The organism is Halorubrum sp. BV1 (genome assembly GCF_000746205.1).
Classification (GTDB): Archaea; Halobacteriota; Halobacteria; order Halobacteriales; family Haloferacaceae; genus Halorubrum.
The window spans coordinates 110,714-165,662 of sequence record NZ_JQKV01000002.1; the positions used below are offsets into that span (position 1 = coordinate 110,714).

The following is a 54,949-nucleotide window of genomic DNA, read 5'->3' on the forward strand; positions in this document are numbered from 1 at the left end:
GCAGACGTTCGACTTCTGACGGAGGTGCGGCAGACGACACCCGCCTCTGAAATTTAAGCCCCATCCCCGCGACCGGGTTGATATGCCACTCCACGGCAGCAACGAGTACCGCGCGTTCCGCCGCGACCTCCACCGTCATCCGGAGCCCGCGTGGTGTGAGTTCTACACGACCGCTCGAATCGTCTCTGCGCTCCGCGAGCGCGACCTGACGGCGCTCCACGTCGGGGCCGACGCGCTCGCGACCGGCGATCGCATGCACGTTCCCGGCGACGACGAACTCTCCGAGTGGGAAGTGCGAGCCCGCGAGGCGGGCGCTGACCCGGATGTCGTCGACCAGCTGTCCGGCGGATACACCGGCTGCGTCGCGGTCGCAGAGCGCGGTGACGGTCCCGTGGTCGGACTGCGCGTCGACATCGACGCGCTTCCGATCGCCGAGTCCGATTCACCCGACCACGTCCCGGCGGCCGAGGGGTTCCGCTCGGAGAACGAGGGCTACATGCACGCCTGCGGGCACGACGCCCACGCGACGATGGGGCTCGCGACGCTCGATTCGGTGCTCGACTCCGAGTTTGCGGGCACGCTGAAAGTGTTCTTTCAGCCCGGCGAAGAACAGGTCGCCGGCGGGCGACCGATGGCCGAGTCCGGCCACCTCGACGACGTCGACCACCTCTTTGCGGTCCACATCGGCCTCGACCATCCCTCCGGCGAGGTCGTCTGCGGGATCGACGGGTTTCTCGCGGTCCGCCACTTCCTCGCGGAGTTCACGGGCGAGTCGGCACACGCCGGCGCGCGCCCTGAGGCGGGCCGGAACGCGGTGCAGGCGATGGCGGCCGCGGTACAGAACCTCTATGCAATTCCGCGACACGCGGACGGCCCGACGCGGGTGAACGCCGGAGTCGTCGGCGGCGGCACGGCGACGAACGTCATCCCGGAGGAGTCGTACATCGAGGGGGAGGTCCGCGGGGCGACGACGGAGCTTGCCGACTACGCATCCGAACACGCCGACCGGATCCTCACTTCCGCCGCCGCGATGTACGACTGCGACGTGGAGGTCGCCACGAAGGGTGAGGCCCCGAGCGCGAAAAGCGACGGCGCGCTCGCCGACGTCGTCGGCGCGGTCGCGGCCGACGCGGACGGCGTCACGTCCATCCTCGATCGCGGCGACCTCGGCGGCTCCGAGGACGCCACCTATCTCATGCAGCGGGTGCAAGACCGCGGCGGACTCGCCTGTTACGTGGGGATCGGGACGGACCACCCAAGCGGGCACCACACGGACGAGTTCGACGTGGTCGAAGACGACATCGCAGTCGGCGTCGACGTGCTCGCCGGCGCGATACGGCGGGTCGGAGCGGGGGAACTCTGAACCGAACTCCGCCCATGTTCCGACACCGGTTCTTCTGGATTGGCGGTAGGTTTAGGCGTCACGAGCCCCTTCTATTCGGGTATGGAGGCCGTCCTCTGGTACGTGCTCACCGGGACTCGCGGCGGCCCGAATCGAGTCCGGATTCTCCGAGCGATAGACGAGCGCCCCCGGAACGCGAATCAGCTCGCAGACCGGCTCGACCTGGACTACACGACGGTGCGACACCACTTGGACGTGCTCCGCGACCACGACGTGGTGAAACGCACCGGCGACGGCTACGGAACGGTGTATTACCCGACGGAGGGGACACAGCGCCACTGGGACTTAGTCGAGGAGATCGCAGAAGGCAGACCGGTATGATCGGTCCCCCCGCGACCGAGGCGGGGTTCCCGTATCGGAGGCGACTACCGCGATGCCCTGGATAGACGTCGCGCGGGTCAGTGTCGCGCTCAACGTTGCCATGCTGTTCGCGCTCACATGGATCTGGGCGCGAAACTACCTCGCGATACGCTCGAAACACGCCGCCGGGCTGGCGGTGTTCGGTGCGCTCCTGCTCGCACAGAACGCGATTTCGGTGTATATCTACTCGTTTCACCCGGTGTTGTCCGGCTGGTTCGCCACCGATATGCCGCCGCTCGCGTGGCGGGCGGGAGTCGTTGTGCACGCACTCCAGACGCTCGCGCTCGCGTTCCTGTTGTGGGTGACGTGGGACTGAGCAGAACCGCCCCGCCAGCCGTCGCGGTCGCGGTCAGTACTTCGCGTCCGCGCCGGTCGTCTCGTACACGCGATCCATGATCGCGTCGCGCTCGCTGGTCCAGTTCGCCATCGCGGCCGGACTGGTCGGATAGCCGTCGTAGTGGTCGAGCAACTCGTCCGCGAGCGACTTCGTCTGGTAGAAGTTCCGGATGGTCCCCCAGTAGCCGAAGCTCTGGATCGCGGCCTTCACCTTCAGACCGAACGACATCGACGTCGACCCCTCGTACAGCGCTTCGGCGAGCTTCTCGCCGGGTAAGGCCGCGAGAAGTCCCATCAGGTCGTCGACGTCGACCGCAGTCGAGAGGACGTTGTACACGTCGAGACCGGCGTATCGGCCGCCGAAGTGGTCCATGACGCGAGTGTTGTATCGCCAGAGGTTCTCCTCGCTCACGTCGCCGTCGCTTATCGCCTTCACCGCCTGCTCGCCGGCGTACTTCCCCGCGTACGCCGCGCCGGCGATGCCGCCCCCGGTCGTCGGGTTGACGTGGCCCGCCGCGTCGCCGACCGCCATGTACCCCGGCGCGACCGCGGAGTCGTACGGGCGGCGGGTCGGGAGGGCCGCGCCGAGCTTGTCGCGAACCTCCGCGCCCTCGAACTCGGGGCGGTTCCGGAGATCGCGTTTCAGCGCCTCGACGAGTTGCATCGGCTCCTCGTTCATCTGGAAGCCGAGCCCGGCGTTGATCTCGGTCGCGGTCCGCGGGAAGTACCAGAGGTAGCCCGCCGCGCGGTCGGTTGCTTTGAACACCAGCGCGTCGTCCCACTCGACCGGCTCCGGCACCTCGACGATCTCGCGGTACGCCGAACAGAACTGCGAGTACCGAACGTTCGTGTCGAAGGTGGTCCCCTCGAAGTCGGCCTTGTCCTGAAGCAGCGACAGCGACCCGGCACCGTCGATGACGACGTCCGCCTCGTACGTCCGCTGGTCGCCCTTCCGTTTGGCTCGCAGTCCGGTGACGCGACCGCCCTCGGCTTGCACCACGTCGTTGATGACGGTGTCGTAGTGGAAGTCGACGCCGGCGTTCTCCGCGCCCTCGATGATCCGCCGACCGTACTCCCAGCGGTCGATGACGGCGAGTTCGCCGGGGACGGGGATCTCGAGAACGGTGTCCTCCTGTGGGATCTCGAAGCGCCCGTGGTCGACGCCGGTGTTGGTAAAGGCCGGTTCCAACTGTGATTTCGGGATCGCCTCCGGGAAGGCGTCCGCGCCCTTCAGCGCGTCGCCGCAGGCGATGTGACCCGCCTCCTCGGCGTCCTTCCGCTCGACGATCACGACGTCGAGCCCCTCGTTCGCGATCGTCGCGGCCGCGTAACAGCCGGCGGTGCCGGCACCCGCCACGACGACGTCGTACTCGTCGATGCTCATACCACGTGAGTGGTCGCCCCGGTGGCAAAACTCTTTGTTCCCGATTCGGTTGCTTCGACAGCGACACGACCGCCCCGCGACGATTCCGACGCCCCTAGGCTCACTCCTCGGTCTCGTAGTGCTCGCCGGCCGCCTCCGGGATCCGCGTCCGGCCGACTAAGGCGAGCACGACGATCACCACGACGTACGGGATCGTCTGGACTAGCGTGTCGGGGACGGCGTACCCGAGCTGTTGGAGCCGGACCTGAACCGCGTCGAGGCCGGCGAACAATACGCCCGCGCCGAGCGTGCCGATCGGGTTGTAGTTGCCGAACAGGTACGCCACGATGGCGATGAACCCCTTCCCCTGGACCATCGTCTCGCCCGAGCCGACGAACTGACCGATCGACAGCGCCAGCGCCGACCCGCCGACGCCCGAGAGCACGCCGGACAGAAGCACTCCGGCGTGCCGCACTTTCGAGACCGAGACGCCGACGGTGTCGAGCGCCTTCGGGTTCTCTCCGGCGGCACGGAGGTGCTTGCCGAACGCGGTGCGGTTGAGCGTCCACCACGAGGCGAGCGTCGCGAGCACGACCATCGCAGTCAAGTACTCCCAGCCGACGTTCGCGCCGAGGTTCGGCGTGTTGACGCCGCCGAAAAACACCGTCGACATGAACGGCGCGAGCCCCAGCGCGATGAGCCACACGGCGAGCCCGGCGATGATCTGGTCGGCTTTGAACTCGATACAGACGATCCCGAAGACGCCGGAGAGCGCCGTCGAGGCGGCGACACCGGCGAGGAATCCGACCCAGATCGCCGGGATACCGAAGAGAGCGTTTCCGATCCCGACGAGCGACGCGACGTACACCGACGCGAACGCCGAGATGATGAGCAGTCCCTCCAGACCGATGTTGATGACGCCGGACTTCTCAGCGAAGATACCGCCGAGTCCGGCCAACACGATCGGTGCCGCGAGACGCGCCGTCGACGTGGCCGTACTCGCAGAGAAGACGATCCCGGCGAGGTCGCCGGCGACCGACGCGGGAAACGCCAGTCCGGCGACGCCGAGCAACCCGAGCACGGCGAGGGTTCCGACGACGAGCGACCGCACGTAGTCGGACTGAATCACGTTACGCATCGGTCTCACCTCCCTCGGTGGCGGCCTCGTTCGCCTCCGACGACGTCGACGCGACGCCGTCGGTTCCGCCGGACCCAATTCCGACGAACCGGCCGACCATCCGGAAGAACTCCGGCATCGCGACGAAGAGGATGATGAGTCCGCGCAACACACCGACGAGTTCGGTCGGCACGTCCGTCTGGAAGCCGATCTCCAAGGCACCGCCCTTCAGCAGGCCGAAGAGGAACGCCGCCGGCAGCACGCCGATCGGATTGTTCCCCGCGAGGATCGAGACCGTGATCCCGTCGAAACCGAGGTCCGGGACCGACGCCATCCAGCGTCCCTCGGACATCAGCACCCACACCGATCCGCCGATACCGCCGATGGCTCCGGAGAGCGTCATCGCCCTGACCGTCGTGAGCTTCGCGTTCACCCCGCCGTACTCGGCGGCCGCCGCCTGTACCCCGCTCGTTCGGAGGTCGTACCCGAACGGCGTGTGTTCGAGCAGATAATACAGCCCGGCGATGCAGGCGACGCCGGCGGCGAGCGCCACGAGCGCGAAGTCGCTGCTGGCCGAGAACAGCCACGGGCGTATCTGTGCGTGCTCCGGGACGTACCGCGTCGCGACGACCGACGAACCCTCGGCGCGGAACACCTCTAACACGAGGACGTACGCGACGTTCGCCGCCACGAAGTTGAGCATGATCGTCGTGATCACCTCGTTGGCGTCAGCGTACGCCTTCAGCGCCCCCGGGATAGCGCCCCAGACCCCGCCGCCGACCGCTCCCGCCGCGGTGCCGACGAGGATCAAGACGGCCCCGGCGACCGGCCCCTCGGGCAGCAGCGGGGCAGCCGCGATGACGGTGAGTGCGGTCGCGAGCGCTCCCACGACCAACTGCCCCTGCGTTCCGATGTTGAACAGGCCGGCGCGAAACGCGACGGCGACGGAGAGCCCGGTGAAGATGAGAAGCGTCGTCTCCGAGAGCGTCAGACCGAACGAGAGGTTAAACGGCGACCAGTTCGGATTCAGGAGTCCCGGTTCCCCGACCGCGAAGGGGTACCCGAGCGCGCCGTTGAACAGGATGACGTACACCTCGACCGGGTCATAACAGAATCCCATGCCGGTCACCGGCATCGTCCACGCCGCGGTGCTGCACTCGGCGACGCGCCCGGAGACGAGCACGATGACGAACCCGACGGTGATCGAAAGCAGGATCGCCGCGAGGCTTATGACGAGCCGCTCCGCGACGCTCCGGTCGGCGAACGGCGCGAGCACGCGGCGAGCGATCGACGGCAGCCGGTCCGGATCGGTTCCGGAGCCGGAACCGGAGTCGCTCACGCGTCCACCCCCTCGCCCGCGGTCTCGTCCATCGGATCCGCATCGGGGGCCCCGTCCGTCGGGTCGGCGTCGCCGTGGACGGCCGCGCGCTCGACCGAGTCGTCGTCGAGCCGTTCACCGGCCATCAAGAGGCCGATCTCCTCTTCGGTCACGGTCGCCGGGTCGACGACGCCGGAGAACGAGCCCCCGTGCATCACCGCGAGCCGATCCGAGAGTCCCTGCACCTCGTCGAGCTTCGAGGAGACGAGGAGCACGGCCTTCCCCTCGGCGCGCAGTTCGAGCAGGCGGTCGTGGAGGAACTCCGTGGAGCCGATGTCGACGCCGCGGGTGGGGTGCATCGCGACGACGAGGTCGGGATCGCGCTCGAACTCGCGGCCGACGATGAACTTCTGTTGGTTCCCGCCCGACAGCGACTCGGCGGTCGCCTCCGCGACCGGCGGTCGCACGTCGTACTGCGCGATGACGGACTCGGCGTGGTCGCGCGATGCCCGCCAGTCGAGTCGTCCGTCCCGTGCGAACGGCGGGTCGTGTTGGCTCCCGAGAATGCCGTTCTCTGTGAGGTCGTACGACATCACCAGCCCGCGCTCGTGTCTGTCCTCCGGAACGAACGCCATGCCGCCGTCGATCCGTTCGCGACGCGTCGTCCCCCGGATCGACTCGCCGAGATAGCGGATCTCACCCGCGGTCGCGCGTCGGAGACCCGTGACGGCCTCGACGAGCTGTGACTGGCCGTTGCCGTCGACGCCGGCGACGCCGAGCACCTCGCCGGCCCTGAGTTCGAACGAGAGGTCGGAGACGGCCTCGACGCCGCGGTCGTCGTCGACGCACAGCCCGGTCACTTCGAGCACCGAGTCGCCCGGTGGCTGTGGAGACGCCGCGGGCTCCATCAACACCTCGCGACCCACCATCATCTCCGCGAGGTCCTCGCGGGTCACGTCCGCGGCCGAGACGGTGCCGACGTTGAGTCCGTCTCGGAGGACGGTGATGTCGTCGGCGGCGGAGAGCGCCTCGCCGAGCTTGTGCGAGATGAAGATGATCGTCTTCCCCTGGTCCGTGAGTTCCTCGAAGACCCCGTACAGCTCCTCGACCTCCTGCGGCGTGAGCACCGCGGTCGGCTCGTCCATGATGAGCACGTCGGCCCCGCGGTACAGCGCCTTCAGGATCTCGACGCGCTGTTGTTCGCCGACGGAGATGTCCGCGATCGTCGCGTCGGGATCCACGTCGAACCCGTACCGCTCGCTCAGATCGGTGACGGCGTCGCGGGCCGCGGTCTTGTCGACCCGAAGCCCTCCCCACGTCTTCGGCTCGTTGCCTAAGACGACGTTCTCCCAGACCGTCATCGGGTCGACCAGCATGAAGTGCTGGTGGATCATGCCGATGCCGGCGTCGATGGCGTCACGCGGCGAGTCGAACGACTGCGGCTCCCCGTCGAGAACGACGGTTCCCTCGGTCGGCTCGTAGAGGCCGTACAACACGTTCATCAGCGTCGTCTTGCCGGCTCCGTTCTCGCCGAGCAAGGCGTGGACGCTGCCCCGCTCGACCGTGAGATCAACGTCGTCGTTCGCGACGACCCCGGGGAATCGCTTCGTGATGCCGTCCAGGTGGACCGCCGGGTTCATTCACCCGTAACTCCGTGCCGGAAGCAAAAAGCGCGCGGATCCACCGTGGATTCACCGTGTCTCGCCGGGGTTCACACGACGCCGATCAGTCCGAACAGCACGTCGAGCGCGTCGACGAGCTGTTCGGCCGCCGCCGCGGAAGCGCCGCCCGCGGCCGAGCCGCCGGCCGCATCCGAGCCGGCGAGCGCCTCGCTGGTCGCCGCGAGCCGTTCGATCCGCCCCGCCTCGCGTTCCCACACGAACCGACCCAGCGCGGCCGCCGACGCGGCGAACGCGACCGTCGCGAGCAGCCGCGAGATCGTGAGGAGCTTCAACAGTAGGGGAACGAGAAGCACGAACGCGACGCCCGCGACGACGGACGTGACCGCCGTCTGTAGGTCGGCTCCCCCGGTCCCGACATCGACGACGCCGCCGGCCGAGAGGAGCACGAACCCGCCCACGACGGCCGCGAGCACCGCCCAGACCACGCCGGCGAGGAGCCGAACGTTGCCGTCGTATCCGCCGGCCGCGTTGGACACGTCGTCGTGGACCCACGGATTGCGCATACGTTTAGTCGCTCGCCCGAGTATAAAAAGTTCGTTTCATTCACACGAAACACACCGTCGTCTGCGATGAAGCACGCGCCACGCGCGAGGACAGGATGCATGGGCGGTCACTCCGCGACGTTCGTCTCACGGACGCGGATGCCTTTGCGTGCGAGGTGTCGCATCTGTCGCTGGGCGAACGCCTCCTCGCTCGACCCGCGGGTCGCGAGCACGTAGACGAGCGCCGAGCCGGAGGGGCGCATGGTCCGACCGGCGCGCTGTGACCCCTGTCGGCGGGATCCGCCGAGCCCGCTCGCGACGATCGCCAGTCCGGCGTTCGGAAGGTCGATACCCTCGTCGCCGACGCGGGAGACGACGAGGACGTCGTGGTCGGCGTCGTCCGTCCCGGCGTCGGCGCTCTCCCCGTCCGTCCCGGCGTCGGCGCTCTCCCCGTCCGTCCCGGCGTCGACGCTCGCGCCGCTCAGACCGGTGTCGGCGTCGTCACCGTCCGCGCGGAACCGCCGGAACAGCGCTCGTCGTTCGTGGTGAGGCGTCTCGCCGCTGACGAACGGCGCGTCGAGCGCGTCGGCGATCGCCTCGCCCTGATCGAGGTACTCGACGAAGACGAGGGCGTTCGCGTCGCGGTGGGTCGCGAGCAGCGATCGGATCTCGTCGACCTTCGCCGGGTTCTCGGCTGCGGCTCGGCGGCGCTCGCGACCGTCGGCGGCGGCGTACTCGTTTTGTGCGAACTCGTCACGCCACGGGACGTATCGGATCTCGACTTCGGGCTCCTGCACGAAGCCGGCGTCGAACAGGGCGTCCCAGTCCGCGCCGATCGGCTGGCCAATCAGGGTGTAAATCTCCTCTTCGGAGCCGGATTCACGAACCGGAGTCGCCGACAGCCCGAGGCGATGTTTGCTCTGGAGTTCGGCCGACCGCGAGAACACCGGTGCGGTGATGTGGTGCGCCTCGTCGAAACAGATCAGTCCCCACTTCCGGGAGTCGAACAGGCTCCGGTGGCGGTCCATTCCGGCGATCTGATAGGTCGCGATCGTGATCGGTCGGATCTCCTTCGTCCCGCCGTGGTACACGCCGACGTCTTCGGGGTCGACGGTGGAGTGTGCCAACAGCTCCTCGCGCCACTGACTCGCCAGCTCTCGGGAGGGCACCAGTATCAGCGTCTCGCCGCCGACGGCCGCGATCGTCGCGATGGCGGCGACGGTCTTGCCGGAGCCCGGCGGGCCGACGTACACGCCCGACTTGCGTTCGAGGAACGTCTCGACCCACGTCTCCTGATACTCCCGGAGGTCGGTCGTGAGGTCGACGTCGACGGGGTCGCCGGTCTCTAAGTCCCGGTCGTCCTCGACGGGATAGCCGGCGTCGTAGAGCGCGCGCTTGACCGCGGCGACGGCCGATTCGTTCACCCACGCCTCCGTCTCGGAGATCGGCGCGCGGAGGTGGTCGTCGTCGAGGTGCTGGTCGGCGACGGTGCCCATCAGGTTCTCGTTCGCGGCCTCGAGCACGACGTAGCCGTCAGCGTGGGTGTACAGCCGGAAGCGGTGCGCGCGCCGCCACTGGTCGCGGACCCACTCTTCGAGGTGCTCGTACCGCCGGGGGAGCACGGAGCGGAGGCTCGCGATCAGCGCGTCGGCATCCTCGAACGGCGCGGCCCACACGTCCTCCTGCCGAATTCGGTAGAGATACCCGCGTGTGCCGGGCTCGGTTCCCGTCGTGTCGACGAGGTACGCGAACTGCGAGAGGCGCGCGCGGGTGAACTGCGTCGGCCGGTCGACGACGATCTCGCGCCGGTCCGGGAACGCCACCACGCGCTCGCGGGTCGCCAGCCGCCCCCAGTCGGACGGGTAGAAGACGACCGGGTCCGCCTCGACGTCGATCCGGTCGACGTCCCCGCGGTCGACAAGCGCAGCGAGGGCGTCGCGGGCGGCCGCCTGCGTTGTTCCCAACCGTCTCGCGACCTCGCTCGCGGTCGCGACCGGTCGCTCCTCGGCTTCGAGCGCCTCGTGGAACCGGTCGAGCGAGAGGTCGGTGGCGTCAGTCGTGTCGTCAGAGATGTCCGTGTCGGCGGGGGCGGCCGCGTCGTCTGAGGGATCCGTGTCGATGGCGGGATCCGTGTTCTCAGAGGCGGCGTCGGCGGTGGACTCGTCGCCGGCGGCGTCGCCGGAATCGTCGGTCATCGCCGTCGCTTCGGTCGCGAGGTAGAAATGGGTAGCGTCACCGGCCGGATCGCGACACGGGTCGGGCGTGTGGGGTCAGGGGTCTCGCCGCCTATCACCCTGCGCCTATCACCCTGACACCTACCGCCCCGCTTCCCGGTCCCGGCACCGACGAGATGTGATCGCCTCCTTCGAGCGGAACCGGCAGCCGCAAGCGGTACAGCGGACGAACGGGTCGCCGGAGGTGGTTTCGAGTCGGTGGTCGCCCACCTCGAAGGGACGCGTCACGACGCGCGGCCGGATCCGGTCGGGGATGGGCGTCGATGCGGACTCGCTCAGCGCGGCCCGCACGGCGATGGTGTCGACGTCGACCGCGTCCCAGCGCGGGGCGTCGAGGGCGGCCTCGCGGTCCGCCACCTCGGTCCAGCCGGTGACGACGACCGGCGAGTTCGTCTCGGTGTCGCCCACGACGACGACGAACCGGATCCCGCCGTCGACCATCGCGAACCGCCACCCGTCGGTGCGGTTCCAGCGGAGCTGTCCGCGGCGGATCGCGTCGCTCACGGTTCGCGTCGACACGTACCGGCCGGGCTGTTCGAGTCGCTCGCGGAAGTGATCGGTCAGCGCGTACAGCCCCGGGTCCCGCAGCGGCGGGTCCTCGGGCGTTCTGGCGACCGCGTCTCTCTGTGTCTCGGTCGCTCCCGAGGTGCGAGAGCGATCAGGATGCGGCTGAGAGCGAGACCGACGCCGAGGGGGTACGCCCGGCCGGGAGCGCGCTCCCGAGTCGCCCTGTCGTGTGTCGGGAGCCGCGGGAGCGGCCGTGGAAGCGGTCCGACGATCCGTCGATCCGGGCCCGAGGGGCTCCGCGTCCCCCGACCCGCCCTGTCGGGATGCCACTGAGTGACCGTACAGAGCCCGGTCTTAAGTGTGTTACGACGACACACGAATTGGACGTCGTGAGGGGCCATCGCTGTCGGCCGATCTCTTTCGTTTCGCGTCCGCACGCCTCGCGGCCCGGTGTCGCACCCTCCGCCGTCCCGCAAAGCGTATGTCGCCGCCGCGAGACGGCAGGGACGTGAACACCGACAACACCCTCCTCAACGCGGTCATCGGCGCGGTCGCGACGATCGGTCTCTCGTTTCTCGGCGTCTCGCCCGTGATCGGCGGCGCGATAGCGGCGTACCTCGAAGGCGGCGAGAGCGGCAACGGGATTCGGATCGGCGCGCTCTCCGGACTGATCGCCTCGCTTCCGGTCGCCGTGATACTCGCCGCTGCGCTCGTCTTCCTCCCGCTTACCGGCGACATCGGCGTCGCGATCGGCGGCTTCGTCCTCGTGTTCGTCGTCGTCGCCATCGGCGTCGGCTTCACCGTCGCGTTGAGCGCGCTCGGCGGCCTCATCGGGGCGTATCTGAAAGAGAACGCGTAGGCACGCGCACCGGCGACCCCGCCGTCCGATGGCAAGGACTAACGCCGACGGTCACCGAGCCGAACGCATGCCAGCGGATCTCACAGCAGCCGCGGAGACCGCCGTCGAACAGTGTCTGAACGTCGAAGCGGACGAGTCCGTCGTCGTGGTCACGGACGACCGGCGCGAGGCGATCGGCGAGGCGCTGTACGCGGCCGCGGCGGCCGTCACCGACGACGCGACGATCCTCCGATACCCGCCCGCCGAGCAGCACGGGACCGAACCGCCCGCGCCGGTCGCGGCCGCGATGGCAGAGAGCGACGCCTTCCTCGCGCCAACCACGAAGAGCCTGAGCCACACGCGCGCTCGGGGTGCGGCCTGTGACGCCGGGGCGCGCGGCGCGACGCTCCCCGGGATCACGGCGGACGTGTTCACGACCGGACTCGACGCCGACTACGCCGCGATCGACGCCGCCTGCGACGATATGCTGGCGCAGGTCGGCGACGCCGCGGAGGTCCGCGTCACCTCGCCGGCTGGCACCGACATCACCGTCGGGATCGGCGACCGCGAGTGGCTCGCGGACACCGGATCGGTCCGCGAGCCCGGCGACTTCTCGAACCTCCCGGCCGGCGAGGTGTTCGTCGCCCCCGAGACGGCGACCGGAACGTTCGTCATCGACGGGACGATGATGCCGCACGGGCTGCTCGACGAGGACCAGACGCTGCGGTTCGAGGTCGACGACGGCCGCGTCACGGCCATCGACGACGACGCGGTCAGAGCCGAGGTCGAGACCGCAGCGGAGTCTGTCGGCGACGCCGCCTACACGCTCGCCGAACTCGGGATCGGGACCAACGTCGGGGTCGAAGAGTTGGTCGGATCGGTCCTCTTAGACGAGAAGGCGGCCGGAACCGTCCACATCGCGATCGGTGACAACGCCGGGATCGGCGGGGACACAGACGCGCCGATCCACCTCGACGGGATACTCCGCGACCCGACCGTCTACGCCGACGGCGACGAGATCGACCTGCCGACGGCCTGACCGGTCGACTTTCTCATCTTCCGACGGGCACGCGGTCGCATCGGCACCCGCTCCGCGACCGCGACGCTCCTCACTCCCGCTCCGCGAGCGCGACGGCCGTCACGTCGCGGACGCCGATCACCTGATGTCGCCAGCCATCGCCCGCGTCGACACAGAGCGTGCCGGCCGCCGTGACCGCGACCGCGACGCCCGGACCGTATCCGAGCGCGACCGCCTCTTCGTCGACCGGAAGCTCCGTCTCGCGCCACGCGTCCCGGTCCCAGTCGTCGCCGGTGTCGGAGTCGTCTCGACCGTCGCGGACGAGCAGGTCGCCGTCGACGACCGCCGTCGCGTGGCCGTCGCCGTCGGCGGCGACGACCGTCGCGTCGCCCCCCTGCGTCGTCATCCAACCGTTGCCGAGCCAGTAGAGGCCAGTTCCGGTCGCCGCGAGCGGCATCCCCGCGCCCGCCACGTCGCGCGCGTCGTCGAGCCCGACCGACGCGAGCGACCACCCAGAATCGGCGGCGGAGTCGGCCGTGATGCGATGGACCCCGTCCGCGGCCGCGACGAGCGGACCGTCGACCGCACGCGGCTCGGCGACCTCGCCGATTCGCGTCGACGTTACAGTGAACGCGGGGGGCGACCCGTCGTCTTCCGAGTCTGCGTCTGCCGTCGTCTCGACTGTGACGCGGTCGATACCCCCCTCTTCCGTGGCGACGCAGAACGCGTCGCCACCGGCTCGCGCGCCGTCGTCGGTCGTCTCGCCACCGACGCCGATCGCGACCACCGGCTCGTCGGTGACGGTGACGGGGTCGATCGCGTCGTCGACAAGGGAGACACGAAGCCCGTCCGAAGACGCGATACCGAGGAGGGCCGGAGCGCTCTCGCGAGGGAGGACGGCGACGTCGCGAGCGGGCTCGCGCGTCACCATGTCGAACGCGCCGATCTTGTCGGCCGAGAACGCGACTCTCACGAGTCCGGTCTCCGTTGCGACGTACGCGTCAGTTCGCCCGGCGTTCCCGGCGTACACGCGTTTTTCTTCGATCGAGATGTCGTCTTCCGCGGGTGCCATTGGGGGCCGATTCGGCGGGGGGACTGATAAGCCCCGCGCGGGCCGCGTCTCCGAAGCGAGTCCGACGTGTGGATCCAGCGTGCGGGTGCGGCGTGCGGCTCCAGCGTGCGGGTGCGGCGTGCGGCTCCGAATTCGCGACCGCGCCGGCGGGCCGGTGCGTCCGAACGTTCCGATGGCCATTTGACCGCCGGCCACGTTATTTCACCCGTGCAATCGGTCGTCGCCGAACTCCTCTCACTCCTCGCCGAGGTCGCCCCGCGGCTGGCGCGGATATCGGCGTTCATCGCGGCCGGCGTCTTCGCCGCGAACGTCGCCGTCGCGTTCGGACTCGTCCGCTACGTCGCCGGACTCTCCGGCCGGCTCACCCGCCCCGCCAACCTGCCGAACGAAGTCGGCACGGCGATCCTGACGACCGCGGCGTCGACGACGGCGGGCTACGCGACGCTCGCCGAGTACCGCGAGTCGGGGCTGCTCGACGACCGGGCGACGCTCGTCGCCGTGGTCATCAACACGTTCTTCGGGTTCGTCCAGCACGTGTTCACCTACTACGTCCCCGTGATGATCCCGATCCTCGGCACCGAGGTCGGCGTGGTGTACGTCTCAGCGCGCGCCGGGATCGCCCTCGCCATCACGGTCACGGGCGTGTTGTTGGGCGGCCTGTTCCTCTCCGAACGCAACGTCGACCGCGCGGCCCTCGCGGACGTCGAGGCCGGCGGACCCGAAGACGACGACCGCGGGTCTCGCGAGCGCGTCCGCGACGCCGCGACGAAATCGTGGGCGACGCTCCGGCGGATCGTGCCGCGGCTCGCGGTCGTGTACGTCGTCGTGATCGGATTGGTCACGAACTACGACGTCGACTCACTGACGAGGATCGCCGAGCCGATCACCGGGGTGCTCGGACTTCCCGGGGAGGCCGTCCCCGTCATCGCTGTCTACACGCTCGATACGACCGCCGGTGCCGTGACTATCGCCGGAGCAGAGCCGGGTACGTTCACGACCCGAACCGCGGTGGCAACGCTTCTCATCGGCGGAATCTTGTCTTTTGCCGTCTCCACGTTCCGGCGGTCGATCCCCTTCCAGTACGGGATCTGGGGTGCCGAGTTCGGCACGAAAGTGATCGCCGTCAACACCGCGTTGAAGCTCTGCTTTATCTCGCTCACCGTCGCGCTGCTCCTCGCGCCGGTGTGGTGAGGCGCGGTCGGGAACCCCAGGCACGGCGGCGCGGAAACAGGGCGGCACGACGGTGCAGTGCCCGCGAAAGCCTATCCCGAGTTCCGAAGCGGCTGTGTCTCGCCGTAGGTGAGCGTCCGCCAGACCCACTCGACGGGGCCGAACCGGTAGCGGCGCAGCCAGAGCACCGAGAGCGCGATCTGGACCGCCCACACACCGAGGACCAGCGCGTACTGTTCGACGCGAGTCACGGAGCCGAACAGCCCGAGCCCGTGTCCGTAGAAGACCGTGGTGGCGATCACGGTCTGTAAGAGATAGTTCGTGAACGCCGTCCGGCCGACCGCGGCGAGCGCGTTCGTCGCCAGACCGTCGGGCCGTCGCCGGACGTAGAGCGTGACGGCCCCGAGGTAGCCGCCGGCGAGGAGGAGGCTCCCGACGTAGTTGAACTGTCGCCAGTACAGCGCCGCGCCGGCGCTCCAGTCGTTGGCCTCGATGTAGGCGACGCCCGCGATGACGAGCGCGACGCCGACGCCGCCGCCAGCGACGAGCAGCCGGTAGAGTCGATTGGAGCGCTCGCCGGTCAACACGCCGTTCCGGTACAGGGCCATGCCGAGCAGCATGACGCCGCCGATCCGCCAGAAGCTCGACCCGATGAATCCCGTGGTCTGCCGCTGGAACGACGAGGAGACGCGGTGACCCATCTGTTCGAGCCAGCCGCTCCGGTACGTGACCACTTCCTGTCGGAGCGCCGCCTCGGGCGGCATCCACTGCCCGGCTATCGCCTCGCCGCCGACGGTGACGGCGGCGAACAGTTCCAAGGCGGGGACGAACGCGAGGAAAATACCGGCGAGGCCGGCGAGCTGTTTCGCGTCCCAGTCGCGCAGCGTGACGACGAACAGCCCGGTGAGCCCGTACGCGACGAGGATGTCGCCGTACCAGAGGAGGTACGCGTGCGCGAGTCCGATCGCGATGAGGATCGCGGTCCGGCGGTAGTGAAGCCGCACCGCGTCTTGACCTTTTTCGGATTTGCTCTCGACGAAAAGCAGGATCCCCGCGCCGAAAAGCGCCGAGAAGAGCGTGATGAACTTCGACTGGGCGAACACATGGCCGACGAACCACGCCCAGTAGTTCGCACCGGAGAAATCGCCGTAAACGGCCGAATCGGCGTAGATGTTCGGGTTGAGAAGCGTCTGTTCCGGCATCGCGAACACCCAGACGTTGATGAGGAAGATCCCGAGCAGGGCGAACCCTCTGAGCGCGTCGAGACTGACGATCCGTTCGGAGGGCGGCGTCGGGCCGGCGTCGCGCGTCACGAGTTAGCTCTGCGGAGGACCCACAGGACCGAATAGGTTCTGGTAGCGAGCGAGCGGAGCCATGATTGTATAGCGAACATCAACCAGACGTACCAGCCAAAGAGAGCCTAGGCCGAGATTTGAACTCGGGGTCTCGTCCTTACCAAGGACGCGCTTTACCGCTAAGCTACCCAGGCACTCAGGGTGCGTACACTCCGCTTTTCCGCCTTCTGCACTCGATTCTATAACACAGCCGTATAAGAATGTGATGAAAGCCACCGGGTGTGCCGTACCGTGACGTGCAAAACCCATCGTTCCTCAGTGAGTTGACTGGCCCTGTACCTTCGAGAGTGCCTCTTTGTCCTTGTATCTTGAATAAGGAATCAAATCAGGGTCGAGATAAACACAGTCGAAATTCCAGAGAGCTTCAGCTGAGAAGGTAGCCGTCTTTCCAGAATCACCTTCAGTGTCGCTTTTGTTAAATTGGTCTGCCTCGATTTTACCCATACGGACCTCCCAAATCCATGCTGTGTCCTTCCGTTCTCCGCACTGATAGTTTTTATCGCGATCAGCTAATACGTACCTGATAGCTATGTACATTCCCGGTTTGGGGAGGTGACCTTTCGGCATATACGTCTCCATCGCTACCTTGATTTCAATACCGGGAACATCGTCTGTTGCTCCGGTACTAATCAGGTCTGGAAAGTCACCAGCATTTACCTCATAAACACCATCCGACCCCGAAGCGACACCTGTAGCGAAGAACTCTCCGAGAACAGTTGATAGAGCAGAGTATTCGTCAAACTGTTCAGCAAGTGGATCGGCACCTCGACGGCGAAATGCGAAATCAATCGTGTCCAGGTTCTCGTAGGCTTCTTCTATTCCTCGTAAAACCGCTTTCCCATCGAACGGAACATTTTCGTAAATATCCGCGTCGTCAATCACATGCTCCTTTTGTGGCGTTCTGAACGAGTCTGGATTGACCAGTTCGGTAACGGTAACATTTAGCGCGTCTGCTATTCTAAGTGCGATAGAAAGACTCGGCTCTCGGTCTCCTCTTTCGATCTTTCCGAGAGTCGTTCGATGAATATCGGCTTCCTGAGCTACTTCTTCAAGCGGTCTTTTCTGTAGTTCACGGAGTTCCCTGATACGGTGTCCGAGTTCCTGCGTAAATTCATCGTCCATAACCTGTTCCGGGGACGGCGCAACGTTAAATATAATTAAGACAATTGTCTCACCAACGTATTGTCATTATTGCCACGGGATTTATGCTGTCTCCGATTGCAATAGAAAGACGTATCGGCAAAAGCCACCAAGGTTTAAATGCAAATGAGACAATTGTCTCATATAGTGTGATGGTAGGAATTATTGACCTCTTTTGTGGTACTGGTGGATTCTCGTACGGGTTTGAAACTCACCCTTCAGACGAGTATGAGGTTCTACTCGGATTGGATAAAAAAGGGGTAGCAATAGAAACCTTCCACCGGAATCACTCCGAAGCAGAGACAATCAAGGGGGATATTCGGGAATGGCCTCCAGAGAAAGCCTCAACAGCGGCCGGTATTGACCCCGAAAACGTTCAGATAATAGTCGGGGGGCCACCGTGCCAAGGGTTTTCGTCGATCCGGCCAGATCGTGGGGGAAAAGGAGAAGACCAGCGAAATGGTCTTTATACCGACTTCATTGAGTATGTCGAGTATTTCAAGCCGGACTTCTTCGTGATGGAAAACGTCGTTGGGCTGGCAACTCACAGAGATGGGGAAACCATCTCTCGAATCGTACAGAGTGCCGATGAGATTGGATATCGTGCTGATTGGCGGATTCTAAATGGGGCCAATTTCGGGCTTCCACAACGCCGTGAACGTCTGATTATGGTTGGGTCACGAAACGGGGAACAGATCGATTTCCCTGTTCCGACTCACCAGGCAAATGGCCGCACTATTGGCTACCACGACAAATCGAAGGTCATTACGGCTCAACCGACTTTGAGCGATTTCAAAAATAAGGAAACTCTCCCAGAAGCTCGGACAGTCATGGATGCCATTAGCGATCTGCCTAACATCCAAGCTGGCGAAGAAGCCACGACCTACACAAATCCGCCAGAAAACCAATATCAAGCCTCAATGAGAGACGGCTCTCAGAATCTGACTCTCCACAAGGCGACCAACCATGGAGATAAGATGATGACTATCATTCGGAACAGCGGCTCGAACAAACAGGAGACCATCACGAATCTAAAAGAGAACGAAGGAGTTGACAGTAGTGATGAGTATATTTCCAGCGGCTACAGCTCCAGCTATTCCCGGATTGACCCCGACCTTCCATCAGTAACTATGACGGTCAACTTCATCCATCCCGCTTCTAACAAATGTATCCATCCCCGACAAGACCGGGCGTTGACGCCCCGCGAAGGCGCACGGATACAGAGCTTCCCCGACGATTTTGAGTTTGCCGGGAGTCGGAGTGATATAGTCGAGCAGATTGGAAACGCGGTTCCGCCCCTACTTGGACGAGTTCTCGGAGAACACATAATTGGTATGTACGATTCTGCCTTTGAAGTGGACTATCGCTCCTGCGTGATTGGAAAAAGTCAGGACCGGAAAGTTCAGATATAGCGAATTAACTGACCAGAGTTGCTCACCTACTGACGACCGTGTATCCGAGTCTGAGTGTAGATACTTCATCCTCGTCACGCGCTTGTGGTGAAGTTGGTCCTTCGCGTGCTGCGGCCCGACGTTGGTCGCCCAATGAGTCGCCACTCTTGATACGGTCGCATTCCTCGGGCATCACCGAGTGGTAACCCTTGACCGACCCGTATGCGAGAGCGGCGCTGCATCGCTGTTTGAATGCCTCTCGATACAGGTAATCACGTACCTCGCCGTTCGCTTGGCTGAGGTCGAGATCGGGCTCCCACTCCCTGCCCGTCTGATACGTATTGTGATACGCCGGACGTAGACAGACGGAGAGACGTCACGGGCTCACCGATCCGTTGCGCTCACCGTACGGTCGGAGATGTCGGCGATCCGGTCCGCGGTCGCCTCGGGGAGCGCGCGTCGAGGCGGGGGGAACTCGCCGTCGTAGTCGGCGGCCAGCTCCCGAGCGTACGCCAGCAGCTCTTCGGGCGTCTCGCCGCCGACAGCGGTCGTTCCGGCGACGACGGCGAGTTCGAGGGCGTCGACCTCCAGATTGCGATCGAGCGCGGTCGCGGCCGCCAGGTCGGCCTCCTCGCGGTCCCTGAGCGTCTGGTCGCGGCCGAACGCGCGCACGACTTCCACGGCCGCACCCGCCGCGTCGGTACAGGCCAGAAGCGAGAACCCGCGCGAGACGAGCACGTCGGCAGTGAGGACGTCCATGTCTGCGTCGATGTCCGACGACCGTGTCGGTTCGGTCACCCACGGCTCCTCGTGCGCTACCGCGCGAGTGAGACGGAGTCCCTCGTAGATGAGTTGGACGCCGGCGGCGCGGTCGAGGACGTCGTCGAGGACGACGTCGGGATCAATCGCACGGGCGGTGATAAGCGCCAGCACCCCCGGCGTCACGGCGGCGTCGAGAATCCGATCTTCGAGGGCCTCACGCAGCTGATCAGGCTCGACGTCCGCGAGCGCTTCGCGGGCTGCGTCACGCGCTCGCGAGGCATCGTCCATCACCATATGGTAGTCGAGCGAGGGGCAAAGACCTTTGGAAACGGACGAGACGAGAGGTCATGATCCGCGTCCGAGACGACGACGATATCCGCACCGTAACGCTCGACCGTCCCGACAGCCGGAACGCGTTGCGGCCGGACGATCTCGACGATCTCCGCGCCGCCGTCGAAACAGCCGACACGCCGGTGACGTACCTCCGGGGAGCGGGACGCGCCTTCTGTGCCGGAGCCGACCTCGACGCCGTCGCCGGGTTGGACGATCCGAGCGAGTTCGCTCGTCGAGGCCAGCGGACGGCATCGACGCTCGCGGACGCCGACACCGTCGTCGTCTGCGGTATCGACGGAGCCGCTCGGGGCGGCGGCGTCGAGATGGCACTGGCGGCTGACGTCCGCGTTGCGACCCCGGACGCGACCTTCGGCGAACCGGGGGTCTCGTTCGGGCTGTTCGGTGCGTGGGGCGGGACCGTCCGGCTCCCGCGCGTGATGCGTGAGGGTGACGCGCTGGAGTTCGCTCTGTCCGGACGCGTCCTCGACGCCGAGGAGGCGCGTCAGGCCGGGCTTGTCTCCCGCGTCGTCGACGACCCTCGCGCGGTCGCCACCGAGATCGCCTCCGGCAAACCGGACGCGCTGCGAACGATCAAGCGTCGCATTCGGGATCGCCGGGGAGACGAGACACAAGAGCGCGCAGAGGCGGCGGCCTTCGCCGACCTCGTCGCCACGCACCGCGAGGAGATCGCCGCGAGCCGCGGAGACTGACCGGCGAATCGGGTGCGGGGACGTCGCTCAGTCAGCGGTGACCGCGCGCCGTCGGTCGAATGTGACAGGTTTAAGTAACACACCAGCCAATCGGTAAATGCGAAGCACGCACCGGTAGTGTAGTGGTATCACGCAACCTTGCCATGGTTGCAACCCGAGTTCAAATCTCGGCCGGTGCATTTCTCGAACGCAGTGAGAGAAATCACTGAGAGTTCGAACGTTATCAGTCGGGCACAGCGAACGCAGTGAGCGAGCACGTCTGATTCAGAGTTCAAATCTCAGCCGGTGTACTTCTAGGGTCGTACACCGACCGTACTCCCGTTCGAATTACTCACGGGAGTCTCGGCCGGTGCATTTCTCGAACGCAGTGGGGGAACTCACCGAGAGCGTGAACTCAGAAAGGCGCAGCGGCGAGCGAAGCGAGCCGGACGTCAGTTCTCGCCGTGTTCCGTCAGCGTTCGAGTTCGACCGTCAGATCGGTCGCGATCCACGCGTCGATGTTTCCCTGCTCTGTGAAGACGGTCCTCTCGGGAGACGAGCGGCTCGCCGCGACGACCGGTCGCTCGTCGGCCGGTCCGTCGCCACTGCGCCCGATCCGATCTCCAGTGCTCATTGACGGTCTGTCAGCGACCCCCGGGCATATAGGTTTCGGTCAGCCTAAAGTGGGAGAGCGGCGTTTCAAGACAGGGCGGTGTGTGTCGACACGCATTTTTTCCTTCGAAAGCAGCCATCCACCGGTGTGATCGGAGCATATTAGCCGCCGCTGACCCTTCAGTCGGACATGACTCAGTCGCTTTTTACGCCGTTTTCGCTGCGCGGGACCGAATTCCGGAATCGTGTGATGATGTCTCCGATGTGCCAATACTCCGCAGACGACGGGTTCGCGAACGACTGGCACCGGATTCACCTAGGGAGCCGCGCCGTCGGCGGGGCGGGCGTCGTGATGACCGAGGCCACCGCCGTCGAGGAGCGGGGCCGGATCACTCCGGGCTGCCTCGGGATCTGGTCCGACGAGCACGCCGAGGCGCTCGCGCCGACGGTCGAGTTCGTCCGATCGCAGGGAGCGACGCCGGGGATCCAGTTGGCACACGCCGGGCGAAAGGCGTCACACAGACCCCCTTCGGAGGGAGGAACGCCGATCCCGGCTGACGACGCGGACGGCTGGGAGACCGTCTCCTCGACCGACGATCCGTACCCGGACGGAGACGAGAGCGAATCGAACGAGCCGGCCGCGACGCGCCGCCTCTCGACCGACGAGATCCCCGACGTGGTCGACGCGTTCGCCGACGCGGCCGCGCGGTCGATCGACGCCGGCTTCGAGATCGCCGAGGTCCACGCCGCACACGGGTACCTCGTCCACCAGTTCCTCTCGCCGGTCACCAACGACCGCGACGACGAGTACGGCGGGAGCTTCGAGAACCGAACCCGACTGGTCCGGGAGGTCGTCTCGGCCGTCCGCGACGTCTGGCCCGACGACAAGCCAGTGTTCGTTCGGATCTCCGCGACGGACTGGCTCGACGAGCGCGACTCGTGGGACGTCGACGACTCGGTCCGGCTGGCACCCCTGCTCGCCGACGCGGGAGCGGACCTCATCGACGTCTCCGGCGGCGGGATCCACCCGGACCAAGAGCTGCCGAACACCGGTCCGGGTTACCAACTCCCCTACGCCGAGGCCATCCGCGAGGGGACAGACGTGCCGGTGGCCGCGGTCGGAGGGATAACCGAGCCGACCCACGCCGACGCCGTGGTGCGAAACGACCGAGCCGACCTCGTCGCGCTCGGTCGGGAGCTGCTCCGACACCCGTACTGGACGCTCGAAGCGGCCCACGAACTCGGCGCGGAAGTCGAGTGGCCGGTGCAGTACCGGCGGGGTCGCTTCGACTGATCCCGGCGGCCCTCAGCGTCAGGCGGGTCGCTCAGAAGGTGATGACCTCGTAGTCCTCGTCGACCAAGTCCCGAATGCTCGGGTGGCCGTCGTGGTCGTCGAGCATCGACACGCCGGCGTCGTCGACGGCGTCTTCGACGCCGAACGCGCCGGAACAGTAGTCACAGACGGACACCTCGTCTCGGAGCGACCGATAGAGGGCGTGGTAGTCGTGAGACTCGTCTTCCAGTTCCGGGATCCACGTCGTTCCCGCGCCGTCGAATAGCAGTTCGAGTTCGTCCTCGTCGTTCTCGGCGAACTCCGTCGCGGCCTGAAGCGCGTTCACGACGCGGCCGAGACTCTCGTGACCTTCCGTACCAGCCAAGACGACTATCGCTGCGTTTGCCATTACGACAGCCGGTAGCGGCCTCGCTCGTATAGTGGTCGTGCGGTCGTGCGCACAGAGCGCGGCCACGACGCAAGGTTATATACGCGTCCGACCGCGCTCCGCGCCCAGCCGGGGTTTTTGGTCATTCGCCGCCTACGAGCGGGTATGAGTGCCCGCGACCGCCGAGACGACGACATTGAAGACCGGCTTGACGAGCTTGCGGACGTGCTGTCCGACCTCCGTCGGGACCTCCGCGAGACCGAGCGCGACCGGCGCGGACCATCGGGAACGCCGCGTCCCCCCCGACTGTCAGAACTCGTGCGGTTCACCGAACAGTACACCATCCCGACGGTCATCGCCCTGCTGGAGACGACTATCACCTCTCTGGAACTGCTTCAGGGAACCCTGCGGCTGGCCGATCCGGAGCGAAGCGTCGCCGAGGGGGCCGCGTCGACCGGCGACCGCCTCGCGTCCGTACGCGACGGGGCGACCGCCGGACTCTCGCGGTCGCTCGCGGAGCTACGAACGGCGCTGTCGGAGGCGGATCTCCCCGAGGACGCAGCTTCGAAGTCGATCATCGCCGACGCCCGCGACCTCACCGCCGAGATCGAATCGCGGATCGACGAGAACCGACGCGCGGCCGACGCGAAGCGCGGTTCGTCGACCGGCAGGGACCGGCGCGAGGGCGACGCGAAGCGCGGTTCGTCGACCGGCAGGGACCGGCGCGAGGGCGACACCGAGAGCGACACCGGGAAGCCGGTCCAGATCGACGTGACCGACCCGGACGCCGAGAGCGAGGACGTGGACGACCGCGGCACGGCCGAAGAGGCGTCGACCGGCCCCGAAGTCGACGTGGAGTCCGAACTGGAGTCGATCAAACGACAGGTGGACGGCGAGGGTGCAGACGAATCGGGAGACGAGGGCGACGTTGAAGGCGGCCGCGCTTCCGAGACAGACGGGAATACCGGCGAGGACGAGAGCGGGACCGACTGATTCGGGCGCACCGCGAGACCGTCTTCGGAGCTTAAAACTCCGCGCCGAGCCGGCTCGCGACGCGCTCTGCGGAGTCGAGGAGGAGCGTCTCGTCGTCGGTGAACACCTCCAGCGCGACGGTGCCGTCGAACTCCGGGAGATGCGTCTCGACATGGCCGTAGTCGACCTCGCCCGCGCCGACCGGAAGGTGGGTGTCGCCGCGGCGGCGCACGTCGTGGCAGTGGAGGTGTGAGACGCGGTCGCCGTGGCGACGGAGGAATCGCTGGATCGCCTTGTTTCCGCCCTCCATGTAGGCGTGGCCGACATCGAAACAGATAGGAACGTCGGCGTCCTCGGCGATCTCCGCGAGCACGGACAGCTGGAGCCCCTCGTGTTGGTGCCCGACGTTCTCGACGACGACCTCGACGCCGGCGTCGCGGCCGGCGTCGGCGACACGGCGGAGCTGATCGGCGGCGACCTCGCGGAATTCCACGTCGTCGCGGTCGGCGGACGTGGCGTGGAGGACGGCCTTCGACGCGCCGAGGTCACCGGCCCCGTCCAAGAGCCGCCGCTGGTACGCGACTATCGCGTCGTTGATCTCAGGTGCGTAGCTCGCGAGCCGCTGACTGTACGGCAGGTGAACGCACAGGTCGCGGCCGCAGAGCGCGTCGGCGACCCGGTCCGGATCCGCATCCTCTGGTACGAGGGTCGGCTCGCCGAGTCCGAGCTCACAGAAGTCGAACCGATCGGACGACGCAGCGAGCCGGTCGAGGTCGTCGCCGACGGTGATTCCGATGTCCATAGCGGCGATGCGGTCTAGGGGTTTGTATAAATGGTGTCACGACCCTCGCGGTCGCCGAGAGCGCTCTCGGCGGGGCGCGGTCGACGACCGCGAGTGAGTCGCCGCCTCAGTCGTCTGCGAGCGGATTGTCGAGATCGATCTCGCCGGCGTCGATCTCGGCTTCGACCTCGCGGACCGCCGTGACCATGTTCTCGGTCTTGCCGTAGGCGATCTCGCGGGGGAGCAGCTTCAGTCCGCAGTCGGGCGAGATGGTGAGCTTCTCCGGCGGGACGACGCGGAGGCCCTGCCGGATGTTCGCTTTGATCTCCTCGACGGGCTCGATTTCGGCGGTGTGGGCGTCGACGACGCCGAGCGCGAGGTCGGGCTCGAACTCGGGGTCGGTGAACGTCGGGATCTGCTCGAAGCCGCCGTTACACAGCTCCACGTCGAACTCGTCTATCGGGTAGTCGTTGATTTCGGGGTAGATACGCGAGTAATCGCCGTAACAGACGTGGAGGCCGATCCGGACCTCCTCGTCTATCCCCGAGACGATGCGTTCGAGCGCCTCGCCGACGATGGCATGGTCCTCCGGCGTCGTCGCCAGCGCGGGCTCGTCGATCTGGATGTAGCGCGCGCCGGCCTCGACGAGCTTCTCGACCTCCTCGTTGACCAGGTCCGCCAGGTCGTACACGAGCTCCTCGGTGGAGGGGTACGCCTCGTTGAACGCCCAGAATCCGAGGGTGTACGGCCCTGTGATCGGGACTTTCACCGGCTTCTCGGCGACGTTCGAGGTAAACTCGAACTCGTCGACGAGCCACGGCTCGTCGTACTCGACTTCCTCGACGACGCTCGGTTTGTCGAAGTAGTTGTGGCCCCACACCTTCACCGGGCCGTTGAACTCGTAGCCGTCGATGCGGTCGGCGAAGAACTCGACCATCTCGTTGCGGCGCATCTCTCCGTCGACGACCGTGTCGAGCCCGGCGCGCTCGTGCTCGTGGGTGATGAGCCGACAGGCGTCGTCGTGTGCCTCCGCTAAGTCGCCCTCGTCGAACTTCGAGTCGGGGTCGGAGACGAGCTCGTCCGCGCGGTTCAGCCACTTGGGCTTCGGATAGGAGCCGACGACGGTGGAGAGGAGGAACGCGTCGTTGGGGTGGTCGTTCGGTCGGAACTGTTCGCGGTTTGCAGACGGGTTTCGGACCATTATTCGAGCACCTCCGCGGCGGCGGCGAGGGCAGAAAGCTTCTCGCGGTACTTGTTGGCTGGCAGGTAGAACAGCTCTGTGTTCGGCGTCAGGTACGTCCGGTCGAACCCCTCGGCCGGGATCTGCGATTCGAACCACTCGACGCGTTCCGCGATTGTCTCCGGCTCCTCGACGAGCGTGTTCTGCCCGTCGACGAGCCCGAGCGACAGCGAGTCGGTCGAGCCGAACTCCTGGACGTTGTAGACGGTGTCGTCGCGGTCTCCGGCGACAAGATCGAGTCCGAGCGCGTCCGCGCCCGCCTCGTCGACGAGGTGCGCGTACAGCTTCTCGCCGAGCGCGCCGTAGAACGTCTGGACGACGACGTCGGCGTCGGTCGCGTCGGCGACCGTCGAAATCGCGTCCGTCGCGGTCGACTCGTCGCCCTCGGCGGGCGGCTCCGTCACCAGCGACGGTTCGAGGAGGAACAGCGTGTCGTGAGCGGGGAACGCCTCCACCTCGTCGGCGAGGAACTCGGCGATCGCGGCCTGAAAGTCGGCCTCGTCGCCGTAGTGTTCGTCGGTCGCGAGCGCAGCGAGCGAGTACGGGCCGGGGAGCGTCGCCGCGAGCGACGCGTCGGCCGCGCCGTCGGCGACTAGCTCCTGTGTCGATTCTAGTTCGCGGGCGACATCGCCGGAGAAGCCGAGGTCGGCGACCACGCGCGGGTCGCGGTAGAAGTTGTTGTTGTCGTAGTATCGGACGATCCCGCCCGTTTCAACGCTGTCGTGAACCGTCAGCGGGTGCGCGATCATGTCGTCCCAGCGGCTCTGCCCCTCCGATATCAGGCTGAGGCCAGCGTCCAGTTGATCATCGACGTACTCCGCGCGCACCTCGTCGTACTGCTCGACTATCGCCTCGCTCTCGTCACCGCTCAACAGGTCTCCCTTCTGGTGGCCCTTGAGGTCCGAGAGCGTCTCTTTCGCCCAGTCCGGGAGCGGATACAATCCCGGCGTGGCCGCGACTCGTTCGGTCATCACCGTTGGTTCGATATGCCGCCGTATAATATTTGCTAATACATTTCATGTCCAACAGTTATTCTACGGGCGGCGGAGCGCGAGCACGGTGAGCGTCTCGAACGGGAACGACTCCTCGACTGCGACGGCGTGCTCGAACCCCGCGTCCTCGACAAGCGAGAGCACCTCGTCGTAGCCGGTCAGCGAGGAGACCAAGAGGAGGACGACGCCGTCCGGCGCGAGCACGCGACCCACGTCGGCGAGGAACGGTTCGATGAGTTCGCGGCCGGACTCGCCGCCCGAGAGCGCGTGTTCCATCCAGTCGTCCCACTCGTTGTCCGGGTCGGTCGGGAGGTACGGCGGGTTGAAACACACCGTGTCGAACGCGTCCGTCCGAAACGGCGAAACGAGGTCGGCGACGACCGCCTCGACGCCCCGGTCGCGGGCCTGCCGAGCGGCGTGTGGGTTGAGGTCGCTGCCGACCACCGCTCCGTCGTGCTCGTCTGCGATCTGCGCCGCGACCCAGCCCGATCCCGTCCCCACATCAAGCACGCGACCGTGCGCCTCGGCGAGCGCCGCCTCGGCGAGCAGCCCCGAGTCCTCGGCCGGTTGGTAGACGACGGCGTCGTCGACCCCGCGCCGCTCGGCGAGGTCGGTCACCGCCCTGTCCCTCCGTCGTTGCCCGCACCGACGTTCGCGTCGCCCGAGCTGTTGGTCCCGTCGTCGCCCGCGTCACTCGCGCCGTCGCCCTCGGCCGTGCCGCCCGAGTCGCTCGCACCGTCGCCGTCCCGCACCGACGCCCGCCCTTCGACCGAGGCGTCGAGCTGCGGCCCGGTCGCGCCCTCGGCGCGCGCGGAGAGCGTCTGCTGCGGGAAGGGGATCACGACCCCCTCCGCCTCTAAGGCGGCCTTCATCGCGCTCATCGCGGCGGTCTGCGTGCGCCAGCGCTTCCGCATGCTCGGATTGCGGATCCAGTAGCGGAGGCCGAGGACGACCGCGGAGTCCGCGAATCGTTTCGTCACGGCGTTCGGCTCCGGCATCTCGGCGACGCCTTCCACCTCCGCGACCGCGCCCTCGAGTAGCTCCGCCGCCCGGTCGATGTCGGTGTCGTAGTCGACGCCGACCTCGATTTCGATCCGGAGTCGGTTCCGACGCGACCGGTCGACGATCGAGCCGGCGCGCACGTCGTCGTTCGGCAGCGTGACCATCTCGCCGTCGAACGAGCGGAGTCGCGTGCTCATGATCGATATCTCCGTGACGGTGCCCTCGTGGTCGCCGACCTCGACCCAGTCGCCGACCTCGAACGGCCGGGAGAACATCAGCACGAACCCGGCCAGCACCGCCCCGAGGGTCTGTCGCGCCGCCATCCCGACCACGATTCCTAAGAATCCCGCGCCGACGAGGAGTCCGCCGACGTTGTCGGTGAACAGCCCGACGACCACGAGCAGCGCGGCCGTGTACACCGAAAGCTGCGTGAGCCGGAGGATGACCTCCTGCTGATGGTCGGAGATCGACGCGCTCTCGGCTGCGACCTCGCGGATGACGCCGCCGAGAAAGTCCGTGACGGCGTACGCGATGGCGAGGAGCACGACCGCGAGCACGACGTTCGATAGCTGGTCTGCGATCGCCGCCGACCGGACGGCTTCGAGGAGCGCCCCGCTCCGGTCCCACACCCCGATCAGCGCGATCGCGCCGGCGGCCGTGACGGCGGCGACGCTCGTCGACAACAGCAGCCGCCGAGTCGACGACAGCTCGTCGTCACGCCGCTTCAGCCGCCGGGTGAGATACCGCGCGGCGAGCACGACCGCAACGATAAACGTCGACACCGCGAGCCGCTCGGCGTTGCCCGCGAGGACGCTCTGCGGGTCGGTCGCGAGTCCGGAGACGCCGACCGTCATCCGGTTACGCCTCCATCGGCGACCCGTGTTCGCGGGCCAGCTCTGCCAGCGCCGCGAACGCCGCCGGCTCCACGTTTCCGGGTCGCCGTCGGAGCAGATCCTCCTCGGCGGCGTCGACGACGGCCTCGGGGTCGTCAAGTCCGGAGATGTGGCCGGTGTTTCGGATCGCGTTCCGGACCGTCTTGCGCCGCTGGGTGAAAAGCGCCTTCACGAACCGGAGGAAGAACGCCTCGTCGCCGACGGCGTAGTCGGGATCTCGCGGCGTACACCGAACGAGGGCGCTCTCGACGGCCGGTTGGGGGTCGAACGCCTCCTTCGGGACGCGCTCTGTTATCTCTACGTCGGCGTAGTGCTGTGCGGACACGGAGAGCCGACCGTACGCCGACTCGCCCGCCGACGCGACCATCCGGTCAGCGAACTCCGCCTGAAACATCAGGACGAGCGGCTTCTTCTCGGGGAGCAGTCGGAAGGCGATCTCGGAGGAGACGCCGTACGGCAAGTTGGCGACGCAGGCGGTGAAGGGAGGAAGGTCGACGTCAAGCGCGTCGCCCTCGACGACGTCGAGGAGCCCGCCGTCGACGGCTCCCGCGAACTCCTCGCGGAGGAAGTCGGCGAAGGTCGCGTCGCGTTCGATCACCGAGAGGAACCCGGGATCTGCGCCGTCGCTTCCGCGGCGAGCGACCACGGCCAGCAGGCGGTCGGTGAGCGCGCCCGCGCCGCCGCCGATCTCCAGAAGGTGATCCGTGTCGGCGTCGTCCGGGAGGTACCCGGGGATCCGGTCGAGGACGCGGTCGTCGACGAGAAAATGCTGGTCGCGGTCGGGGTTCGCGCGCTCCCCGGCGCGACGCGCGAGGGCGTCGGGGTCGCGGTCCCCGTACGTCCCCTCCGGTCCCGCCGATGTGTCGGTCATGGCCGCGTTACTCCGCCGCTCCGGGTAAAAGTCCCGTTTCGGGGCGTCGTCTCGTGTCGCAGTCGGGGCGTCGTCGCGAGTCGCAGTCGGATCGGCACCGCGGCTCGATCCTGATCAGGTTCACTCCTCGGTGCCGACGAACGTGCGGTATTTCAAGTCGTCCTCCCGGATCTCCTCGACGATCCGCTCGACTATCACCTCTCGTGGGCGGTGCAGTCCGGAGACGCGCTCTGAAACCTCCTCGAACGTCTCGAACGGCCCGCGTTTCCGCTCGTCGAGTATGTTGTTCCGCAGCTTCTTGCCGATCCCGGGAAGGAGGTTGAGCCGGTGGAGCCGGAGCGTGATCGGTCCGGCCTCGTTGTAGAAGTCGACGAACCGGCGCTCGTCGGCGTCGACGATGTCGTCTACCGCGTACTCGATCTCGGCGGCCGCGTTCCGGGTGAGATCGTCGAACTCGACCTCACGGTAGCGACCGACCGACGGCCCGTCGAGATCGAGCCGATCGCTCACGGAGGCGTCCGACGATTCCGACAGAGCGAGCTCGTACAACCGGAAATCCTCCGCTTCGAGCCCGTACGCGACCGGTGACTTCCGGTGTGCCGGACGGTCGTCGTCCGGCCGCCCGTTGGGCAACACGTCGAGGAGGACGACGGTGGGTCCGCGGTCGCCGTCTCCCGTCTCGGACGCGTCGGTTTCGGGATCGCTCATACCCTCCGGTCGCCCCGAACGGGGAAAAAACCGCTGGCGAACGGGGGCGCACCGCGACACGGCCCCAAGCGCGTGCCCTCCTCCACCGTGCTCGGCGCGAGCGACGGACGCCCGATCCGTTCGCGACCAGCAGTCACTCGATCCGTTCGCGTGCGGCCGCGACGAGCATCGGCAGCATGATCGTCGCGTCGCCGTACACGGAGGCGTTGCGGGCGTCTTTCTCCAATTTCCCCCACGAGCGGGCCTCCTCCAGCGTCGCGCCCGAGAGCCCGCCCGTCGCCTCCGGGTCCATCGTTATCTGGACCGCGTAGTCGTACGCCCGCGGCGTGACGAGCATCGTCTGGAGCGTGAAGTTCTTCGGGACTCCGCCGCCGACGAGCAGACATCCGGCGTCGTCGGCCTCGAACGCGAGGTCGGTCAGCTCCGTCATGTCGGCGAGGGCGTCGAGCGTGAAGTCTGCGGTCTGCGCGTACATCCACGCCTGCAACCCGAGCACGGAGTCCTGAACGGCGGGACAGTAGATCGGCACGTCGCACTCGTAGGCGGCGGCGGCGACGCCCGGTCCCTCGTCGACGTCGTCGCGCTCGTTGACCGCGGCGTTCGCGCGTCCCAACTCGCGCGTGAGGTCGGCGATTGAGACCGCGTCGCTTCCGCCCCCGTCGTCTCCCTCCAGCTCCGGGAACACCTCCTCGCGCAGGTGGCCTTCGAACGCCGCGAAATGCTCCTGCGGGAGGTAGACGTTGTAGATGCGGTCGACGCCCTCGTCGCGGAGCCCCTCGTCGTGTTCGCGAGCGGTCTTCTCGGGGTCGTGGGTGCGCCCGTGGTGGTGTTTCCCGCCGATCGCCTCGATGGCGTCGTGCGTGAGGTTCGCGCCCGTCGTCACCAGCGCGTCGACGTAGCCGTCGCGGATCAGGTCGGCGACGATCCGACGCATCCCTGCGGGGACCATCGCGCCCGCGAGCGAGAGAAACACGGTGCAGTCGTCGTCATCGAGCATCTCCGCGAGCACGTCGCCGGCCTCGCTGACCGACGCCGCGCCGATCCCCGCGTCGCCGTATCCGTCGACGAGTTCGCCGACGGTCATCCCCGCCGCCGCGCGGGTGTGTCCGACCGGGTCCTCGTGGAACTCCTCGCGGTGCGGATCCTCGTGGTGCGGATCCTCGTGGTCGCCACCGGCCGGCGCGTCGTCGTCCGCCGCGCTGCCGTCTGTCCCGTCGCCCTCGGCGTCGCTGTCGCTCATGGGTCAGACTGTGTCGGGCGACCGTTTGAAACGACCGGTTCGTCAGTCGGCGTTGCCGCCGCTGACGGGGGGAAAGAGCGCGAGTTCGTCGCCGTCTTCGAGGGTCGTGGAGAGCCCGTCGTCGTGATAGACGCTCCGCCCGTTCCGGAGGACGTTGATGTGGTCTGCGACCGCGCCGTCCTCGATCACGCGTTCTCGAAGCGCGGGATGTGAGTCGAGTAAGTCGTCGAGCGCGTCGCCGACGGTGTCGCCCGCGGTCGCGTCCACCGGGATCACGCGATCACCGGCGATCTCCGCGAGGTCAGCGAACAGCTTCCACTCCATACGGACACCGCGTGCGGACGCCTCAAGAGCGTTGCGTCCCGTCGTCGGTTCGGCCGTCTCCGGATGCGCCGGTGTCGGTCTCGTCACCTGTCCTAGCGTCGTCGCCACCACCGATTCCGACATCGTCGTCGCCACCACCGATTCCGACATCGCCGCCTACGTCGTTGGGGCCGTCGCCGCCAGCGCCAGCGCCGACATCGCCGTCGGTACCGCCGGCGTCTTCAGAGGCGGCCGCGTCGGCTTCGATCCGGCGAAGCGCGTCCGGACGACCGACGAGGTACACTTGGTCTCCGGCGGTGAAGGCGTACGACCGGGGCGGGATCGGCTGGACGGTCTCACCGGACGGCCGGACCGCGGCGACGACCGTCTCGACGTCACCAACGGTGCGGCCGGCGAGGGGGCTCCCGGCCGCGACGGTGACCGCGGCCATCGTCTCGTCTGCGCTCCGCAGCAGCGACGCGAACTCGCGGTCCGCCTGCGGCTCCGCGGGGAGCGTCACGAGCCGGTACCCGCTCTCTGCGGTCAGCGCCTCCGCGTCGGATTCGTCGAGCGCGACCGTCACGACGTCGCCGGCGACGCCGCGTAACTCTCCCGTCGCGAGGCGTTTCGGCTCCGGTTCCGTCCGCCACACCTGGACCGTGTCGCCGGCCGTGGCGTTGTTCGGCGGGTCGGCCGCGATCGCGATCGCGGCAGACCCGGGAGCGAGCGTCGGACCGAGCCCGGCGGCCCGAGAGCCGACCGCGAAGTACTCGACGGTCCCGTCCGCGTCGACGTCGACGTCGACGTATCCGACGCCGTACTCGCTTTTGATCCGGGAAACGAGCCGCTCGCGGAGCGCCTCGACGGGGAGTTTCCTCGGGAAAAGCAGCGTCTTCTCGGCCAACTCGTCCTTCTTTTCCGGTGAGACGGGGTCGTACGTGTCGATGTCATCGATGTCGGCCGCCGCCGGCAGCGTGACGGCGGTGAACCGCCCGACCGCCCGAACCACGCCGCTCAGTTCGCCGTCCAACTGCCTCGCGCCCGAGAGCGCGAACACGTCGACTGCCAGCCGGTCGCCCGCGTACCGACCGACCGGGGCGGTGACCGCCGCACTGCCGAGCGCGACGACGTTGAAGAACGCGCTCTCCGGCTCGAAGAGCGCCGGGCTCTCTCCGGCTGCTATCGCCCCGAGCGAGGTCGTGTTGAGGTACAGCGCCACGACGGCGACGCCGAGAAGCGCGGCGACGCCCTCGGGGATCGCGTCGCGGAAGTACCACCGATACGTCAACGCGGCCGCGCCGGCGACGAGAGCCGCGAGGAGCGCGAACGTGACGAGCGCGACGGCGGCCTGTCGCGGTCTGGCGAACCCGACCTCGATGGCTGGCCCGTCGACGACGAGGACTGCGAGCCGCACGATGACGGAGTGGCTCATCGCGCGACCTCCGCGAACCCGTCGATGGCGTCGCGGCTCCCGACGACGAACAGGTCGTCACCGGCCGACAGCAACAGCGACCCGCTCGGCGCGACCGTCCACGAGCCGTGCCGCGCCGCGAGGACGGCCACGCCGTACGTCTCGCGTATCTCGAGTTCGCCGATCGTGTGTCCGTCGAGCGGGCCGTCGGCGACGACGGACAGCTTGCGGAACCGCTTGCCCGCGCGGCGGAGGAGACTCGTCAGTTCGTACTCCCGCCGCGTGCCGCGAGAGAGCACGAGCACGCGTCCCCGGTCGGAGCCCACGAGCTTCGTCGCCACCGAGCGGTCGACGGCGACGGTCACGCGTCCCTCCCCGCCGGTCGTCGTCGGCGCGGTCGCCGGAACCGGAGCCGGGGTCGCCGCGGCCGCTTCTCCCCCGTCGGTCCGCGCGTCGTCGCTGCCGTCTCCGGTCTCGGCGTCCGATTCGGCGGCCGTCACACTCGCCGACGCTCCCGCGTCCACCGCCCCGCTGGAGCGCGCCGCCAACACCGTTCCCTCGGCCGTGAGGTCGGGAGCGACCACACGAACGAGGTCGCCACGAGCGATCCCGGTCGGGACGAGCGCCGAAACCGACACGGCGCGTTTGCCAGCGGGTACCCGCTTCGAGAGCGCGCCGGTCGGCGGCGCGGCGGCGACCGTCGCACGCGCCTGCTCGTCGATCCGAACGGCCACGTCCGCGAGGTGAAGCTCCGTCCGGAGCCGCTCTGCGAGCCGGTCTTCCAACTCGACGAGCGGGAGGTCGGCGGGGAACGTCCACTCGCCCTCGACTATCTCGCGACGAGTCTCGGCCGGGAGCGACGGGTATCCTTCCATGTCGTTCACCTCCCCTGCGATCTCGACCGTGACCCGGCCGCGCCCGCCGACCAGCTCGATCACGTCCGAGGAGAGCGTCCTGTCTCGGAGCTGCTTGAGAGAGATCCGCTTCGGGACGCTGGCCCCGAGCTTGTCGCCCTGTGCGTGGGCGTACAGGGAGATCATCAACACGACGACGATCGCCGTGAGCAGCGCCGGCGCGTGCTCCGACGAGCGGATCGTCTCGTCGTTGAGCGCGAGCAGTCCCCCGTTGATTCCGGCGATGGCCAGCGAGAGGACGACGACCCCGAGCCCGGGAATCGTCACGTCGGTGACGTACTTGAAGATGAACCCGAGCGCGCCGGCCACCAGCGCGGGGACGATCCCCGTGATGACCCCGAGGTAGATGCCGAAGAGGATCTCGACGGGAAGTGCCATACCGACCCAACCGACGCGGCCGTTAAACGTGTGTCGCCGCGAGCGGGTCGAGCGTGGACCCGGCTCGGACGTTCCCGACGACGTCCCGACGAGCACGGCTCGCGAAGCTTAAGTCCGGCCTCGGCGATGGGCGGACATGGAGCTGACCCGGGACTGGGTGACCGTGCGCGCGTCGATCGCGCTGACGTTCGCGGTCGCGCTGCTTTCCATCCTCGCCGGGCTCGCTCAGATCGGCGGCCTCGGCGTCGACGGGCCGCTCGCCATGTCCGTGCCTGCTGTGATCCGCCAGACCGTCGGATTCACCGGAACCATCACCGGCTTCGCGATGCTCGGCAGCGGGTTCGCGCTCCGAAGCGGCTACCGCGTCGGCTGGTACTCGACCGCGGTGCTGCTCCCCTTGACGGCGGTTCAGGGACTGATGCAGGCGTCGGTGCTCTCGTTCCCGCTCGTCGCCCTGTCGGTGCTCTCGGTGCCGGCGCTCGTGTTAAACCGCGGGCGGTTCGATCGATCGTACTCCCCGTCGCCGACGCAACTCGCCGCGGGCGCGGCGCTCGCGAGCGCCGTCGCGTACGGAACGGTCGGATCGTACGCGCTGCGCGACCAGTTCGAGGGGATAGAGACGATCGTCGACGCGTTCTACTTCACCGTCGTCACTGCTTCGACGGTCGGCTACGGCGACGTGCACCCCGCCGGCGCGGGCCCCGAATCCGACATCGCACAGCTGTTCGTGCTCTCCTCGCTCGTGATGAACGTCGCCGCGTTCGCGGTGGCGCTCGGTGTCCTGCTCACGCCCGCGATCGAGGCGCAACTCTCCAAAGCACTCGGAAAGATGACTGACAAACAGATCGACCTCCTCGACGACCACGTCCTCGTGTTAGGATACGGGGACCTGACGGAACCGATACTCGAAGAACTCACCGAGCGCGGCGGCGTCGAGTACGCAGTGGTGACGACGGACGAGACCGCGGCCCGGCGGCTCTCGGACCGGGACATCCCCGTGTTGACCGCGGATCCGAGCGACGTCGAACCCCTCGAACGGATCAACATCTCGGGCGCTCGCGCGGTCGTCGTCGCCACCGAGGACGACGCCCGCGACGCGCTCGCCATCCTCACCGCCCGACAGCTCAATCCGGAGGTCAGAATCGTCGCAGCCGCGACGCAGCGAGAGAACGTCAACAAGCTCAGACGGGCGGGAGCAGACCAAGTCATCTCTCCGGCGCTGCTCGGCGGGCACATCCTCATCGACTGCGCGTTCGGAGCCGACAGCGACGACGCGACCACCAGCCTCCTCGGCGATCTCACCCCCGAAGACACCGGAGACTGAGTCGTCGCAGACGGGCTCGGTTCGTCGTCACCGGCGACGTTGCCCGATCGGTTTTCACCGGCTCTGTCGCCCCTTCGTCTGCCGATAGTCGCGGCTGAGGACGTTCCGACGCAGATGCGATTCGAACGCGTCGGCCTCGTCGTCGCTCATCTCTGTCGGCTCTTTCATCGGCACCAACTCGAAGCCGCGACCGCGGATCGTCGTCGCGTGCTCGACTTCGATGTCGAACGAGTCCGGTCGGCGAGTCGTGTACTCGACGGCCAACTCCCGCAGCGTCCGCTCGCCAACCGGAACGATAATCTGCGGATTGATCATGCGAATCTCGGCGTTCAAGAACGGCTCACAGGTATCCACCTCGCGATCGCTCGGTTCGCGGTCCGGATGGTGACAGCGCGTAAGCGCCGTGAAAAAGACGTTCTGCACGTCGGGTTCGGTCGCGTCCGGCGGCGAACGGACGAATCCGAGATCGCCGAAGATAGACTGGACGACCTCGCCGCCGCCAGCGCCGGTGAAGGGGACGCCGTTGGCCTCGGCGGCCGCCGTCGGTCGCGTGCCGACCACGAGGAACTCCGCGCCCGCGTCGCCGTACCCGTGCACGACGCGGTCGCGCGCGTCGCACAGCTCGGGACAGTTCTCGCACGCCTCGTCCATCCCGAACGGGTTTCGGAACTCCTGTTGGTTCGCGTCCACGCCCGTCCTGCGTCCTCGGCCCTCCTAAACGCTCCGCTGGAAGCGGTGAGAGCCGGTCGGAAAGCGAGAAACGCCGCTCGGACCGGGTTAGTTCAGCGCGTAGGTGTCGCCGTCGCAATCAACCATCCCCTCCTGTCGGAGGGTCTTGAGGATGCTGTATAACGAGAGCTTCTTCATCCCGAGCGAGTCGCCCATCTCAGAGACCGTCGCGTCGCCGTTCGTCGTCAGATACAGATACACGAGCTTCGCGCGCGGGGACTGCAGATCCGTCGGGAGTGCCGAAGCCGCGCGAGCTGGTTCTGTCTTCATCATCTTGCTCGACACAACTGGTTCGACGATAATAAATCCCCCATTCAACGATCGTCGAAATAGCGCGGACGGGGGACATCCGGCGCCTCCGGCTCAGAGAACGCCGATCGCGGATCGAGACCGAACAGAAAACACACTGGTCGGTCCGCAACGAGCGAGAAAGTTCGACTGACGACGCAGAACAAACCGTGATGGATCGCCGTCGACCGTGACGGTCAGTACGAGCGGTTCTTCGGCTCGTACACTTTGTTCTCGCCTTCGAGGATGACCGGTTTGTACCAGAGTTCGGGCTCACCGTCGTTCCACGAGACGAGCGTGTGTTTCAGCCAGTTCTCGTCGTCACGAATCTGGTTCTCTTTGCGCCAGTGCGCGCCGCGGAACTCCCGACGCGCGAGCGCGCCCATCGTGAGCGCCTCGGCGATATCGAGGATGTTCCGCGTTTCCATCGTGTGGATGAGGTCCGTGTTGAACGTCCGAGAGGGGTCCGAGACGGCGACGTCTTTGTACTCCTCGCGAGCCTCACGGAGGTCGAAGAGCGTCTCTTTGAGCCCCGGCTCCTCGCGGAACACGTTGACGTTGTCCGTCATCGTCTTCTGGACCTTCGAGCGGATCTCGGCGTGGTTGCGGCCGCTCCGCGCGAGCAGCGTCTCGACCCGCTCGCTCGCGCGGTCGACCGCGGCCGCGAGGACGCCGTCCGCGTCCGTCGCCACGGCACCACCGTCGGCGGCGGCCGGACCGCGTCCGCCCGTCTCGCCGACTTCGACCTCGAACTCGTAATCCGCAGGTTCCCACTCGCCGGAGCGACCGGTCTCGATCTCGGCTTCACCCATATCTTCTCCGGCCGCGTGGCGACCGGCGCGCTTGCCGAAGACGATGAGTTCGGGTAAGGCGTTGCCGCCGAGGCGGTTCGCGCCGTGGACGGACGCGCAGGCGCACTCGCCGGCCGCGTACAGCCCGTCGATGACGGTCTCGCCGTGCTCGTTCGTCTCGATGCCGCCCATCGCGTAGTGCTGGCCGGGTTTGACCGGCATCGGCTCCGTCAGTCCGTCCGCACCCTCGAAGTCTTCTGCGAGGTGTAAGATGTTCTCCAGCCGGTCGAGGATGCGCTCCTCGCCCAAGTGCCGCATGTCGAGGTGGACGTACTCGTCTTCGATCCCGCGGCCCTCGTTGACCTCCGTTAGCTCGGCGCGCGAGACCACGTCGCGGGAGGCGAGCTCGCCGTCGTTGTTGGCGTAGCCGTGTTCGAACATGAACCGCTCGCCCTCGCTGTTGTATAAGATTCCGCCCTCGCCGCGAACGCCCTCGGAAATCAGGACGCCGGTGGACGGCAGCGTCGTCGGGTGGAACTGAATGAACTCCATGTCCTCCATCGGGACGCCCGCACGATACGCCATCGCGACGCCGTCGCCGGTGTTCGCGACCGCGTTGGTGGTGTGGTCGAACACCTGCCCCATCCCACCGGTCGCGAGGATGACGCCGTTGTTCGCGCGGAACCCGCTCACCTCGCCGGTCTGGATGTCGTAGCCGACGACGCCGTGACAGGTCCGGTCGGCCGGGTCGTCCTCGTCGGTGACGGCCAGATCCATCACGTGCCACTCGTCGTACACCGTGATCCCGCGTTTGACCACCTGCTCGTACATCGTGTGGAGCATCTGGTGGCCGGTCTCCGCCCCGGCGTACGTCGTCCGCGGGAACGAGAGGCCGCCGAACGGTCGCTGTGAGACGCGCCCGTCGTCCTCGCGCGAGAAGGGCATCCCCCAGTGTTCGAGCCGGATGACTTCCTCGGGGCTCTCCTTACAGAGCGCCTCGACGGCCGGCGCGTCGCCGAGGTAGTCCGACCCCTTCATCGTGTCGTACGCGTGGTCCTCCCACGAGTCGGCGTCGCGCAGCGCCGCGTTAATGCCTCCCTCGGCCGCTCCCGTGTGAGAGCGGACCGGATGGAGTTTCGAGACCATGGCCACGTCGGCCCCCGCTTCCTGTGCCGCGATCGCCGCCCGGAGTCCAGCCCCCCCAGCGCCGACCACGATGACGTCGTGTTCGTACATTGGTAATATGATCGGTGATTAGTTCCGGAGTCCCTTGAGCGTGTCTCTCGGTGTTACCAGAACTTCAGATTGTTCTTGACCGCTTCGCGTTTCAGCTCCTGAATGTGCTCGGTCAGCGGGATGTCCTTCGGACAGACCTCCGTACAGGAGAACTGCGTCTGACACCGCCACACGCCGTGTTCCTGTTCGATTATCTCCAGGCGCTTCTGTTTGATCTCCTCGCCCTCGCGCTCGTCCATGGCGAATCGGTACGCCTTGTTGATCGCGGCGGGACCGAGGTACTCGTTGTCGCCGGCGGCGATGTTACATGAGGACATACACGCGCTACACCAGATACAGCGCGTCGACATCTTCACCTTCTCGCGGTTCTCCCGCGTCTGTCGCTGTTCTTCGAGTTCGCCGTCGGGGTATTCGTTCGTCTGGAAGTACGGTTCGACCGCCTCCATCTGTTCGTAGAAGTGCTCCATGTCGACGACCAGATCCTTGCGGACGTCCGCGTGCGGAAGCGGCTCGACCCGGACCGGCTGTTCGAGGTCGGATATCTGGGTCTTACACGCGAGTTTCTGTCCGCCGTTGACGAACATCGCGTCGGAGCCGCAGACGGCCTGCCGACAGGAGTGTCGGAAGGTGAGAGAGGAGTCGTACGTGTCACGCGAGTACATCAGCGCATCGAGGACGGTCATCCCCTTCGTGAACGGGACGTGGAAGGTGTCGAACCGCGGCTCCTGTTTCCCCTCGATCTCGGGATCGTACCGGAACACCTTCAACTCGACCGTCTCTTCGTCTGCGGCGGCCTTCTCGGCCTCTTCGGCCTGTCTGCGCTCGCGCTCTTGGGCCGCCCGGCGGCGCTTTTCGGCTCGCCGCTCTTCGCCCTTGGAGGCGGCCTCCGGTTCGGTCTCCGTCTCGCCCGATTCGTCCGTCTGTTGTGGTATCTGCGTACTCATTGTCTTACCTTACAAGAGCGGGAAGCCGCCCGCCCACGCGTTCGCGGTCCGAATCCCCTGGAACACCAACACGGCGCTCGCGGCCACGAGCGTCCACTTGATCACGGTCCGTTTGGTGCCGGTGAGTCCCTGGTTGACGAGCGCGTTGTAGACGCCGTTAACGCCGTGGAACGTCGCCGTCACGAGGAACAGGATCATAAGCGAGTAGTAGCTCAGCGTCTCCATCCGCGCCGAACTCGCGAGGAACGAAACCTCGTCAGCGTGGTGGACGAAGTGGAGCAAAAAGAAGTGGAACGCCAACACGACGAGCAGGAACGCCGCCGTGACGCGCTGCAGCAGCCACATCCGCCCGCCGGACTGGAACGAGGAGTAGCGCTCTGCCATCTCAGAACGCACCCCCGATGAACGTCGGCACCGACGCGACGGTGATGGCTCCCGTCAAGATAAGCGAGGCGTAGAAGCTTTTGTCCTGTGCGTCGAGCCCGACGCCCAAGTCGACGAGGAGGAGTCTGGCTCCGTTGAGCATGTGGAAGACGGCGACCGCGAGGAGGCCGACTTCGAGGATCCGCACCAAGAGCAGCCCCTCCAGGCTGACGATCGTCTGCGTGTACACGTCTTCGCCCGCCATTAGCACAGCCTCGCTCGCGCCTGCTGCCGGGATTCCGGTACTCAACACGGCGATGTGGGTGAACAGGTAGCCGATGAGCACCCACCCCGTGAACTTGTGAAAGATCCACGCCCACATTCCGGCCTCGAACTCCCGCCAACGGCTGAAGTCCTCGATGAGGCCTCGATTGTACGACTGACTCATATCTAACGGTTCCGTACTGGGGTGGTATAGTAGTTACTAACACGGCGGACTCCCGCGTTTTCGTGTGTGTCAGTACCGTGAGTACGCCCCCCACACTAGCAGTGCTCACGGAAGGCTTTTATGTGGTCCGCTCACCAGTACAGACGCAATGGCGAAAGGCGAAGTTGATTTCTTCAACGACACTGGCGGCTACGGATTTATCGAGACTGACGACGCAGACGAGGACGTGTTCTTCCACATGGAGGACGTCGGCGGCCCGGACCTCGAAGAAGGTCAGGAAGTCGAGTTCGACATCGAGGAAGCGGACAAGGGTCCGCGCGCAACGAACGTCACTCGTCTGTAACCGCTGACAGCGGCGTTCGATAAGGTGTATCGGCTTTTTGACTGTTCTATCCTCGCGAGCGACAGCTAGCGCCCTCCGCGCCAGCGATCAGATCCGCCGATCAGTACGAACGGGGAGAGTTCGCTGGCGGACGCCAGCGCGGCCGACGGGCGTGTGCGAACCGCTATCGCCCGCTGCCCGAAAGAACAACCGTTAAAAGTCGCCCCCGGGTTCATACGGACATGGCTGGAACTATCGAAGCGCTCGTCCCTGGCGGGCAGGCCAACCCCGGCCCGCCGCTCGGTCCCGAGCTCGGACCGACGCCGGTGGACGTACAGGACGTCGTGTCCCAGATCAACGACGAGACCGCCGCGTTCGACGGGATGGAAGTCCCCGTCACGATCGAGTACGACGACGACGGCTCGTTCACGATCGAGGTCGGCGTCCCGCCGACCGCGGAACTCGTCAAAGACGAAGCCGGCTTCGAGACCGGCTCCGGCGAGCCGCAGACGGACTTCGTCGCGGACATGTCGGTCGAACAGGTAAAGAAGGTCGCAGAGCAGAAGTCGAGCGACCTGCTCGCGTACGACACGAAAAACGCCGCCAAAGAGGTCGGGGGCACCTGCGCCTCCCTCGGCGTGACCATCGAGGGCGAGGACGCCCGGACGTTCGACGACCGCGTCGACGCCGGAGACTACGACGACGTCCTCGACGCGTAGCGCGGTTCCTTCTACCGTTCGTTCCGTTCGCTGTTTGAATCCGCTAGACTGCGGGCCGCTCTGCCGGCTCGGTGTCTGTTGAATCGGCCACGACGGGGCGCACGTCGGCCCACGTCCAGCCGATGACGGCGGCCGCGGCGATGAGCGCGTAGAACTGGACGAACAGCCCCGCGATCGTTCCGAGGACCGGCACCACGGAGAGCACGCCGACGGCCAGCACGCCACCGAGGACGACCGCGGCGGCGGTGAGCCAGCCGACCGCGTACGCTCGCTTCGTGACCACGGTCCAGAGCATTCCGACCGCGAACCCGTCGCCGACCCGTCCGGAGTCGGCGACGGTGGCCAGCGCCGCGGGCGTCACGTACAATCCGACGAGCGAGACGGCGAGCGCGGCGAGCGCGAGAAGCACCGCGATCGCCCCGCCGATCAGGCCGCCGAACAGGCTCCCGCTTCCGCCGCCCGATCCGACGACGGCCGCGCCCACCCCGAAGACGGTCGCGACCGCGAACACGGCGAGCGGTACCAACGAGTAGACGAGCGTGACGGCGAACCCTTTGGCTCCCTCGACGAGGAGGTCACCCCACGCGTCGAACACCGGGGGCGCGTCGTCGCCGCTGGCCGTCTGCCGCAGGACGCGGGAGACGTAGCCGAGCACGAGGATCGACGGAACGACGAGCGGGCTCGCGAGCAGGAGCGCCCCGCCGATCAGGACAGTTACGACGGCGTTGTCGCCGTCGCACAGGTAATCGAGTGATTCGGCTATCATGTATGATCCAGTACACGGACGCGTCGAGAGGGCTTAAGCACGTACGGTGACACTTCGACGGTCGCGCTACCGAGGCTCAGACGACGGTATCCGTGGAGAGGACCGCCAGACGGCGCGCCGCGCACGACCGCGGTTTTATTTCCGAACCGCGCCGATGCGTGACCATGCCCGATCTCAATCCCGTCGCGAAGCGGATCCACAACGTCCAGCCGCGCCCGGTGCGACTGGAACTCGCCGACGGCGACGCCGGCGTCTTCGAGTTCACCTCGACGGAGTTCTTCCAGCGGGAGTTCCGCGGTGAGGGCGTGCGGACGGACGCGGACGTGGAGGCCGATTTTCGACTGGTCTCTTCGGAGGATTACGAGCGGATTCTGCTCGGCCGGTCCGGCCCCGACGACGACGGCTGGACGATGGTCGGCGAGGTCGTCGCCGCCGAGCGATCCGACGACTAGGCGAGGTGTCGGCGATCGAAGACGCCGTCGCTACTTATCGCACGACCGTAACCGGCACCTCGGCGCGACGAACGACGCCCTCGGCGACGCTCCCGAGGAGCACCCGCGAGAGGCCGGTCCGTCCCTGACTCGCGAGCACGACGTGGTCGAACGGCTCCGGCTCCTCGTCGTCGCCGACCGACTGTTCGCCCTCGGCGACGGCGAGGATGGTGGCGGTCGGTCGACCGACTTCCAGTCTGGTGTCGACGGCGCGGTCGACGGCGTCGGTCGCCTCCCGCAAGATCCGCTCGCCGCGCTGGGTGGCGCTGTCGTACCACTGGTCGACCGCGCCGGGGAACCCGCCCTCCGCCCCGGTCGTCGAGTCCGCGGGATTGATCACGTGGAGCGCCGTCAGGTCGGCGTCGGGCCACTCTGTCGCCGCGAACGACAGGGCCTCGACCGCCTCATCTGATCCGTCGACCGCAACGAGGATTCGCTTGGTCATGGGGAGCGATTCGTCCGGCCGCCTGAAAAAGGATGCCGCCGGCTCCGAACCGGTGGTAACGGTCGGCGTTCCGAGATCGCCGGGGAGACGGCGATTTCGGGCTTCTTAGCGTCCATGACGGGTCACGCACGTCGAGAGGCCGATTAGCTCGACCGGCTCGGAGTTGTCCGGGGAGTAGACGACCATCTGTCCCTTCTCCATGTACGGCACCTTTCCGGCGAGGTTCGATGGGATGTTGACGCTCTGTATGGCGTCCTCGTCGCCGAGGTTGAGGACGATCTTCGTGTTCACCTGTTTGAACACGGACTCGGCGATGTCCTGCGGGTCTTGGGTGATCAAAAAGAGGCCGAGTCGCTCTTTGCGGCCCTGCTTTGCCGCTTCGGTGAACGTCTGGACGACCTTTCGCGCCTGCACGTTGTCGGCGTCGGAGAGGAAGTTGTGGGCCTCGTCCATCCCGATGAGGAGCGGCGTCTCCTCGATCCGATCGCTTTTCGGGTCGTTCGAGAGCTTGTCGTCGACGAGCAAGCCCGCGACCGCGAGAACGACGATCTCCTTCTGTCGCGAGGTCGGCAGGTGGTACGTCGGAATCACGGAGAGTCCGCCGGGGCGGACGAGCGTGTGGTCCAGCTCCGTGATCGGCTTCGCGTCCTGGTCGAACACGCCGCCGGGAATCCCGCGGACACGCCGTTTCACCGCGTCGAACGTCGCCTCGTGGACGCGGCCGCTCTCGTCGAGTTCCTCTTTGAGCGCCGGGTCGTCGAGGTACGAGAGGAACTGGCGGTACGTGCCCGAGTCGCCGTAATCACGGAAGAATCGGTTGAGAAGCGTCAAAAGCGCCGGGTACTGGTTCTCGTTGAGGCCGGAGCCGGCGACGAGCCACGGCATGTCCTGCGCGAGCGAGAAGGGGATCGTGAACTCGACGCGCTCGGCGCGGTGACCCTCGCCGGGGTACGTCGCGTTCGCGACCCGGGGGACGAGGGCGACGGTGTCGTCGTGACCGCCGTGGGCTATCCCCTCGCGCTCCAGCCGACGGGCGGTGTCGGCGTCGAGCGCGGGGTTGTCGTCGTGCATCTGCGCGTACTCGTCTTGGGGGTCGAACTGAACGACCGCCATCTGCGACTCCCGGCCGTCGCCGGTCGGGTAAGTGCGGTCCGAATCGAGGTACTGCCGGAGGACGTTCTTCGACGCGTGGGTCTTCCCGGAGCCGGTGCCGCCGGCGACGAGCGTGTGCCGGAACGCGAGCGGGTCGCCGTCGGCGTAGTCGTCTTGCACTCGGTAGTCGACGGTGGGCGGTTCCGCCGCCGTCCGTACCTTCTCGCCGCCGACCGAGAGGTGTCCGAGAAAGATGCCGTCGTCGGGGATCTTGAGTCCGGTCTTGATCTCGGCGTCGTCGGCCGCCTCCTCAACTATCGCGCCGGGCTTCGGAACCCGGTCCGTCATCCGGCGTTTCATGTCGTCGCCGTCGCCGTAGATCACGGACATCGGCTCCAGTTCGGCCATGAACTTGTAGTCGCGCTCGGCGAAGTCGTCGCGACGCATCTGTCGGCGCGCGTGGATCTCCGTCGCGTCGTCGGACCGGAACTCCTGTGCGTATTCCAGTCCCGTGATCCGGCAGAACAGGCGCTCGCCGTCCGGATACGGGACCAGCAGGTACGTCCCGAGCCTGACCGCCTCGCGGTTGCCCGTCGTGACGAACGCCTTCAGCGTCGTCTCGTCGTCCTCTTCTGCGACCCGAAGTCCCTGAGAGACGGAGACGACGCCGAGCCCGCGGTCGTCGCCGGCCGGCTCGACGTCGTAGGCCGTGAACGACCCGCTGTCCGCGTCGGGAACCGGCTCGCCGGCGGGTCTGTCCGAGCCCGCGTTCGGAGCGGGTCTGTCCGAGTCCGCGTTCGGATCGACATCGCCGTCGCCGACGGCGGTCGACGACTCGTCGTCACGTCCCGAGGCTGCGGACTCGTCGGCCTCGTCGGCGAACTCGGTGAAATCCTCCAGCGTCATGTGACACCCACCGCCGGCCACGCCGAAAGCGTTTCCGCTGCCACCGCCGGCCGCGCGGGAGAGCGCGGATCCTTTTCAGTGTCGGGACCCTACCGGTGACATGATACTCGTTCGCGGCAGCGGCGGCGGGACCGACCTCACCGGGACGGTGTTCGAGCGCGGCGAGGACCCGCCCACGTACAAGGGCGCGCCCGACGAGGACGCGCCGTACGTCTGGGTGTGTGACTCCTTTTATCAGGTCGAAAGCGGCGGGTCCGCGCTACGCGTCGACGGCGAGGAGATCCGCGTCGCCTTCGAGGAACCGATGCCGCGCGGGTTCGACACCAAGTCCGCGGCGATCGACGCGGCGAAAGAACACGTCCGGACGCAGTTCGCGCGGATCGGCGTCGATCCGGACAGCGTCACGATCGAGGTCACGAAGGCGGACCCGGCGTGAGGCGATCGAGACAGCGACCACCGGTTTCGTCGGCCGCTCAGCGCCGTCTGCCCGCAGAGGCCGGGCATGTGTCGACGCCGAGAAGGGCGTAGAGCCCGCAGATACCGGTGGCGGCGGTGCCGAGCATCATGATCGCGGCGACGCCGAAGACGAGCGCGGCGATATCGGGCAGCGGGACGACGTTGGCGAGGGTGGCCAGCGAGACCGTCCCGAGAACCGCACCGAGTGCTGTTCTGACGCGTTTGTCCGTGGATCCGACGTTCTGTTCCATGCAGTACAATACAGCACACAACAGTAAATACGTTTGCACAGCGGGCTCACGCGGAGTCGCGAATCGCTGGCGATGGCGAGCGGCGTCACAAAAAACAGTCGTCAACGAAGCGAGTCTCGCGTCGCGCAGGTGTCGTTACTCGCCCGTCTCGATCGGCGCGCCGACGAGGTTGCCCCACTCGGTCCACGAGCCGTCGTAGTTGCGAACGTCGTCGTAATCGAGCAGCTCGTGGAGGAGGAACCACTCGATCGACGAGCGCTCGCCGACGCGGCAGTAGGTGATCGTCGACTCGTCGCCGTCGACGCCGGCGTCGGCGTACAGCTCGCGCAGTTCCTCGGCGCTCTTGAACGTTCCGTCCTCGTTCAGGGTGGTGCCGATCGGGACGCTGCTCGCACCGGGGATGTGGCCGCCGCGCTGGGCGGTCTCGTTGAGCCCCTCGGGCGCGATGACCTCGCCGGAGAACTCCTCGGGCGAGCGGACGTCGACCATCGGAAGGCCCTCCTCGATCGCGGTGTCGATGTCGTCTTTGTACGCGCGAACGCTCTCGAAGGGACCGCGGGCCTCATACTCGCGCGGCGTGAACTCGGGTTCATCGGTCGAGAGCGGGTAGTCGTTTGCGACCCAGTAGCCCTTCCCGCCGTCGATCACGCGCACGTCCTCGTGGCCGTAGTACGTGTAGATCCAATAGCCGAACAGCGCGAACCAGTTGGGGACGCGGCCGCCGCCGTACACCACGACGGTCGTGTCGGCGTCGATGCCGGCCTCGCCGTTTCGCTCCGCGAACGTCTCTTTCGAGACGATGTCGCGCTCGGTCGGGTCGGTGAACACCTCGTCCCACGGGAAGTTCAGCGCGCCGGGGATGTGCCCCTCCTCGTAGGGCGTGTAGTCCGAGTCGTCGGTGACGGTCGGATTGTTGATCTCGACCAGTCGGAAGTCCGCGTCGTCGTCCTGGAACGCGTCGAGGTTGTCTTCGACCCAGTCCGCCGTAACGAGTACGTCGTCTGTCATCGAAAGTCCGTACACGCCCCACTGCCTTTGAACGGACGGTACTGGTGGTCGTTGCCGCCGGCTGTGACACGCCGCGTCGACATCGGATTAGCGAAATACGGACGTTTTGAGGCGTCTCCAGTTGATTTCTCCGACCTCGGCTATCGAATCACCGTCACGGGAACGTCAGCTTTGTCGACGACGCTTTTCGCGACGCTGCCGACGACCTGCTCGCGCTCCTCGGTGAGCCCCCGGTGACCGACGTAGATGGCGTCTATCGGGTTTTCGTCGGCGTACTCGGTGAGGGCCGTGGCCGGGCGACCGGTGAGCAGTTGCGTCTCGATGTCGATCGGCTCGTCGCCGACGGCCGCCTCCGCGACCGCGCGAGCGTTGTCGAGGACGTCCTCGCCGGACGCGACGGCCGCCTCCTCGCCGGGGAGGACGATCGTCCCGTCGACGAGCTCCGACTCCGGCGTCAGCACGTGGACGATCTCCAGCGTCTCGTAGAACGCCACCGCCTGTCGGGCGGCGTATCTGACCGCCTCGTCGCTCTCCGTCGATCCGTCGGTCGCAACCAAGTAGCTCATGCCTGAAGGTGGTCCCGGGAGACACAAAACTCCTGTCGGGCGTTCTCGCGCCACGGGGACTCGACGCGGGGGTCCACAGAGTGCGCTCCGGTCCGGGCGGGCGACGGACTGCGCTCAGGCGTCGTCCGCGCTCTCGGGTTCGTCCGCGCTCCCGGAATCGGCCGCGCTCTCAGAATCGGCCGCGCTCTCGGAATCGGCCGCGCTGTCGCAGTCGCTCGGTCCCTCCAGCACGAACTCCGCGAGCGTCGGGACGAACGTCCCGATGTCGGTGACCATCCCGACCGCCTGCGCCGACCCCCGGTCGAGGAGTTGCGTGACCGTCGCGGGGTTGATGTCGACGCAGACGGTCTTCGTCGTCGACGGGAGGCAGTTTCCGACCGCGACGGAGTGCAGCAGCGTCGCGAGCATGATCACGATGTCCGCTTCGTGGGCCTGCTCGCGGATCGCGTTCTGTGCTTCGATCGCGTCGGTGATCGTGTCGGGGAGCGGACCGTCGTCGCGGATCGATCCCGCGAGCACGGTGTCGACGTCGTTTTCGACGCACTGGTACATCACGCCCTCCGTGAGTATCCCCTCGTCGACGGCGGCTTCGATCCCACCCGCACGGATGATCTCCGAGATCGTCCAGATGTGGTGTTTGTGTCCCTTCCGTGGGTGTTCGAGCGTCTCGACGTCCATCCCGAGCGAGGTCCCGTACAGCGACCGCTCGATATCGTGGGTGGCGAAGCCGTTGCCGGCCGAGAGCGCGTCGACGTAGCCCGCCTCGACGAGGGCTGCGAGCGCGTCGCCCGCGCCCGAGTGGATCACCGCGGGGCCGGCGACGACCATCACGTTCCCGCCGCGCTCGCTCACCCCCCGCAGTTCCTCCGCGACCTCTCGGATCGTGGACTCCGAGGGGCGCTCGGCAGAGACCCCGCCCTGCATGAACCCGAACGCGCCGCCGCCGCTCCGGGGGCGCTCCGGGGGCCGAACGCGGATTCCGGACTGGTCGGTCGCGACGAGGTCGCCCTCCTCGACCGCGTTGAGGACCTTCGTGTACGCCCGCGGGCCGTCTGCGGCTCCGTCTTCTCTGTCTTCCTCGTCCACATCTCCCTCGCCCGCGTCCACATCCGGCCCGGGTTCGACCACGAGCGCGCAGTCCATCTCGATGCGCTCGACCTCGATCCACTCGCCGTCGTACAGCACCTCGGTCGGGTGGTTCGTCGTGGAGTAGAAGTTCGGCGGGACGACCCTGTCGGCCGGCGCGGCGACGAGCTCGACGTCACTCGGATCGTCGAGGACCGCGCCGTTCTGGTGCAGTTCGTGGAGGATGGCCCGCAGCGTCTCCGCGTCGTCGGCCGTGACGGTCAGCCGGCAGTACGACTCCTCGGTCTCGTGTTTCCCCACGTCGAACTGCTCGACGTCGAAGGAGCCGCCTAGATCCATCACCGCGCCGAAGCAGCGCTGGAGCGTGCCGCTGTCGATGATGTGGCCCTCCAGTTCGACGGTTCGCGAGTGGGTCATACGCCCCCGTCTCGCCCCGGAGAGAAACCGGTTTCCACCTCGGCGTCACGGACTCGTTCGGCCCACACCGAGGCCGATCAGGCCAGTCCGAGCGCCGAGAGGATCTGGGTACCGAAGATCATCGCGACCAGCCCGGCGAGCATGACCAGCCCGGAGGAGACCGTGATCGTCCGAACTGCGGCGTGGCGGTTCGAGACGGGCGTCCGGCTGACGACCGCCTCGGCGACCATCCGGAGGATCCGTCCGCCGTCGAGCGGGAACGCCGGCAGGCAGTTGAACAGCGCGAGCTGAACGTTTATCCAGCCGGTCCAGAACAGGAGGTTCGCCAAGAGGAACGTTCCGCCGCCGAGGGCCGCGAACGCGCCGTCGACAACGTAGAAGTTGGTCAAATGGCCCGTGAACCCCGCGAAGTTGTACGGGAGTCCGAACAGACTGCCGAGCGGGAGAAGCAGCGCGACGAACGCGAGCCCGAGCGGCGACCCGTTCAGCCCGCCGATCGGAACCCCACTGGCTCCGGCCTCGCCGCCGTCGCCGCCGAGCAGTTCGAGGTACGCGCCCGCCGGGTACTCGGAGACGCCGAAGTCGTCGAGGGCGAGTCCGCTCGCGCCCGGGAACACCGAGACGCCGATGAATCCGCCGTCGCGGTTCGGGTGCGGGTCGAGTTCGACGTCGTAGCTCACGCGCTCGCCGTCGCCGTCGTACGCGACGACCTCGACGGTCTCGCCGGGCTCGCGCTCCGAGAGCACCGCCGAGAGTCCGTCGTCGTCGTGGACGCGCTCGCCGTCGATGGCGACGATGGTCATCGGTTCCCCGACCGTCGCGCCCGCCTCGGCGATGGGGCCGTCAGACTGCGCCGCGAGGGCGTACGCTCCAATCGGTATCTCTGCGGTCACTGGGTCGCTCTCGTTACCCCCGGTGACCGTCACGGTGGCGCGCTCGGCGTCGCCAACCGCCTCGACGAACGCACCCTCGGTCGCCACCGACCCTCCGTTCACCGACTCGACGGCGTACGGCTCACCCTCGACGGTGATCCCGAGGGGATTCCCGCCGGCGGTGCCGACGATCTGGAGGTTCCGATCGACTTCGACGGTCCGCTCGCCGTCGCCGTCGTCTGCGGTCACGGTCACCGTCTCGCCGGCGTCGGTGAGGGCGGCCTCGAACTCGTCTGCGGTGTCGACCGGCGTGCCGGCGACCTCGACAAGCCGATCGCCCTGCGCGATGTCGGCCGCGGCCGCCGGCGACCCGGGATTCACCTCGCCGACGGCGTAGCCGGGAGCCGGGGAGACAGCACCGACCACCGGACCGAAAAGCAGCGCGAACGCGAGGATGGTCACGACCGTGTTGGCGGTGACGCCGGCGGCGAACATCCGCGAGCGAGCCCCGCGAGAGGCCTCCTGAGTCGCCTCCTCGTCCGGCTCGACGAACGCCCCCACGGGCAACAGCGCGAAGAACACGAGTCCCATCGACTCGATGTCGATCCCCTCGACACGACAGAGGAGTCCGTGTGCGCCCTCGTGGACGACCATCGCGATCGCGAGGCCGGCGAGGATCTCCGGGGCGACGGACAGCGGGAGGAACTCGTTGACGCCGGGGATGATGAGGAAGTTCTGTGGCTGTTGGATCGCGGCGGGCTGGGCGGTGTCGAGCGTCGTGCGCGCGGAGTTGATGATGAGCACGAACGAGCCGACCATCGCGACGAGCGCGCCGCCGAGCCCGAGGTTCGCGATCGCCCGCCAGAGCCGTTTCGGACGGGCGAGTCGGTCGAGGAATATCCGCCCGCGGAGGGTGCGAAGCGTCAGTATCGGGCCGGAGACGCGGATCGAGTCGGGGAGCACGCCGCGATCGTCGAGCCACAGCATGGCCGCGGAGTACGCGAGGACCCCCGTGAGGACCCAAAACAGCGTGTTCATGCCGAGGTGATCCGTGTCGGCCGGGTGTAAGGCGTTCGGTTGTCGAAGTCGATCTGAGCGCTTGTCCGGCTTTCCGGAACGACGCGACGGAGGCCCTCGTCGATATTCGACCGCGAACTCAACACCCAAGTACCCGGCGGATCAACGGCCGGATATGCTAGCGCTCGTTGACTTCGTTTCCCGACTCGTCGGCGACGTCGGACGGTTCGTGGACATCTTCCTGAACGACCTCATTCTGGGTGCCGGAGACCCCATCTCGGCGCTCCTCGTCGTCGTCGGACAGGTGCTTCTCGTCTCGTCTGTAGCCGTGCTCGGGTACGCCGCGGTCGGCGCGCTCCTCGGCGAGATCGGCGTCACGCTCCCGTCGCTCGGCGGCCGCGGCCCGGCAGAATAACGACCCTGAATCAGTCGTCGACGTGACGGCCAAAGTCAGTCGTCGGCGTCGACGGGAGGCGTTTCGGCGGTCGCGCTCGCGCTCGCGGATGGACCGCCCGCCTCCGACGTGTCCGACGCGTCCGGCACGGTGAACCCGTCGAGCGTCGCGCGGAGCTCGTCCGACTGATCGGAGAGCCCGTGGACGCGGCGAGTCACCTCGGAGACGGTGGCGGTCTGTTCTTCCGCGGCCGCGGCCACGTTCTCGGATTCGGTGGCCGTCTGTCGGCTGACGGTCGCGATCTCGTCGACCATGTCGACGACCTCCTGTGTCGTCCGCGCCTGGTCGTCGGTCGCGTCGCTTATCTCTTGGACCGTCTCGTCGACGGTCGTCACGTCCTCGACGACCTCCTCGAACTCGCGGAGCGTCTCCTCTATCGTCTCGACCGACGCCGACACCTGCGACTCCATCGCGTCCACGTCGCGAGCCGTCCCCGCGGACGCTTCCTGCACCTCGTCGATCCGCCCGGAGATCTCGGCCGCCTCGGCGCGCGTCTCCTCGGCGAGCGCCTTCACCTCGTCTGCGACGACCGCGAACCCGTCGCCGGAGCCGTCGGCTCGGGCCGCCTCGATGGAGGCGTTCAGCGCGAGCAGGTTGGTCTCCTCCGCGATGTCGTCGATCACGGCCGCGATCTCGTCGATCTCGCCGACTCGGTCGACGAGATCGTCCACCGCCGTCGCGGTCTCGCCGATTCGGGCTTCGAGCGTCTCCAGTTCCTCGATGGCCTCGGCCGCCTCCTCGCGGCCCGCCTGGCCGCGCTCGGCGGCGTTGCGAGCGGTCCGCGCCGCGTCATCGGCCGACGCCGCGATCTCCTCGACCGTCGCCGAGAGCGTGCTCATCTCGCCGGAGACGGACTCCAACTGCGCCGTCTGGTCGGCCGCGCCGTCGGAGATCTCCTGGACCGAGCGCGCCACCTCCTCGCTCGCGCCGTCGACCTCGTCCATGCTCGCGCGCACCTCGTCGCTCGTGGCGGCCACGTCGCCCGTGAACGACTGAACGTCGCCGACGGTACCGCCGAGCGTGGCGACGAGTCGGTTGTAGTTCTCGACGAGCTCCGCATATCGGTCTTCGTCCGTCGCCAGCGCGTCGGCGTCGATCGTCGCCGTGAGGTCGCCGTCGCGGGCGCGTTCCGTGGCGTCGTCGAACGCGTCGACGAGCGACTCAAGCTCCGTCGTGTACGACTCCAGGTTCGTCGCCATGAGCGAGAGCGACTCGCCGAACGCCCCCGGGACGTCCTCGTCGAGTGCGGGATCGTCGAACGACTGCGTGGCGAGCGCCTCCGCCTGCGCCGACACGGTCGTGAGGTACGCCTGCACTTCGGCAAACGAGTTCACGAGGTTGCCGATCTCGTCTGGCTGGTCGCCGCCGACGAGCGCGAGACCGTCTCTCGCGGCGTCTTCGTCCGATTCGAGTGCATGCACGTCGCCGGCCGCGATCGCGTCGGCTCCGGCTTCGAGCCGGCGTATCGGTGCGACGAAGTCGCGACGAACGATGAGGAGAGTGTTGTAGATCGCGACGACCGCGCCCACGAAGAGCCCGCCCGAGACGACGTACAGCGCGGTCCCGGAGAGCGCGAACGGCGCGAGGAAGATCCCGACGGTGACGAGGAACTGGATCCCCACTGCCGCGACGACCTTCCGCTCTATCGATTCGTCGACGCCGAGGTGGTCCATTGTTCGCCACAGCGCGGACTCATATCTCCCGCGGAGTCCCGAGCGGCGCTGCCGTGTGGTCGACATACCGGACGCTCCGCGAACACGGGTAATGAATGTCGTGGCGAAGTTCTCAAGATCGATTCTCGATTCCTACACGGTGAGAACTCCCTATGCACGCAATCGATTGACAACGTTGGTGCAGGTAATGGATTAACAACGTTGGTGCACGCAATCGATTGACAACGATTGAGCCGGCTCAGAACGCCCCGTCGACCGCTTCGGCGGCGAGGTCGACGGCGGCCTCCAGATCGGGGCCGAGCGGCGATCCGACCACGAGGCCGTCGGCGTGCTCGGCGAGCGACTCGGCGCGCTCGCGGACCGTCTCGGGGGTGCCGGCCAGACAGAACGCGTCGATCATCGCGGGCGTCACGCGCTCGAAGGCGGCGGAGAACTCGCCCGCGGAGACGTGCTCGCCGATCGCCGCGGCGGCGTCGGGGTCGATCCCGTGGCGGTCCAGCACGGGCGGGGCCGCGCCGCCGGCGATGAACGCGACCGGCGGACGGGCGGCCTCGCGAGCGGCCGCCTCCTCTTCCGCGACCGACACCGAAGCGTACGCGATCAAATCGAACTCCCCCCGGTGGTCCGGGCGGTCCGCGAGTCCGTCGTCGACCTGATCGCGAGCCCACGCCAGATCCGCCGGGTGCGAGCCGTTGTACAGCAGGCCGTCGGCGTGTTTCGCCGCCATCCGACACATGTGCGGGCCCTCGCCGCCGACGTGGACCGGAATCGACGCGCCCTGCGGCGGCTCGTAGTTGAGTCCGGCCTCGCTGGCGTCGAAGGTTCCGTCGCGGTCGACGCGCTCGCCGGCCCACAGCCGCTGGGCCGTCTTGAACGCCTCCAACACGGGGCGGAGCCCGCGCTGGTCTTCGAGCCCGAGGTTCCGGAGGGTCGAGGGATCGCCGGGACCGATACCGAAGACGGCGCGCCCCTCCGAGAGTTCGTCGAGCGTGGCAACCCGCGAGGCGAGTGTGACGGGATGCGTCTCGTAGGGGTTGGCGACGCCGGGACCGAGCCGGACGGTCTCCGTGGCCGTCGCGAGTTGTGAGAGGAACGCCCACGGGTCGCGGTTGTTGTAGTGACACGTCGAGTAGACGGCGTCGTAGCCGGCCGCCTCGGCGCGGACGCCGAGATCGACGAGGCGATGCAAGTCGTGTTCGGGGGTGAGTTCGATTCCGAGCATGGTCGGTGATTACGCCTGAAACTGCCACTCGCGCAGCGCCTGTCGGACGAAGTCGCCCTCGACCTCGCGGAAGTGGTTCTCAGAGCCGTCGTGGTCGCCGAACGTCCAGCCGCGGACGACGACGACCGGGGTGCCGCCCGCGCCCTCGCCGGCGACGAGGTTGGCGGCCGCGGCCAGCTCGTCGATCACGTTCTGGACGGTGACGCCCATCTCGCGGCCGTCACGGTCGCGCTCGCCGCGCCAGTCGCGGCTCGCCGGCAACCCCGCCCAGCCGATCGCGACGCCGCGCTGGCCGTGGCGGAACGGTCGACCGCAGGTGTCGCTGACGATCACGCGGTCCGCCGCCAGCCCCTCGCGGATCCGGGCCGCGCTCTCCGAGGGGCGCTCGGGGAGGAGAAGCAGGTCGCCGTCGGGGACGTTCGACCGGTCGATTCCGGCGTTGACGCCGACGTGACCGAACCGGGTCGCCGTGAGGAGGAACGGGGCCTCCATGATCAGCTCGGTCGACTCCTCGAT

The 54,949-nt window shown here is 67.2% G+C and carries 57 protein-coding genes and 2 tRNA genes (1 of these 59 only partly in view); 17 read left to right on the top strand and 42 right to left on the bottom strand.

Features of this window, described 5'->3' with window-relative positions:
- Positions 1-82 precede the first annotated feature (82 nt).
- The 3 genes from EP28_RS05055 (at position 83) to EP28_RS05065 (ending at position 2,078) form a co-directional block, all read left to right on the top strand.
- Positions 83-1,363, top strand: a complete 1,281-nt coding sequence (locus EP28_RS05055) for an amidohydrolase (RefSeq protein WP_049982931.1) — start codon at positions 83-85, stop codon at positions 1,361-1,363.
- A gap of 81 nt (positions 1,364-1,444) precedes the next feature.
- A complete protein-coding gene (locus tag EP28_RS05060; protein ID WP_049982932.1) occupies positions 1,445-1,723 on the top strand; it encodes a winged helix-turn-helix domain-containing protein in 279 nt (92 codons plus the stop codon).
- A 52-nt stretch (positions 1,724-1,775) separates the two neighbouring features.
- Positions 1,776-2,078, top strand: coding sequence for a DUF8036 family membrane protein (locus tag EP28_RS05065; protein ID WP_049982933.1), 303 nt, complete (start codon positions 1,776-1,778; stop codon positions 2,076-2,078).
- A gap of 33 nt (positions 2,079-2,111) precedes the next feature.
- Here EP28_RS05065 and EP28_RS05070 read toward each other — a convergent pair whose 3' ends face one another.
- From EP28_RS05070 to EP28_RS05100, 7 genes are all read right to left on the bottom strand, one after another.
- Positions 2,112-3,482 carry a geranylgeranyl reductase family protein gene (locus EP28_RS05070; RefSeq protein WP_049982934.1) on the bottom strand — a complete coding sequence of 457 codons (1,371 nt, stop codon included), beginning with the start codon at positions 3,480-3,482 and terminating at the stop codon, positions 2,112-2,114.
- Between the two features lie 100 nt (positions 3,483-3,582).
- A complete protein-coding gene (locus tag EP28_RS05075; protein ID WP_049982935.1) occupies positions 3,583-4,599 on the bottom strand; it encodes an ABC transporter permease in 1,017 nt (338 codons plus the stop codon).
- On the bottom strand, positions 4,592-5,917 hold the full coding sequence (locus EP28_RS05080) for an ABC transporter permease (RefSeq protein WP_049982936.1): 1,326 nt from the start codon (positions 5,915-5,917) through the stop codon (positions 4,592-4,594). The genes EP28_RS05075 and EP28_RS05080 overlap by 8 nt, the downstream gene beginning before the upstream one ends.
- The gene (locus EP28_RS05085; protein ID WP_049982937.1) at positions 5,914-7,536 is read right to left on the bottom strand and encodes an ABC transporter ATP-binding protein; all 1,623 of its coding nucleotides are present in this window, start codon (positions 7,534-7,536) and stop codon (positions 5,914-5,916) included. The genes EP28_RS05080 and EP28_RS05085 overlap by 4 nt, the downstream gene beginning before the upstream one ends.
- 71 nt (positions 7,537-7,607) lie before the next feature.
- Positions 7,608-8,081, bottom strand: coding sequence for a hypothetical protein (locus tag EP28_RS05090; RefSeq protein WP_049982938.1), 474 nt, complete (start codon positions 8,079-8,081; stop codon positions 7,608-7,610).
- A gap of 107 nt (positions 8,082-8,188) precedes the next feature.
- Entirely contained in the window at positions 8,189-10,255 is a 2,067-nt protein-coding gene (locus tag EP28_RS05095; RefSeq protein WP_049982939.1) for a DEAD/DEAH box helicase, read from the bottom strand.
- 120 nt (positions 10,256-10,375) lie between these two features.
- Positions 10,376-11,131: a hypothetical protein gene (locus tag EP28_RS05100; RefSeq protein ID WP_196219611.1), complete on the bottom strand. Its 756-nt coding sequence runs from the start codon at positions 11,129-11,131 to the stop codon at positions 10,376-10,378.
- A 178-nt stretch (positions 11,132-11,309) separates the two neighbouring features.
- Between EP28_RS05100 and EP28_RS05105 the strand changes: the two genes are divergently transcribed.
- Together EP28_RS05105 and EP28_RS05110 are read left to right on the top strand one after the other, a co-directional pair.
- Positions 11,310-11,660, top strand: coding sequence for a DUF5518 domain-containing protein (locus tag EP28_RS05105; protein WP_049982940.1), 351 nt, complete (start codon positions 11,310-11,312; stop codon positions 11,658-11,660).
- A gap of 67 nt (positions 11,661-11,727) precedes the next feature.
- The gene (locus EP28_RS05110; RefSeq protein ID WP_049982941.1) at positions 11,728-12,678 is read left to right on the top strand and encodes an aminopeptidase; all 951 of its coding nucleotides are present in this window, start codon (positions 11,728-11,730) and stop codon (positions 12,676-12,678) included.
- 70 nt (positions 12,679-12,748) lie between these two features.
- On the opposite strand, the gene EP28_RS05115 is transcribed toward EP28_RS05110, so the two are convergent.
- Positions 12,749-13,729, bottom strand: coding sequence for an HVO_0234 family beta-propeller protein (locus tag EP28_RS05115; protein WP_049982942.1), 981 nt, complete (start codon positions 13,727-13,729; stop codon positions 12,749-12,751).
- A 207-nt stretch (positions 13,730-13,936) separates the two neighbouring features.
- On the opposite strand from EP28_RS05115, the gene EP28_RS05120 reads away from it, so the two are divergent.
- On the top strand, positions 13,937-14,920 hold the full coding sequence (locus EP28_RS05120; protein ID WP_049982943.1) for a nucleoside recognition protein: 984 nt from the start codon (positions 13,937-13,939) through the stop codon (positions 14,918-14,920).
- Positions 14,921-14,991: 71 nt separating this feature from the next.
- Here EP28_RS05120 and EP28_RS05125 read toward each other — a convergent pair whose 3' ends face one another.
- The 3 genes from EP28_RS05125 to EP28_RS13675 form a co-directional block, all read right to left on the bottom strand.
- On the bottom strand, positions 14,992-16,212 hold the full coding sequence (locus EP28_RS05125; RefSeq protein WP_049982944.1) for a DUF418 domain-containing protein: 1,221 nt from the start codon (positions 16,210-16,212) through the stop codon (positions 14,992-14,994).
- 104 nt (positions 16,213-16,316) lie between these two features.
- Positions 16,317-16,388, bottom strand: a tRNA-Thr gene (locus tag EP28_RS05130).
- 121 nt (positions 16,389-16,509) lie between these two features.
- Positions 16,510-17,376: a helix-turn-helix domain-containing protein gene (locus EP28_RS13675; RefSeq protein WP_080506065.1), complete on the bottom strand. Its 867-nt coding sequence runs from the start codon at positions 17,374-17,376 to the stop codon at positions 16,510-16,512.
- Between the two features lie 170 nt (positions 17,377-17,546).
- Between EP28_RS13675 and EP28_RS13680 the strand changes: the two genes are divergently transcribed.
- The gene (locus EP28_RS13680) at positions 17,547-18,806 is read left to right on the top strand and encodes a DNA cytosine methyltransferase (protein WP_080506066.1); all 1,260 of its coding nucleotides are present in this window, start codon (positions 17,547-17,549) and stop codon (positions 18,804-18,806) included.
- A gap of 363 nt (positions 18,807-19,169) precedes the next feature.
- On the opposite strand, the gene EP28_RS05135 is transcribed toward EP28_RS13680, so the two are convergent.
- Positions 19,170-19,835: a DUF7114 family protein gene (locus tag EP28_RS05135; RefSeq protein ID WP_049982945.1), complete on the bottom strand. Its 666-nt coding sequence runs from the start codon at positions 19,833-19,835 to the stop codon at positions 19,170-19,172.
- Positions 19,836-19,894: 59 nt separating this feature from the next.
- Here EP28_RS05135 and EP28_RS05140 point away from each other — a divergent pair, with 59 nt between their 5' ends.
- Together EP28_RS05140 and EP28_RS05145 are read left to right on the top strand one after the other, a co-directional pair.
- A complete protein-coding gene (locus tag EP28_RS05140; RefSeq protein WP_049982946.1) occupies positions 19,895-20,590 on the top strand; it encodes an enoyl-CoA hydratase/isomerase family protein in 696 nt (231 codons plus the stop codon).
- A gap of 108 nt (positions 20,591-20,698) precedes the next feature.
- A tRNA-Gly gene (locus tag EP28_RS05145) sits at positions 20,699-20,769 on the top strand.
- A 272-nt stretch (positions 20,770-21,041) separates the two neighbouring features.
- Here the strand turns inward: EP28_RS05145 and EP28_RS14370 are convergent.
- Positions 21,042-21,203 carry a hypothetical protein gene (locus EP28_RS14370; protein ID WP_196219612.1) on the bottom strand — a complete coding sequence of 54 codons (162 nt, stop codon included), beginning with the start codon at positions 21,201-21,203 and terminating at the stop codon, positions 21,042-21,044.
- A gap of 168 nt (positions 21,204-21,371) precedes the next feature.
- Here EP28_RS14370 and EP28_RS05150 point away from each other — a divergent pair, with 168 nt between their 5' ends.
- Positions 21,372-22,475: an NADH:flavin oxidoreductase/NADH oxidase gene (locus tag EP28_RS05150; protein ID WP_049982947.1), complete on the top strand. Its 1,104-nt coding sequence runs from the start codon at positions 21,372-21,374 to the stop codon at positions 22,473-22,475.
- Positions 22,476-22,506: 31 nt separating this feature from the next.
- Here EP28_RS05150 and EP28_RS05155 read toward each other — a convergent pair whose 3' ends face one another.
- Positions 22,507-22,863 (bottom strand): DsrE family protein, encoded by a 357-nt coding sequence (locus EP28_RS05155; RefSeq protein WP_049982948.1) that lies wholly within the window; start codon positions 22,861-22,863, stop codon positions 22,507-22,509.
- Between the two features lie 144 nt (positions 22,864-23,007).
- Between EP28_RS05155 and EP28_RS05160 the strand changes: the two genes are divergently transcribed.
- The gene (locus EP28_RS05160) at positions 23,008-23,835 is read left to right on the top strand and encodes a DUF7547 family protein (protein WP_049982949.1); all 828 of its coding nucleotides are present in this window, start codon (positions 23,008-23,010) and stop codon (positions 23,833-23,835) included.
- A 31-nt stretch (positions 23,836-23,866) separates the two neighbouring features.
- Here EP28_RS05160 and EP28_RS05165 read toward each other — a convergent pair whose 3' ends face one another.
- From EP28_RS05165 to EP28_RS05215, 11 genes are all read right to left on the bottom strand, one after another.
- Entirely contained in the window at positions 23,867-24,616 is a 750-nt protein-coding gene (locus EP28_RS05165; RefSeq protein ID WP_049982950.1) for a sugar phosphate isomerase/epimerase family protein, read from the bottom strand.
- A 106-nt stretch (positions 24,617-24,722) separates the two neighbouring features.
- Positions 24,723-25,796: a methionine synthase gene (locus tag EP28_RS05170; RefSeq protein ID WP_049982951.1), complete on the bottom strand. Its 1,074-nt coding sequence runs from the start codon at positions 25,794-25,796 to the stop codon at positions 24,723-24,725.
- Positions 25,796-26,806, bottom strand: a complete 1,011-nt coding sequence (locus EP28_RS05175) for a 5-methyltetrahydropteroyltriglutamate--homocysteine methyltransferase (protein ID WP_049982952.1) — start codon at positions 26,804-26,806, stop codon at positions 25,796-25,798. Before EP28_RS05175 ends, EP28_RS05170 begins: the two co-directional genes overlap by 1 nt.
- Before the next feature lie 63 nt (positions 26,807-26,869).
- A complete protein-coding gene (locus EP28_RS05180) occupies positions 26,870-27,445 on the bottom strand; it encodes a HemK2/MTQ2 family protein methyltransferase (RefSeq protein WP_049982953.1) in 576 nt (191 codons plus the stop codon).
- A complete protein-coding gene (locus tag EP28_RS05185; RefSeq protein WP_049982954.1) occupies positions 27,442-28,683 on the bottom strand; it encodes a mechanosensitive ion channel family protein in 1,242 nt (413 codons plus the stop codon). Before EP28_RS05185 ends, EP28_RS05180 begins: the two co-directional genes overlap by 4 nt.
- 4 nt (positions 28,684-28,687) lie before the next feature.
- The gene (locus EP28_RS05190) at positions 28,688-29,593 is read right to left on the bottom strand and encodes a 16S ribosomal RNA methyltransferase A (protein WP_049982955.1); all 906 of its coding nucleotides are present in this window, start codon (positions 29,591-29,593) and stop codon (positions 28,688-28,690) included.
- Positions 29,594-29,713: 120 nt separating this feature from the next.
- The gene (locus EP28_RS05195) at positions 29,714-30,301 is read right to left on the bottom strand and encodes a DUF655 domain-containing protein (protein ID WP_049982956.1); all 588 of its coding nucleotides are present in this window, start codon (positions 30,299-30,301) and stop codon (positions 29,714-29,716) included.
- A 133-nt stretch (positions 30,302-30,434) separates the two neighbouring features.
- A complete protein-coding gene (locus tag EP28_RS05200; RefSeq protein WP_049982957.1) occupies positions 30,435-31,541 on the bottom strand; it encodes a deoxyhypusine synthase in 1,107 nt (368 codons plus the stop codon).
- Between the two features lie 42 nt (positions 31,542-31,583).
- Complete coding sequence (locus tag EP28_RS05205; protein WP_049982958.1) at positions 31,584-31,865, bottom strand: ubiquitin-like small modifier protein 1; 282 nt, start codon at positions 31,863-31,865, stop codon at positions 31,584-31,586.
- 22 nt (positions 31,866-31,887) lie between these two features.
- Positions 31,888-33,276, bottom strand: a complete 1,389-nt coding sequence (locus tag EP28_RS05210; RefSeq protein WP_049982959.1) for a cation:proton antiporter regulatory subunit — start codon at positions 33,274-33,276, stop codon at positions 31,888-31,890.
- Positions 33,273-34,547, bottom strand: coding sequence for a potassium channel family protein (locus EP28_RS05215; RefSeq protein WP_049982960.1), 1,275 nt, complete (start codon positions 34,545-34,547; stop codon positions 33,273-33,275). Before EP28_RS05215 ends, EP28_RS05210 begins: the two co-directional genes overlap by 4 nt.
- A 136-nt stretch (positions 34,548-34,683) precedes the next feature.
- Between EP28_RS05215 and EP28_RS05220 the strand changes: the two genes are divergently transcribed.
- Positions 34,684-35,871, top strand: a complete 1,188-nt coding sequence (locus EP28_RS05220; protein WP_049982961.1) for an NAD-binding protein — start codon at positions 34,684-34,686, stop codon at positions 35,869-35,871.
- A 54-nt stretch (positions 35,872-35,925) separates the two neighbouring features.
- On the opposite strand, the gene EP28_RS05225 is transcribed toward EP28_RS05220, so the two are convergent.
- The 6 genes from EP28_RS05225 to sdhC all read right to left on the bottom strand — a co-directional run bounded on the left by EP28_RS05225 (position 35,926) and on the right by sdhC (position 40,670).
- Entirely contained in the window at positions 35,926-36,561 is a 636-nt protein-coding gene (locus tag EP28_RS05225) for a uracil-DNA glycosylase (RefSeq protein ID WP_049982962.1), read from the bottom strand.
- Positions 36,562-36,648: 87 nt separating this feature from the next.
- Positions 36,649-36,873 (bottom strand): TrmB family transcriptional regulator, encoded by a 225-nt coding sequence (locus EP28_RS05230; protein ID WP_049982963.1) that lies wholly within the window; start codon positions 36,871-36,873, stop codon positions 36,649-36,651.
- Positions 36,874-37,085: 212 nt separating this feature from the next.
- Entirely contained in the window at positions 37,086-38,915 is a 1,830-nt protein-coding gene (locus EP28_RS05235) for an FAD-binding protein (protein WP_049982964.1), read from the bottom strand.
- 53 nt (positions 38,916-38,968) lie between these two features.
- Positions 38,969-39,859 (bottom strand): succinate dehydrogenase/fumarate reductase iron-sulfur subunit, encoded by an 891-nt coding sequence (locus EP28_RS05240; RefSeq protein ID WP_049982965.1) that lies wholly within the window; start codon positions 39,857-39,859, stop codon positions 38,969-38,971.
- 9 nt (positions 39,860-39,868) lie between these two features.
- Positions 39,869-40,243, bottom strand: a complete 375-nt coding sequence (locus tag EP28_RS05245) for a succinate dehydrogenase/fumarate reductase transmembrane subunit (protein WP_049982966.1) — start codon at positions 40,241-40,243, stop codon at positions 39,869-39,871.
- Between the two features lies 1 nt (position 40,244).
- Positions 40,245-40,670, bottom strand: coding sequence for a succinate dehydrogenase, cytochrome b556 subunit (gene sdhC / locus EP28_RS05250; protein ID WP_049982967.1), 426 nt, complete (start codon positions 40,668-40,670; stop codon positions 40,245-40,247).
- 148 nt (positions 40,671-40,818) lie between these two features.
- Between sdhC and EP28_RS05255 the strand changes: the two genes are divergently transcribed.
- Positions 40,819-41,013: a cold-shock protein gene (locus EP28_RS05255; protein WP_004046659.1), complete on the top strand. Its 195-nt coding sequence runs from the start codon at positions 40,819-40,821 to the stop codon at positions 41,011-41,013.
- Positions 41,014-41,234: 221 nt separating this feature from the next.
- Positions 41,235-41,711 carry a 50S ribosomal protein L11 gene (locus EP28_RS05260; RefSeq protein WP_049982968.1) on the top strand — a complete coding sequence of 159 codons (477 nt, stop codon included), beginning with the start codon at positions 41,235-41,237 and terminating at the stop codon, positions 41,709-41,711.
- A gap of 43 nt (positions 41,712-41,754) precedes the next feature.
- Here the strand turns inward: EP28_RS05260 and EP28_RS05265 are convergent, their stop codons facing one another.
- Complete coding sequence (locus EP28_RS05265; protein WP_049982969.1) at positions 41,755-42,477, bottom strand: DUF4013 domain-containing protein; 723 nt, start codon at positions 42,475-42,477, stop codon at positions 41,755-41,757.
- Between the two features lie 164 nt (positions 42,478-42,641).
- Between EP28_RS05265 and EP28_RS05270 the strand changes: the two genes are divergently transcribed.
- Complete coding sequence (locus EP28_RS05270) at positions 42,642-42,929, top strand: DUF8072 family protein (RefSeq protein ID WP_049982970.1); 288 nt, start codon at positions 42,642-42,644, stop codon at positions 42,927-42,929.
- Positions 42,930-42,963: 34 nt separating this feature from the next.
- On the opposite strand, the gene EP28_RS05275 is transcribed toward EP28_RS05270, so the two are convergent.
- Entirely contained in the window at positions 42,964-43,413 is a 450-nt protein-coding gene (locus EP28_RS05275; RefSeq protein WP_049982971.1) for a universal stress protein, read from the bottom strand.
- Between the two features lie 105 nt (positions 43,414-43,518).
- On the bottom strand, positions 43,519-45,411 hold the full coding sequence (locus EP28_RS05280; RefSeq protein ID WP_049982972.1) for an ATP-binding protein: 1,893 nt from the start codon (positions 45,409-45,411) through the stop codon (positions 43,519-43,521).
- Between the two features lie 100 nt (positions 45,412-45,511).
- Between EP28_RS05280 and EP28_RS05285 the strand changes: the two genes are divergently transcribed.
- On the top strand, positions 45,512-45,847 hold the full coding sequence (locus EP28_RS05285; RefSeq protein ID WP_049982973.1) for a DUF7113 family protein: 336 nt from the start codon (positions 45,512-45,514) through the stop codon (positions 45,845-45,847).
- A 37-nt stretch (positions 45,848-45,884) separates the two neighbouring features.
- Here the strand turns inward: EP28_RS05285 and EP28_RS05290 are convergent, their stop codons facing one another.
- The 5 genes from EP28_RS05290 to EP28_RS05310 all read right to left on the bottom strand — a co-directional run bounded on the left by EP28_RS05290 (position 45,885) and on the right by EP28_RS05310 (position 51,105).
- On the bottom strand, positions 45,885-46,118 hold the full coding sequence (locus tag EP28_RS05290; protein ID WP_049982974.1) for a YgaP family membrane protein: 234 nt from the start codon (positions 46,116-46,118) through the stop codon (positions 45,885-45,887).
- 135 nt (positions 46,119-46,253) lie between these two features.
- On the bottom strand, positions 46,254-47,126 hold the full coding sequence (locus EP28_RS05295; RefSeq protein WP_049982975.1) for a sulfurtransferase: 873 nt from the start codon (positions 47,124-47,126) through the stop codon (positions 46,254-46,256).
- Between the two features lie 140 nt (positions 47,127-47,266).
- Positions 47,267-47,692, bottom strand: coding sequence for a universal stress protein (locus EP28_RS05300; RefSeq protein ID WP_049982976.1), 426 nt, complete (start codon positions 47,690-47,692; stop codon positions 47,267-47,269).
- 114 nt (positions 47,693-47,806) lie between these two features.
- Positions 47,807-49,195 carry an ornithine cyclodeaminase, nickel-pincer nucleotide-dependent gene (locus tag EP28_RS05305; RefSeq protein ID WP_049982977.1) on the bottom strand — a complete coding sequence of 463 codons (1,389 nt, stop codon included), beginning with the start codon at positions 49,193-49,195 and terminating at the stop codon, positions 47,807-47,809.
- A gap of 77 nt (positions 49,196-49,272) precedes the next feature.
- Positions 49,273-51,105: a site-2 protease family protein gene (locus EP28_RS05310; protein ID WP_049982978.1), complete on the bottom strand. Its 1,833-nt coding sequence runs from the start codon at positions 51,103-51,105 to the stop codon at positions 49,273-49,275.
- A gap of 154 nt (positions 51,106-51,259) precedes the next feature.
- Here EP28_RS05310 and EP28_RS05315 point away from each other — a divergent pair, with 154 nt between their 5' ends.
- A complete protein-coding gene (locus EP28_RS05315; protein ID WP_049982979.1) occupies positions 51,260-51,499 on the top strand; it encodes a DUF8024 family protein in 240 nt (79 codons plus the stop codon).
- 35 nt (positions 51,500-51,534) lie between these two features.
- On the opposite strand, the gene EP28_RS05320 is transcribed toward EP28_RS05315, so the two are convergent.
- From EP28_RS05320 to EP28_RS05330, 3 genes are all read right to left on the bottom strand, one after another.
- Positions 51,535-53,211, bottom strand: coding sequence for a methyl-accepting chemotaxis protein (locus tag EP28_RS05320; protein WP_049982980.1), 1,677 nt, complete (start codon positions 53,209-53,211; stop codon positions 51,535-51,537).
- 238 nt (positions 53,212-53,449) lie between these two features.
- On the bottom strand, positions 53,450-54,433 hold the full coding sequence (locus tag EP28_RS05325; protein WP_049982981.1) for a 5,10-methylenetetrahydromethanopterin reductase: 984 nt from the start codon (positions 54,431-54,433) through the stop codon (positions 53,450-53,452).
- A gap of 9 nt (positions 54,434-54,442) precedes the next feature.
- On the bottom strand, positions 54,443-54,949 hold the 3' portion of the coding sequence (locus EP28_RS05330) for a coenzyme F420-0:L-glutamate ligase (protein ID WP_049982982.1). 249 nt of this gene lie beyond the right edge of the window; the window shows 507 of its 756 coding nt (coding positions 250-756); its start codon lies beyond the right edge, outside the window — the gene reads right to left on this strand; its stop codon occupies positions 54,443-54,445.

Bases quoted from the DNA above. Each gene is read 5' to 3' on its own strand.
- EP28_RS05265 (WP_049982969.1), bottom strand. From the start codon at position 42,477: ATGATAGCCGAATCACTCGATTACCTGTGCGACGGCGACAACGCCGTC.
- EP28_RS05095 (WP_049982939.1), bottom strand. From the start codon at position 10,255: ATGACCGACGATTCCGGCGACGCCGCCGGCGACGAGTCCACCGCCGAC.
- EP28_RS14370 (WP_196219612.1), bottom strand. From the start codon at position 21,203: ATGAGCACTGGAGATCGGATCGGGCGCAGTGGCGACGGACCGGCCGAC.
- EP28_RS05255 (WP_004046659.1), top strand. From the start codon at position 40,819: ATGGCGAAAGGCGAAGTTGATTTCTTCAACGACACTGGCGGCTACGGA.
- EP28_RS05270 (WP_049982970.1), top strand. From the start codon at position 42,642: ATGCCCGATCTCAATCCCGTCGCGAAGCGGATCCACAACGTCCAGCCG.
- EP28_RS05190 (WP_049982955.1), bottom strand. From the start codon at position 29,593: ATGACCGACACATCGGCGGGACCGGAGGGGACGTACGGGGACCGCGAC.
- EP28_RS05135 (WP_049982945.1), bottom strand. From the start codon at position 19,835: ATGGACGATGCCTCGCGAGCGCGTGACGCAGCCCGCGAAGCGCTCGCG.
- EP28_RS05175 (WP_049982952.1), bottom strand. From the start codon at position 26,806: ATGACCGAACGAGTCGCGGCCACGCCGGGATTGTATCCGCTCCCGGAC.
- EP28_RS05295 (WP_049982975.1), bottom strand. From the start codon at position 47,126: ATGACAGACGACGTACTCGTTACGGCGGACTGGGTCGAAGACAACCTC.
- EP28_RS05315 (WP_049982979.1), top strand. From the start codon at position 51,260: ATGCTAGCGCTCGTTGACTTCGTTTCCCGACTCGTCGGCGACGTCGGA.
- EP28_RS05090 (WP_049982938.1), bottom strand. From the start codon at position 8,081: ATGCGCAATCCGTGGGTCCACGACGACGTGTCCAACGCGGCCGGCGGA.
- EP28_RS05215 (WP_049982960.1), bottom strand. From the start codon at position 34,547: ATGGCACTTCCCGTCGAGATCCTCTTCGGCATCTACCTCGGGGTCATC.
- sdhC (WP_049982967.1), bottom strand. From the start codon at position 40,670: ATGAGTCAGTCGTACAATCGAGGCCTCATCGAGGACTTCAGCCGTTGG.
- EP28_RS05220 (WP_049982961.1), top strand. From the start codon at position 34,684: ATGGAGCTGACCCGGGACTGGGTGACCGTGCGCGCGTCGATCGCGCTG.
- EP28_RS05150 (WP_049982947.1), top strand. From the start codon at position 21,372: ATGACTCAGTCGCTTTTTACGCCGTTTTCGCTGCGCGGGACCGAATTC.
- EP28_RS05210 (WP_049982959.1), bottom strand. From the start codon at position 33,276: ATGAGCCACTCCGTCATCGTGCGGCTCGCAGTCCTCGTCGTCGACGGG.
- EP28_RS05290 (WP_049982974.1), bottom strand. From the start codon at position 46,118: ATGGAACAGAACGTCGGATCCACGGACAAACGCGTCAGAACAGCACTC.
- EP28_RS05305 (WP_049982977.1), bottom strand. From the start codon at position 49,195: ATGACCCACTCGCGAACCGTCGAACTGGAGGGCCACATCATCGACAGC.
- EP28_RS05310 (WP_049982978.1), bottom strand. From the start codon at position 51,105: ATGAACACGCTGTTTTGGGTCCTCACGGGGGTCCTCGCGTACTCCGCG.
- EP28_RS05075 (WP_049982935.1), bottom strand. From the start codon at position 4,599: ATGCGTAACGTGATTCAGTCCGACTACGTGCGGTCGCTCGTCGTCGGA.
- EP28_RS05160 (WP_049982949.1), top strand. From the start codon at position 23,008: ATGAGTGCCCGCGACCGCCGAGACGACGACATTGAAGACCGGCTTGAC.
- EP28_RS05245 (WP_049982966.1), bottom strand. From the start codon at position 40,243: ATGGCAGAGCGCTACTCCTCGTTCCAGTCCGGCGGGCGGATGTGGCTG.
- EP28_RS05085 (WP_049982937.1), bottom strand. From the start codon at position 7,536: ATGAACCCGGCGGTCCACCTGGACGGCATCACGAAGCGATTCCCCGGG.
- EP28_RS05280 (WP_049982972.1), bottom strand. From the start codon at position 45,411: ATGACGCTGGAGGATTTCACCGAGTTCGCCGACGAGGCCGACGAGTCC.
- EP28_RS05275 (WP_049982971.1), bottom strand. From the start codon at position 43,413: ATGACCAAGCGAATCCTCGTTGCGGTCGACGGATCAGATGAGGCGGTC.
- EP28_RS05060 (WP_049982932.1), top strand. From the start codon at position 1,445: ATGGAGGCCGTCCTCTGGTACGTGCTCACCGGGACTCGCGGCGGCCCG.
- EP28_RS05205 (WP_049982958.1), bottom strand. From the start codon at position 31,865: ATGGAGTGGAAGCTGTTCGCTGACCTCGCGGAGATCGCCGGTGATCGC.
- EP28_RS05200 (WP_049982957.1), bottom strand. From the start codon at position 31,541: ATGAGCGACAGCGACGCCGAGGGCGACGGGACAGACGGCAGCGCGGCG.
- EP28_RS05170 (WP_049982951.1), bottom strand. From the start codon at position 25,796: ATGGTCCGAAACCCGTCTGCAAACCGCGAACAGTTCCGACCGAACGAC.
- EP28_RS05185 (WP_049982954.1), bottom strand. From the start codon at position 28,683: ATGACGGTCGGCGTCTCCGGACTCGCGACCGACCCGCAGAGCGTCCTC.
- EP28_RS05140 (WP_049982946.1), top strand. From the start codon at position 19,895: ATGATCCGCGTCCGAGACGACGACGATATCCGCACCGTAACGCTCGAC.
- EP28_RS13680 (WP_080506066.1), top strand. From the start codon at position 17,547: ATGGTAGGAATTATTGACCTCTTTTGTGGTACTGGTGGATTCTCGTAC.
- EP28_RS05325 (WP_049982981.1), bottom strand. From the start codon at position 54,433: ATGCTCGGAATCGAACTCACCCCCGAACACGACTTGCATCGCCTCGTC.
- EP28_RS05055 (WP_049982931.1), top strand. From the start codon at position 83: ATGCCACTCCACGGCAGCAACGAGTACCGCGCGTTCCGCCGCGACCTC.
- EP28_RS05285 (WP_049982973.1), top strand. From the start codon at position 45,512: ATGATACTCGTTCGCGGCAGCGGCGGCGGGACCGACCTCACCGGGACG.
- EP28_RS05195 (WP_049982956.1), bottom strand. From the start codon at position 30,301: ATGAGCGATCCCGAAACCGACGCGTCCGAGACGGGAGACGGCGACCGC.
- EP28_RS05065 (WP_049982933.1), top strand. From the start codon at position 1,776: ATGCCCTGGATAGACGTCGCGCGGGTCAGTGTCGCGCTCAACGTTGCC.
- EP28_RS05235 (WP_049982964.1), bottom strand. From the start codon at position 38,915: ATGTACGAACACGACGTCATCGTGGTCGGCGCTGGGGGGGCTGGACTC.
- EP28_RS05115 (WP_049982942.1), bottom strand. From the start codon at position 13,729: ATGGCACCCGCGGAAGACGACATCTCGATCGAAGAAAAACGCGTGTAC.
- EP28_RS05110 (WP_049982941.1), top strand. From the start codon at position 11,728: ATGCCAGCGGATCTCACAGCAGCCGCGGAGACCGCCGTCGAACAGTGT.
- EP28_RS05070 (WP_049982934.1), bottom strand. From the start codon at position 3,482: ATGAGCATCGACGAGTACGACGTCGTCGTGGCGGGTGCCGGCACCGCC.
- EP28_RS05300 (WP_049982976.1), bottom strand. From the start codon at position 47,692: ATGAGCTACTTGGTTGCGACCGACGGATCGACGGAGAGCGACGAGGCG.
- EP28_RS05320 (WP_049982980.1), bottom strand. From the start codon at position 53,211: ATGGACCACCTCGGCGTCGACGAATCGATAGAGCGGAAGGTCGTCGCG.
- EP28_RS05260 (WP_049982968.1), top strand. From the start codon at position 41,235: ATGGCTGGAACTATCGAAGCGCTCGTCCCTGGCGGGCAGGCCAACCCC.
- EP28_RS05230 (WP_049982963.1), bottom strand. From the start codon at position 36,873: ATGATGAAGACAGAACCAGCTCGCGCGGCTTCGGCACTCCCGACGGAT.
- EP28_RS13675 (WP_080506065.1), bottom strand. From the start codon at position 17,376: ATGGACGATGAATTTACGCAGGAACTCGGACACCGTATCAGGGAACTC.
- EP28_RS05165 (WP_049982950.1), bottom strand. From the start codon at position 24,616: ATGGACATCGGAATCACCGTCGGCGACGACCTCGACCGGCTCGCTGCG.
- EP28_RS05155 (WP_049982948.1), bottom strand. From the start codon at position 22,863: ATGGCAAACGCAGCGATAGTCGTCTTGGCTGGTACGGAAGGTCACGAG.
- EP28_RS05240 (WP_049982965.1), bottom strand. From the start codon at position 39,859: ATGAGTACGCAGATACCACAACAGACGGACGAATCGGGCGAGACGGAG.